Here is a 57,047-nt window from a genome sequence, read left to right as displayed (position 1 = left end):
GGTGACGGGCTATGTGCTGCTGCTGGCCTTTGGCCGGCGCGGCCTCTTTGGCCCCGCCTTGGCCGACATCGGCATTGTGTTTTCCTTTCGCTGGACGGGGGCTGCGCTGGCGGCGGCGGTGATGGGCTTTCCCTTGATGGTGCGCGCGATCCGCCTGTCGATCGAGGCGGTCGATCTGCGGCTTGAGGCTGCGGCGCGCACGCTGGGGGCTTCGGGGATTTGGGTCTTTGTGACGGTGACGCTGCCCTTGGCGCTGCCGGGGGTGCTTGCGGGGGCGATCTTGGGCTTTGCCAAGGCGCTGGGCGAATTTGGCGCGACGATCACCTTTGTTTCGGCCATACCGGGCGAGACGCAGACCCTGCCGTCGGCGATCTATGCGGCGCTACAGGTGCCCGGCCAAGACGCAGTGGCCGCACGGATGGTTGCGGTTTCGGTGGTGCTTGCGATGGGCGCGCTGATCGCCTCCGAGCTTTTGGCGCGCAGCCTGTCGCGGCGGATCGGGGCCAGCCATGCTTGATGTCAGCCTTAAGCACCGCTTTGCCGGATTTGATCTGGATGTCGCCTTTACCGCCCCCAAAGGCCTGACGGCGATCTTTGGCAGGTCAGGTGCTGGAAAGACCAGCATTATCAACGCGGTGGCGGGGCTTTTGCAGACAGATTATGCGCAAGTGACTTTGGACGGGGTCGAGATTTCGACCTTGCCAACCCATCTGCGCAACGTAGGCTATGTCTTTCAAGAGGCACGGCTTTTCCCGCATATGACCGTGCAGCGTAACCTGAAATATGGCAGCTGGTTTCGCCCCAAAGCAGGGCGCGATTTTGACCGTGTGGTGGCGCTTTTGGGGTTAGAACCGCTACTGGCGCGCGCGCCCTTGCATCTGTCTGGCGGCGAAAAGCAACGCGTGGCGATCGGGCGCGCGCTGCTGAGCAATCCGCAGATCTTGTTGATGGACGAACCGCTGTCGGCGCTGGATGCGCCGCGCAAGGCCGAGATATTGCCCTATCTGGAACGCCTGCGTGACGAGGCGGGGTTGCCGATCCTTTACGTCAGCCACGCGCTGGCCGAGGTGGCGCGGCTGGCCACCACGATGCTGGTGGTCGAGGCAGGCCGTCTGCGCCGCAGTGGCGCCACCGCCGAGGTGCTGTCGGACCCGTCCTTGGCCAATGTCTTGGGGCTGCGCGCGGCCGGATCGCTGATCACGGCGCGGCTGGTGGCGCAGGAAGACGACGGGCTGTCGCGGCTGGAAACTGCGGCGGGGCCGGTGTTCTTGCCAAGGGTTGCCGCCAGCCTTGGCGCGCTGTTGCGGCTGCGGATCCCGGCGCAGGATGTGATGATTGCGTTGCAGGCCCCGCAAGGCATCTCGGCGCTGAACGTGCTGCCGGTGCGGATCGAGGCGCTGCGGCTGGGCGAGGGGCCGGGGGCGATCTTGACGCTGGCCTTGGGCGAAGAACGCCTGCTTGCGCGCATCACCCAACGCTCGGTGGCAGCGCTTGGGCTGGCGGTGGGGCAAGAGGTGTTTGCGGTGCTGAAATCGGTGGCACTTGCACAGGGCGATATCGGCGGTTGAACGCCAAAAGCGTCGCATCAAGGCAAGTCATTGCCGCGATAGGACGACAAAGTAATCGAAGGCCGCAAAGCGCGCGCAGGAGGGACGACATGACCATGCAACCTAAGATTAACCTCTCGCCCAAGGTCTCGGACGAGGTGCGCCGCACCACCTGCTATATGTGTGCCTGCCGCTGCGGCATCAATGTGCACCTGAAATCGGGCAGCGTGTCTTATATCGAAGGCAATCGCGATCATCCGGTGAACAAGGGCGTGCTTTGCGCCAAGGGGGCTTCGGGGATCATGCAGGTCAAGGCGCCAAGCCGGTTGCGTGCGCCGCTGCGCCGTGTCGGGCCGCGCGGCTCTGGCGCGTTTGAAGAAATCTCTTGGGACGAGGCCTTGGCGCTTGCGGTCAGCTGGATGAAGCCTTTGCGCGAAACAGCGCCCGAGAAATTCGCCTTTTTCACCGGCCGCGATCAAAGCCAAAGCCTGACGGGCTGGTGGGCGCAGGCGTTCGGCACGCCAAATTACGCAGCCCACGGCGGCTTTTGTTCGGTGAATATGGCGGCGGGGGGCATCTATACCATTGGCGGCGCGTTTTGGGAATTTGGCCAGCCCGATTGGGAGCGCACCAAGATGTTCGTGCTGTTCGGCGTTGCCGAAGATCACGACAGCAACCCGATCAAGATCGGTCTGGGCAAGCTGAAAGAGCGCGGCGCCAAGGTGGTGGGGATCAACCCCATTCGCACCGGCTACAATGCGGTGGCCGATGATTGGTATGGCATCACGCCGGGCACCGACGGGCTGTTGATCCTGTCCTTGATCCATTGCCTGTTGCAGGCGGGCAAGATTGATCTGGACTATCTTGCGCAATTCACCAACGCGCCTTTGTTGGTGATCGAAGACGGGCCGGAAAAGGGCCTGATCCTGAAGAACGCCGAAAGCCAGTCCTTTGTGATCGACAAGCGCACAGGCGCGCCCGCGCCTTGGGATGGTTTGGGCGTGCAGCCCGATCTGGGGGCTGTCTATCAGGGCCACCGCACGGTGTTTCAGCATATGGCCGAACGCTATCTGTCGCCCGAATATGCCCCCGAGGCGGTGGCTGAGCGCTGCGGCATTCCCGCCGCCCGCATCCGGTCTTTGGCCGCAGAACTCGCCGATGTTGCCTTTAACCAAGCCATCGAGATTGACCAGCCTTGGACCGATTTTCGCGGCAATGCCCATGCGACAATGACCGGCCGTCCGGTCAGCTTTCACGCCATGCGCGGGATTTCCGCCCATGCCAACGGCTTTCAAACCGCGCGCGCATTGCATCTGTTGCAGATCGTGCTGGGCACGGTCGAGGTGCCCGGCGGCTACCGCCTTAAGCCGCCATACCCCAAACCGGTCGAGGCCCATCCCACCCCGCATTTCACCAGCGCGCCCGGTAAGCCGCTGTCTGGCCCGCATCTGGGCTATGTGCGCGGGCCGGAAAATCTGGCGCTTTTGCCCGACGGGTCGCCTGCGCGGATCGACAAGGCCTTTACTTGGGAAAACCCGCTTTCGGCGCATGGCCTGATGCATATGCTGATCCCCAACGCCCATGCCGGCGATCCCTATAAGATCGACACGCTGTTGCTTTATATGGCGAATATGGCGTGGAATTCCTCGATGAATTCGGCGGCCGTGATGCAGATGCTGACCGATAAGACCGAAGACGGCGACTATGTCATTCCGCGCATTATCTATTCGGATGCCTATGCCTCTGAAATGGTGGCCTATGCCGATCTGATCTTGCCTGACACCACCTATCTGGAACGCCATGATTGCATCAGCCTGCTGGATCGCCCGATTTCAGAACCTGATGCGGCGGGCGACAGCATCCGCTGGCCGGTGGTCGAGCCTGACCGCGATGTGCGCCCGTTCCAATCGGTGCTGCTGGATCTGGGCGCGCGGCTGGGACTTGCGCCCATGGTCAAGGAAGATGGCTCGCCAAAGTTCAAGGATTACGCCGATTACATCGTCAACCACATCCGCAGGCCGGGGGTGGGGCCGCTGATCGGTTTTCGCGGCGATGGCAGTGCCGAGGGGCGCGGCGACGCCAACCCCGATCAGATCAACCGCTATATCGAAAACGGTGGCTTTTATCAGGCGCATATCCCGCCCGAGGCCAGCTTTTACAAACCCTGGAACGCGCGTTATCAAGATTGGGCGGTGGAAACCTCGCTTTACGAGACGCCGCAGCCCTATCTTTTCACCATCTGGTCCGAACCACTGCGCCGCTTTCAGATGGCGGGCGAGGGCTTGGGTGCGCATCAGCCGCCAGACCATCTGCGCGCGGGCTTGATGCAAACCATGGACCCGCTGCCGATCTGGTATGAACCGGCCCCCGAGCCTGACTATCCGCTGCATGCGCTGACCCAGCGGCCGATGGATATGTATCATTCCTGGGGCTCGCAGAACGCTTGGCTGCGCCAGATCAGGGGGATGAACTATCTGTATCTGCCGACCAAGGTTTGGCAAAGCAACGGCTTTCAGGCCGGCGATTACGCCCGTGTCAGCTCGCGCAATGGCACGATCGTGGTGCCGGTGGCGCATATGGCGGCGCTGAACGAACACACCGTTTGGACATGGAACGCCATTGGCAAGCGCAAGGGCGCTTGGGCCTTGGACGAAGACGCGCCCGAGGCGACCGAGGGGTTCTTGCTGAACCATCTGATTTCAGAGCTGCTGCCCGATCAGGGCGATGGGCGGCGCAAGTCTAATTCCGATCCTGTCACCGGTCAGGCGGCTTGGTTTGATCTGAAGGTTAAAATCGAACGCGTCGGGCCGCGCGATGAAGCCGAGCCCGCCTTCGGCGCCATCCCGCGCGCTGTGCCACAAGGAGGAGACCGGCTATGACCGCTTTGCCGCAGACCACCGCCAAGAAACTGGGGCTGGTGATTGATCTGGACACCTGCGTCGGCTGTCAGGCCTGCGTGACCGCCTGCAAGGGCTGGAACGATCAGGGCGCGGGCCTGTCTGATCAGCAGCCTTACGGCGCCGATCCGTCGGGAACCTTCCTAAACCGCGTTCACAGCTTCGAGGTGCAACCCCCTGATGGTGAAGCACAAATCGTCAACTTCCCGCGCAGTTGCCTGCACTGCGAAGACGCACCTTGCGTGACGGTTTGCCCCACCGGGGCCAGCTATAAACGCGCCGAGGATGGCATCGTTTTGGTCAATGAAGATGCCTGTATCGGCTGCGGGCTTTGCGCTTGGGCCTGTCCTTACGGCGCGCGCGAGCTGGATCAGGCGGCGGGGGTGATGAAGAAATGCACGCTTTGCGTTGACCGCATCTATAACGAAAACCTGCCCGAGGAAGACCGCGAACCGGCCTGCGTGCGCGGCTGTCCGACCGGCGCGCGGCATTTTGGCGATTTCGCTGACCCTGACAGCAAGGTCAGCAAACTGACTGCGGCGCGCGATGGCTATGCGCTGATGCCCGATCTGGGCACCAAGCCCGTGAACCGCTATTTGCCACCGCGCAAAAAGGATTTGCGTCACGAGGCCAGCGTTCTGGCACCATTGTTGGACATTCAGGCCAGCGGCTTTGCCGGCTGGCTTGACCGTGTTTTGGGGAAAATCTGATGCATCCGGCACCTTCGGTTATACTCTTTTCGGTTTTCTCGGGCATGGGCTTTGGGCTGCTGGCGTTTTTGGGCTTTGGCTTTGTGCAGGCCGCTGGCTGGATCGCCTTTTTGTGGTGGGGTTTGGGCTATGGTCTTGCAGTGATTGGGCTTTTGGCGGCGAGCTTTCACTTGGGCAACCCCAAGAACGCGCTGAAGGCCTTTAGCCAATGGCGCACAAGCTGGCTCAGCCGCGAGGCTTGGGCCTCGGTGGCGACCCTGTTGCTGCTGGCACCGATGGCGCTGTCAGATTGGCTGGGCTTGGGGCTTTGGCGCGGCTTTGGCTGTCTGGGGGCGGTGCTGGCACTGGTGACGGTCTTTACCACCGCGATGATCTACACCCAAATCAAAGCCGTGCCGCGCTGGCATCATTGGAGCACGCCGCTGGTGTTTTTGGCCTTTGCGCTGACGGGGGGGGCGGTGCTGGCGGGGCTTGCGGTGGCGCAGGTCTTGCTGGCGGGGCTGGTGGCGCTGTTGCTGCTGGTTTGGCGGATTGGCGATGGGCAATTCGCGCGCGCAGGCCAAAGCATGAATACCGCCACTGGCTTGCAGGGCGAGATTTCGGTGTTCGAGCGTGGCCATACCGCAGGCAACTACCTGCTGCGCGAGATGATCTATGTGGTGGGGCGCAAACATGCGGCCAAGCTGCGCGGGCTGTCCTTGGTGCTGGTGGGGCCGCTGCCGGCGCTGGTGCTGGCGCTGTCGGGGCTGGCGGTATGGGGCTTTGCGGTGGCGGCGCTGCTGCATCTGATCGGCGCTTTGATGGTACGCTGGTTGTTTTTCGCCCAAGCCGAGCATGTTGTTGGGCTATACTACGGTGCAAGATAAGGCTGGGGGCGCAAGATAAGGCGGGGTTATGCTGCGAGCGATTGTTGCGAGTGTTTTGATTGCCCTGTCGCTTGCTGTGCTGGAATATGCCCGCTGGGGCGTGCAGATCGGCAGCTTTCAGGTCGGGCAAACCCCTGTCACCGAATATGCGCAGCGCGGCGCGGATGGCCCTGTGGTGGTGGTGGCGCACGGCTTTGCCGGATCGCAGCAGATGATGCAGGGCTATGCGCTGCCGCTGGCGCAGGCGGGGTATCGGGTGTTTGTGTTTGAATTTCTGGGCCATGGCCGCAATCCAACGCCGATGTCGGGGGATGTGACGTCGGTGGATGGCACCACGCGGCTGTTGGTCGATCAAACCCGTGCGGTGATTGATGCGGTGTCGCCAAGCACCGGGCAGGTTGCTTTGCTGGGCCATTCGATGGCGACCGATATCTTGCTGCGCGCCGCCAAGGGGCGCAGCGACATCGGCCCGATGGTGCTGATTTCAGCCTTTTCCAACGAGATGACCGCGCGTTATCCGGCCAATCTTTTGCTGGTCGCAGGCGCTTGGGAGCCGGGTTTGCGCGACTTTGGCCTGCGTGCCTTGCGCATGGTCGCAGCGGATGCGCCCGAAGGCAGCACGGCGCAAAGCGGCGATGTGATCCGCCGCGCGGTGGCGGCGCCCTTTAGCGAACATGTCTCGGTCTTGCACAGCCGCCGCGCGCGGGCCGAGGCGGTTTCTTGGCTGAACCTTGCCTATGGCCGCAGCGCAAGTCCGGCGATTGTGCCAACGGGCTGGGCGATCTTGGGGCTGCTGGCGGGGCTGGTGCTGCTGTTTCGCCCGATTGCGGCCTTGCTGGCTCTGCAAAGCCGCGCGGTGCTGGCGCCAAGCGGTCGGCAAATGGCGGCTTTGCTGATTTTACCGGCGCTGATTGCGCCGCCGATTGCGGTATGGGTTGATCCGCAGGTGCTGCCGGTGCTGGTGGCCGATTATCTGGGGCTGCATCTGTTTCTCTATGGTTTGCTGCAACTGGCGATGCTGGCGCTTTGGCGGCTGCTGGATCTGCGGCTGAATTGGGCGGGCTTGGCGCTGTTGCTGGGCTGGTGCGCGGTCTTTGGTTTGGGGCTGGACCGCTATGCGGCGAACTTTTGGCCCACCACGGGCCGGCTTTGGATCATTGCGGTGCTCAGTCTGGGCGCTGTGCCCTATATGCTGGCTGATTGTGCACTGACAGCGCAAGCGGGGCTGGCGCGGCGCTTTGCGGTGCGGGCGGGGTTTTTGGCCTCGCTGGGGTTGGCGGTGGCGCTGGATTTCAAGGGGCTGTTTTTCCTCTTGCTGATCGCGCCGGTGATGGTGCTGTTCTATCTGGTCTTTGGCAGCATGGGGCGCGAGGTGTCGCGCCGCAGCGGGCCCATGGCTGCGGGGCTGGCACTGGGTTTGGTGCTGGCTTGGGCCTTGGGCGTCAGCTTTCCGCTGTTTCAAAGCTAGGCTGCGGGGTCGCTTAGCGCCAGAAAGTCAAAGATCAGCGGTGCTACTTTTTCGGCCGCCTCTTCGTGCAGCAGATGGCCAAAGCGGGGCAGGTTGACCCAGCGCGCATTTGGCAGCGCTTTGGCTGCGGCTTGCGAGACCGAGGCCGGCACCGCGCGATCCCCCGCCGAGCTGATCAGCAAGACCGGCAGCTTTTGCCGCGGCAGTGCTGTCAGCAGGCCATCCAGCTGCCATTGCGCCATCATCGCCAAAGTTGCCGCAACATGGCTGGGCATGCGCAACAGCCGCAGATATTGCGCCTCGCCCGCAGGCTCGATCCGCGATCCAGTGGCCAGCAACAGCTGATGCGTCTGCGCAGGCGTGCCCGCGATTTTGCTGAACAGCTGTGCGATCAGCGGCGTCATCGCCAAAAGCCGCGCCATGATCGGATAGAACAGCCCCGCAGCACCTTCGAAATTGCCCAAGGCCGCGTTCAGCCCAACCACTGCGCGCAGCGGCATGATCTCGGCCAATCGCAGCGCCAGTGCCGCCCCCGCCGAATGGCCGATAATGACCTGCGGTTGCCAGCCTTCTTGTTCGCACAGCGCTTTAAGATCGTCGGCCATGTGGTTCAAACCACAGCGAGATTTCGCACCCAGCACGCTAAAACCCTGACCGGGCAGATCCACCGCAATCACCCGATGCGAGGCCGTCAGCAGTGGGATCAGATGGCGAAAGCTGTGGCTGGCCCCGCCCGCGCCATGGATCAACAACAGCAGTGGTCCCGCGCCCAGATCTTGCACATGCCACAGATGCGGACGGCAGGCGATATGGCGCGAGGCGCTGCGAAACGGCCAGTCAGGAGGGATCGCCAGCGCCCGCATTCAGCCCCCCAAGGCGGCTTGCAGCACGCCAGACAGCCGCTGCGCATCGGCGCGCGGCAGCGGCAGATAGGGCGCATCCAGCACCAAAGCCATCTGGCGCAGCGCCGGTTGTGGGCGGTTGGCAATGTCGATCACCAGCGCGGGCAGGCCTTGCAAGCGCAGCGCGCGGGCGATTTGCAGGCTGTCCGCCTCGGCCTGCGCGCGGTCTGCGCGCCCATCAAGGGCGATATTGCCGCGCCCATCGGTCAGCAGCGCCACCGTGGGCGTCATGCCGCGCGCGCGGGCCTGTTGCGCCAGATCAAAGGCCATGCGCAGCCCTGCGGCCAAGGGCGTGCCACCGCCCCCCGGCAGCCCCGCCAGCCGCCGCTTGGTTTGCACCAAAGAGCGCGTCGGCGGCAAGATCAGCTCGGCGCTTTGGCCGCGAAAGGCGATCAGCGCGACATGATCGCGCCGCGCATAGGCCTGCGCCAGCAGCAATTCGACCGCCCCCTTGGCCTCGGCCAGCCGCGCAAAGGCCGAAGAGCCCGAAGCATCCACCGCAAAGATCAGCACCCGGTCCGAGCTTTGTTGATAGCGTTTGATCCGCAGATCGGATTTGCGGATTTCCAGCCGCGCCGAGCCCGCCTCGCGGCGGCGCAGCGGTTGCCAAGGCGCTGCGGCGCGCAGGGTGGCGACAAGGTCGATGCGCTTGCCCGCACCCGGCGTTCCGGCAAGCGGCGGCAGCGGGCGGCCGCGATGGTTGCCCTTGCGCGCAGCCCCGGTGCCGCTGCCCTTGGCGCTGCGGGCGGCCTTGCCTGCGGCCAGTTGCGCCAAAAGATCAGCGGGCAGGGCGGCGCGAATGGCCTCGAGCAAGACATCCTCGGGCAGGCGGTCTTCTTGCGGTTCGGGCGGGCTGTCTTCGCCGGCCTCGCCTTCGGGCGGTGGTGGTGGCGGGGCTTGTTCGGGCTCGGCTTCGGGGGCTTCGGCGGGCAGATCGCCGCGATGAGCCAGCACCAGTTCGGCCGCATGGCGCAGGGTGTCGTCCGAGGCTATATCTTCGCCGCGCCAAGCCGCCAGCGCGCGGGCCGCACAGATCGCAAGCCGCGGCGCGCGCAGCGAAGGGATGCCCATAGCAAAAGCAACCTTTGTCAGGCTTTCCAAGGCCTTATCCGGCAGGCGCACGGCCGCAAGCCGCGCGCGGGCGGCGGCAATTTCGCCTGCCTCAAAGCTTAGGCCTTCGGTGTCAGACCATGCCAGATCTGATAGGTCCAGAAACAACCCCAGCCGATCGGCAAGCGCTGCGGGCAGGCCTTCATCGGGGTCTGCGCCTTCGTCCAGCGCAATCAGGCAGGGGCCTTGGGTGTCGAGCCACAGCGCCAGCCGTGCCGACAGCCCGGCCGGCGACCTCTCGGCCATGGTCAACAGCAGCGGCGTCGGATCGGCCAAAAGCCCTTTGCTGCGGATCAGGTGGCCCGCAGCAAGGGTCGCGGCCAGATCGACGCCGCCAAACAGCGAGGCGTCGTCAATGCTGGGATGCAGGCGGCGCGCAGGCGGCAGCGCTGCGGTGACACGCGCGCGCAGATCTGAGGCCCGCGCCCGCAGCCACAGCCCCTTGACGCCCGCAGGGTCCACTGCCAGCACCGCAAGCGCTGTTTGCACCCGTGCCCATGGCGACAGCGGCTGGCTCACGGCAGGGTTTCGGCAAGGATACGGGCGACACGCGCGCCCGAACCTGCCTCATCCAGCGGATCGCGGCGCAAGCGGTGCGACAGGGTGCTGGTGGCCACGGTTTTCAGATGGCTGCGGCTGACGGTTGCAGCCCCCTCATAGGCCGCCTGCGCGCGGGCTGCGCGCAAAAGTGTCAGCTCGCCGCGCAGGCCGTCCGAGCCAAGGGCGATACACAGCGAGGCGCAATCATGCAGCACGGTATTGGGCGTTTTCAGCCCACCAAGCGCTGCCCTTGCCGCCAAAATCGCTTTGCGCAGGGCGCTGTCCTTGGCGCGCCATTTCTTCATAAAGGCGGCGGTGTCGTTTTCATAAGCGTCGCGGCGGCGCATCACCTCGACGCGGGTTTCAACATCGCGCGGCGAGCGCACCTCGACCGAAAGGCCAAAGCGGTCCAGCAGTTGCGGGCGCAGCTCGCCCTCTTCGGGGTTGCCAGAGCCCACCAGCACAAAGCGCGCGGGGTGGCGGATCGACAGGCCTTCGCGTTCAACCACGTTTTCGCCCGATTGCGCCACATCCAGCAAAAGATCGACGATGTGATCTTCCAGCAGGTTGACCTCGTCGATGTAAAGATAGCCGCGATTGGCGCGCGCAAGCAGCCCCGGCTCAAAGGCCTTTTCGCCGCGTGTCAGCGCGCGTTCAATGTCCAAGGCCCCCACAACGCGGTCTTCGGTGGCCCCCAGCGGCAGATCAATCACCGGCGTCGGGCGCTGCACCAATTTGCGCAGCCCTGTGCCTGCCCATGCGGGCACATCTTCAGGGCGGGCCGAATTGACTGGGCAGCCTTCAACGGCGGTGATTTCAGGCAAAAGCGCGGCCAGCGCCCGCACAGCGGTCGATTTGCCGGTGCCGCGATCGCCAAACACCAGCACGCCGCCGATGCCGGGGTCGATGGCGGTCAGCACCATGGCTTGTTTCATTGCCTCTTGGCCAACGATTGCAGAAAACGGGAAGGGCTGGCTCATGCGGCGTCCTTTGGAGCGATGGGATATTTGCCGTCCCAGCTTCCCCATTCATCCAGAATGCGAAAGCGGGCGTAGAGTTCTTCGGAAAACCAATTCTCGGCGCGCACGGCGGCAATGGCGCGGCCATGCGGGCCATCGCCACGCGCGAAATTGGCCATGCTGGCGGCATCGGGCCAGATGGAAAAGGTCACCTGATGCAGCAAGGGCACTTCGCCGATGCCGATTTTGAAGATCACATTGGGGTCTTGGCCGATCACCGCCGAGATATCGGGCACGCGCTGCCAAAACCGCAAGAACCGCGAGGCGCGCATGCTGGCGCGGGTCAGCGCAACGATAGGGCCATCGGCTGCGGCCCCAGTCGGGCTAAACGGCGCCACGCCCGCCCATTTGCCGCGCGCCGAGGTCGGCTCCAGCAGCACCGTCCAGCTTTCGCTGGATTTCGCCCGCCAGCGTTGAAACACGGCGGCGTTTTGCAGCCTATCGCGTGCGGTGGCCGCATCGGGCCAGGTTGCAAGGATCGCCCAGACGGCCGTATTGGGGCGCGGCGTAAAGCCTTCGCCGGTGCCCGAGCCGCAAAGCTTGTAAAATCCGACCTCTGGCATCCGCATAAAGGCCAGCCGCGCCGCGCCCATTTGCCCAAGCACCCAAAGCCGCGCGGGCAGCGAGGCAAAGCGAAACAGGCTGAGTGATGCGGTATTGATGGCGGCCTCTCCTTGATCTGTCACAATAGTCTGACAGTTTTTTGCGGCAATTCAAGGTGGAGTGTTAAAATTATGCAGCACAAAGGCAAGTGTTGTAAATTAAACTAGACAGTATATCGTGAGGCTATGGTGATTCAGACTCAACCCCTTTCGACGCCGCAGCCAGCCTCTTTGGGGGGCGAGGCGATTGTGATTGGTGCAGGGCTTGGCGGTTTGGCCGCAGCGATGCGCCTCGGCGCCAAGGGCTACCGCGTGACCGTGGTAGACCGGCTTGATATGCCGGGTGGGCGCGGATCTTCGATCAGCCAAGGCGGGCATCGCTTTGATCTGGGGCCAACGATTGTCACCGTGCCGCAGGGCTTGCGCGAGCTTTGGGCCGATTGTGGCCGCGAGTTTGACCGCGATGTCGATCTGCGCGCGCTGGACCCGTTTTACGAGATTCGCTTTGAAGACGGCTCGCACTTTACCGCCCGCCAATCGGACGAAGCGATGCGGGCCGAGGTGGCACGGCTGTCGCCCGGCGATCTGGCGGGCTATGACAAATTCCTGCGCGACAGTGAAAAACGCTATTGGTTCGGCTTTGAAGATCTGGGCCGCCGCTCGATGCACCGCTTTGTCGATCTGCTGAAGGTGCTGCCAACCTTTGCGATGCTGCGCGCGGATCGGTCGGTCTATGCCCATGCGGCCTCGCGGGTGAAAGACGAACGCCTGCGCTTTGCGCTGTCGTTCCACCCGCTGTTTATCGGCGGCGATCCGTTTCATGTCACCTCGATGTATATTCTGGTCAGCCATCTCGAGAAATCCTTTGGCGTGCATTACGCCATGGGCGGGGTTGGCGCGATTGCCGTGGCGATGGCGGGGGTGATTGTGGCACAGGGCGGGCAGTTGCGGCTGAACGCCGAGGTCGACGAGATTTTGATCGAAAACGGTCGTGCCAAAGGCGTGCGGCTGCTGGGGGGCGAGGTTTTGGCCGCCGATGTTGTGGTCTCGAACGCCGATGCGGGTCATACCTATGACCGGCTTTTGCGCAATCAGCCCAAAACCCGCTGGACCAAGGCAAAGCTTGCACGCAAACGCTGGTCGATGGGGCTGTTCGTTTGGTATTTTGGCACCAAGGGCACCAAGCTGAAATGGCCCGATGTTGGCCATCACAGCATTCTGGTGGGGCCAAGATACAAAGAGCATATCCGCGATATCTTTATCCGGGGGCGTCTGGCTGATGACATGAGCCTTTATGTCCACCGGCCTACCGTCACCGACCCTTCGGCAGCGCCTGCGGGGGATGACACGTTTTACGCGCTCTCGCCCGTGCCGCATCTGGGCATCGGCAGCACCGATTGGGAGACCGAGGCCGAGCCCTACCGCCAAAAGATGCAGGCGATGCTGGAGGCACGGCTGTTGCCGGGCTTGGGCGATCATCTGAGCGAGCAGTTGGTCTTTACCCCCAACAGTTTTGAAACCCGTTACCTTTCGCCCTATGGCAGTGGCTTTTCCATCGAGCCGCGGATTTTGCAATCGGCGTGGTTTCGCCCGCATAATGTCTCGGAAGAGGCGAAGGGGCTTTATCTGGTTGGGGCGGGAACCCATCCCGGTGCGGGCTTGCCGGGGGTTGTGGCTTCGGCCGAGGTTTTGGGCAAATTGGTGCCGGATGCACCTTTGGGCCGCCGCCAAAGGCTGGCCGCAGAATGATCGCGCCCGCTGATCTTGCCCATTGCCGCGATGCGATCCGCACAGGTTCGCTGTCGTTTCATGCGGCCTCCAAGCTTTTGCCCGCACGGGTGCGCGATCCGGCGCTGGCGCTTTATGCCTTTTGCCGCTTGGCCGACGATGCGGTCGATGACAGCGACGACAAAGCGCCTGCGGTGCTGGGGCTGCGCGACAGGCTGGATCTGGTCTATCAAGGCCGTCCGCGCAATGCCGCCGCCGACCGCGCTTTTGCTGCCGTGGTTGAAGATTTCGAGATGCCGCGCGCCCTGCCGGATGCCTTGCTTGAAGGGCTTGCTTGGGATGCCTGCGGGCGGCGCTATGACACCCTGTCGGATCTGCACGGCTATTGTGCGCGGGTTGCAAGTGCGGTGGGCGCGATGATGTGCGTGCTGATGCGGGTGCGCTGTGCGGATGCGCTGGCGCGGGCTTGCGATTTGGGCTTGGCGATGCAGCTGACCAATATCGCGCGCGATATTGGCGAGGATGCGCGGGCAGGGCGGCTGTATTTGCCGCTGCAATGGCTGGAGGCCGAGGCGATGAGCCCCGCCGATCTGCTGGGCAATCCGGTGTCAGACCCGCGCAGCCGGCGGCTGACGCGGCGGTTGCTGCAAGAGGCGGATGCGCTTTATCTGCGCTCTGAGGCCGGCGTTGCGGCCTTGCCCTTGGGCTGCCGTCCGGGGATTTATGCCGCGCGCCATGTCTATGCGGGCATCGGCGGCGCGGTGGCGCGGCAGGGCTATGACAGCATCTCGGCGCGGGCGCGCACCACGGGGCGGCAAAAGCTGGGCTGGCTGGGGCTGTCGCTGCTGCGCTCGGGCGTCTCGGCCGTGGTGCCGAAATCGGCGGTGCTGCATGCGCCGCCCGTGCCCGAGGTGGCATTTCTGGTCGAGGCCGCCGCCCGCAGACAGGCGCGTTTCAGCCGATCCGAGGCGCTTTTTGCGACATTGTCGCAACTCGAGGCCAAAGATCGCGCGCAAAGGCCCTTGGATCGTGCAAGCGCATAACATAGCTATGGGGCAGCTTTTGGGGGCCCTGCGATGCATTGGACAATCTTTCTGACCTATCTTGGGGCCTGCGCTGCGGCGGGGGCGACGGGGGCGATGATCCGTCCGGGCGAGTGGTATGACAGCTTGAACAAACCCAGCTGGACGCCGCCGCCTTTTGTGTTCCCTCTGGTTTGGACCACGCTTTATGTGCTGATCTCGATTGCGGGGATGCGGATTGCGCTGGCTGCGGGCAATCAAAACGCGGTGGCGCTGTGGTCTTTGCAGATTGCGCTGAACACGCTGTGGACGCCGGTCTATTTTGGCCTGCACCGGATCAGGGCGGCGATGGGGGTGATGGTGTGCCTTTGGGCGGCGGTTGCGGCCTGCACTTGGACCTTCTTTGGCGTTGATTTTTGGGCGGGGATGTTGTTTTTGCCCTACCTTGTCTGGGTAACGATTGCGGGCGCGCTGAATTTCACCACGCTGCGGCTAAATCCAACCCAAGCCTAGGGCCATTTGGCCCGGCGTGGCACCCGCACCGCCAGCATCGCCTTGACCACTGGCGATCGAAAGCGCCCCAGATCCAGCGCCTCATGCACGCCGCAGACTGTTTCGCCTTCGATCTGGGTTTGCACCAAAGACCGGCTGTAAAACGGCGCATCCAGCAGGGCCTTGGTCTGGCGCGGCGTGGCGCCTGCATCGCAGCGCGTCTCGCGGCTGACCTGCCAGCCGGTGCGCGCCAGCCGGCTCAGCGGCGGCGGGGTGATTTGCTGCGCGCTTCCGTCGGCGGCGAAATCCAAGCCAAGCGCAAGCGTGCTGCCATCGGCGCGAATGCCGTCATAAAAGCAAGTGGTGCCGCCATTGCCGCGCGGATAGCGCCCCCAAGTCCAGCGCTTGAAATCGGCCTCAAGCGCTGCATTGCCGAAATTGGCGTCGAAATAGCCGTGCCCGCTCCAACTGTGACCTTGGCTCAGGTCAACCTCGATGCGGGCCGAGGGCGCAAAGGGCCGCCAGATATGGCCGCCGTCAGGGGTCAGGGTGGCCTCGACCTCGGTCACCGCTGAAGGCGTCAGCCGGATCTGGCCGCGCAGCCGCGACACCAAGGGCAAAGACGATATCTCGTTGACATCAATCACCAATGTGCCGCTTTGCCACTGCATCCGGCTGGGGCCAACCTGCAAGCTGTCGCGGCTTTGGCGCAGCGCATCGCGGCCACGGTCGGTCATGGTAAAGCGGCCGCCGGGGCCATAGGTCACCACATTGATGCAGCAGTGATTGGCCGGATCGCGCCTGCCAGACCAAGCATACCACGGCGAGAACACCGAGCCGATAAAGCCGATTACGCTTAGCGCGCGCGTCCCATCGGCCGAGACCCCGTCGATATACCACCAGGCATAGCCATCTGGCGCGACGTCAAGGCTGAAGTCAGGTCGCTCAAGATCGCTTCGGCCGCATGCTTGCCGGACAAGGCCGCCATCGGCACTCCCGCTCCGGGATGCGCGCCGCCCCCCGCCAGATAAAGCCCCGTCAGCTTGCTGCGCGCGCGCGGCCGCTGAAAGCTTGCCAGCGCCCCCTGTGGACTGCGGCCGTAAAGCGCCCCCTGCGAGCCCGGAAACAGCGTCGCGAACCCCTGCGGCGTCATCAAGGCCTGATCGGGTGGCGCTTGGTCGAAGCTCAGCCCGAAGCGGGCCAGTTGCGGAAAGGTCTTGGCGCGACATTGTGATACCTCTTGCGGCGAAAGCGTGGATTTGGCCGGTGCGTTCATGATGATCTCGAACCGCTCGGGTCCGGTGGGGGGCTGCGCGCTGCGGTCTTGGGCGCAGACATAAAGCGTTGCTTCGTGCGGCATCTGCCCTGCGGCAAGGGGGCCGAATTCTTGCTGCGGATCGCTGCAAAAAAACACATTGTGATGAATCAGATCCATAGCACTTGGGGTGGCTGCAAAGCTCCAGACCCAAGCCGAGAGGCTGCGCGGATGAGCGGTGGCAGGGCGCAGGGCTTGCTGCGCGCCATTGCCCAAAAGCCCCGCCAGAAGCGCCGCCGGATCGCCGTTAAACACCACCGCATCGCAAGAATAGGTGCGGGTATCCGACAGTGCCACCCCCGTCACCCGCCCGGCTTGGCGCAGAATTTTCTGCGCAGCCAGCCCATATCTGATCTGCACCCCCAGCCGCGTGGCCAGATCCGCCAGCGCGCGCGCAAGCATGCCCATGCCGCCCTGCACCGCCCAGACGCCGCGCGCCTCGGCCTGCCAGATCAGCGACAGCACCGCAGGTGCTGTCTGCGGCAGCCCGCCCACATAGGTGGCATAGCGGCCAAACAGCTGGCGCAGGCGCGGGTCGCTAAAGCTGTGCTCAAGCTGGCGCGCAAGGCTGCGGTTGCGCAAAACCACCGGCCAGATTGCCGGAGATTTCAAGCTATTCAACGCGATAGCGCTAAGGTTTGGCTGTGCGGCCTGCATCATCGGCGCGTCAAAGGCGCGGTAAAGCTGATCGGTCAGGCGGTGAAAGCGGATAAATTCGGCCTCGGATTTTTGCCCCGAAAAGGCAGCAATCGCCGCCGCACTTGCCTCGGGGTCGGCAAAAAGATCAAGCCGGCTGCCATCCAGCCACCAATGCCGCGCAAGGATCGGCTGGGCGATCAGGGTCAAGTGATCTTCCAACCGCTCGCCCGCGGCGCGAAACAGATCGTCAAAGACCGAGCGCAGCGTCAGCACGGTGGGGCCTGCATCAATCGGGCCGGCGGCGCTTGGCAGGCAGCGCATCTTGCCGCCCGGCGTCGCCTGCGCCTCGATCACCGTCACCTCTTGCCCCGCCAGCGCCAGCCGGATCGCCGCGCAAAGCCCGCCGATGCCCGCACCGATCACTGCAATTTTTAAGGCCTCTGGATGGCGCTGCATTTTTAGATCTCCCCAAGTCTGATTGTTGACTCAAGTGAAGAAACTGTCCAGTATGATTTACAGAAATCTGTCAACTTAAAGTGACAACTGGTCTAACCCAGCGGCGAAAGGGAATTTCATGTCGATCACGGCGCGATTGGATGCTGCCACGGCTTCGGTGATAGCGCGGGCGATGGGTGGGGCGGATGCGCCCAGCAAATTGGCCTCGGCGCTGCATTATGCGGTGACGCCGGGTGGGGCGCGGATCAGGCCGACGATCCTGTTGTCGGTCGCGATGGCCTGCGGCGATGATCGCCCCGCGCTGGCCGATGCGGCGGCGGTCGCTCTCGAACTGATCCACTGCGCCAGCCTTGTGCATGACGATCTGCCCTGCTTTGACGACGCCGATCTGCGCCGTGGCAAGCCCAGCCTGCACCGCGCCTATTCCGAACCACTGGCGGTGCTGGCGGGTGACAGCCTGATCGTGCTGGGCTTTGATGTGCTGGCCGAGGCTGCTGGGGCAGATGCCGACCGCGCGCTCAAGCTGATCCGTGTGCTGTCCAGGCGCACCGGCATGCCGCATGGCATCTGCGCGGGGCAGGGCTGGGAAAGCGAGGCGCAGGTCAATCTGTCCGCCTATCACCGCGCCAAAACCGGGGCTTTGTTTATTGCAGCCACCCAGATGGGCGCGCTGGCCGCAGGGCAGGACGCCGAGCCTTGGGAGGAATTGGGCGCGCGGATTGGCGAGGCGTTTCAGGTGGCCGATGATCTGCGCGACGCGCTTTATGATGCCGAAACCTTGGGCAAGCCCGTGGGCCAAGATGCCGCCCACAACCGCCCCAATGCGGTCAGCGCTTATGGGGTGCAGGGTGCGATCCGTCAGTTGAAGGATATTTTGGGTGGGGCCATCGCCTCGATTCCGTCTTGTCCGGGCGAGGCGATGCTGGCTGATATGGTGCGCCGCTATGCCGAACGCATGACCCCTGTTGCCCCCGTGCTGCATCAAGCTGCGGCGCGCCGCTGATATGGTTGCTTTACTCGATGTGAAATCTGCGCCGCGCGACTGGCTGTTGCGGCTTGCCGCCTCGCGCAAATTTCAGTCCTGGGCGGCGCGGGTGCCGCTGCTGCGGCGCGTTGCGCGGGCTGAAGGGGCTGCGATGTTTGATCTGGTCGCGGGCTTTGTGAATGCGCAAGTGCTGATGGCCTTGGTGGAGCTGAATATCTTGGCGCTGCTGCTGCGTGGGCCGGTCGAAGTGCGGCAGGTGGCGGGCATTTGTGCGGTGCAAGAAGACCGCATGCAGGTTTTGCTGCAAGCGGGCGCGGGGCTTGGGCTGCTGAAACGGCACCGCGATGGCCGCTTTGGCTTAAGTTTGCGCGGCGCTGCCCTGTTGGGCGTGCCGGGGCTCGAGGCGATGATCCGGCACCACCGCGCGCTTTATGCCGATTTGGCCGATCCGGTGGCGTTTTTGCGCGGCGGCCAGCAGACCCAGCTTTCGCAATTCTGGCCCTATGTCTTTGGCGCCGAGGGCGCGCGCGATGCGGCGGTGACAGCGACCTATTCAACGCTGATGGCGCAAAGTCAGGTGCTGGTGGCCGAGGATACTTTGGCGATGGTCAATCTGTCGGGGGTCAAGCGGCTGATGGATGTCGGCGGCGGCACTGGTGCGTTTTTGGCGGCGGTGGCGGTGGCGCATCCGCAGATGCAGCTTGATCTATTGGACCTGCCCGCAGTGTTGCTTGGCGCGCAGGCGCAGCTGGCTCAGGTGGGGCTAGAGGCGCGCGTCACTCTGCGGCCCGGCAGCTTTCGCGACGAGGCTTTGCCGCAGGGGGCCGATGCGATCAGTTTGGTGCGGGTGCTTTACGATCATGATGATTCGACCGTGGCGCGTTTGCTGGCGGCTGTTTACGCCGCATTGCCTGCGGGGGGGCGGCTTGTGATCTCGGAGCCAATGTCGGGCGGGGCGGTTCCTGATCGCAGCACCGATGTGTATTTTGCAATTTACACTTTGGCGATGCAAACTGGCCGCACCCGCTCTGCTGCCGAGATTTCGGCGCTTCTTCAGGCTGCTGGATTTGTAAATATTTGTTCTAAAACAGGTTTTCGCCCGTTTGTCACTTCGGTTGTCACCGCAGAGCGCGCGGGTCTCTAAAGAGTTCTTTGCAAAAGTGTCTATTTTATTTGACAGATGTTACTGTAAGTTTAAAGTGACATATAGGAAGTGACATTCGATAGAATCTGCTCTTGGGTTCTTACAAGCTGTCACGGGGAGAGATCGTGAAAACCAACGCCGTCATCTTGTCTGGCCCAAAAGACCTCGCCCTTGGCGCGGTGGCGCTGATGCGTCCGGCGGCGGGCGATGTGGTGGTTGCGGTGGCGCATTCGGGGATTTCGACCGGCACGGAAAAGCTGTTCTGGTCTGGCACGATGCCGCCCTTTCCGGGCATGGGCTATCCTTTGGTGCCGGGCTATGAGGCGGCCGGAGAGGTTGTTGAAGCGGGCCCAGACTCGGGCTTTAGCGTCGGCGACCACGTTTTTGTGCCGGGGGCGAATTGCTTTGAGGCCAATGAAGCAGGCCCCGTGCGCGGCCTGTTTGGCGCGGCTTCGCAGCTTTTGGTGACGCAGGGTGCGCGGGTGACGCGGATTGATCCGGGCTTTGGCGCGCAGGGGGCTTTGCTTGCGCTGGCTGCCACCGCGCGGCATGCGCTTGCAGGTTTTGACCGTGCGCTGCCCGATCTGATTGTGGGTCACGGCGTTCTGGGCCGGCTTTTGGCGCGGCTGACCGTGGCCGCGGGCGCGCCTGCCCCCACGGTGTGGGAGACGAATTCTGCCCGTCACGCCGGTGCCATGGGCTACGAGGTTGTGCAGCCTGATGCCGATCCGCGCCGCGACTATAAGGCGATCTATGATGCCTCGGGCGCGCCGGATCTGCTGAACACGCTGATCGGCCGTATCGCCAAGGGCGGCGAAGTGGTGCTGGCGGGGTTTTACACAGCGCCTTTGTCCTTCAACTTTCCACCCGCTTTCATGAAAGAAGCCCGTCTGCGCATCGCCGCAGAATGGGCGGCTGATGATCTGACCGCGACAAGGCAACTTGTTGAATCGGGGGCGCTTTCCCTAGACGGGCTGATCACACATACCGCCCGCGCCGATCAGGCAACCAGCGCTTACGAGACGGCATTTACCGATCCTGACTGCTTGAAAATGATCCTCGACTGGAGGGGCCACGCATGACTCTTGATATTCCAAATCTGAAAGATTTCGACGCGCGCTTGCGTGAAGAGGCCGCCGAACCGACACTAGAGGTGCCGCAAGGCGAGCCGACCAAAAAGACCCAGATCATCGCGATCTATGGCAAGGGCGGTATTGGCAAAAGCTTTACGCTGGCCAACCTAAGCCACATGATGGCCGAGATGGGCAAGCGGGTGCTGCTGATTGGCTGCGATCCGAAATCGGATACCACCAGCCTGTTGTTTGGCGGCAAGGCCTGCCCGACGATTATTGAAACTTCGACCAAGAAAAAGCTGGCCGGAGAAGAAGTTAAGATCGGCGACGTCTGCTTTAAACGCGGCGGCGTCTTTGCGATGGAGCTGGGCGGCCCAGAGGTTGGGCGCGGCTGCGGCGGGCGCGGGATCATCCACGGCTTTGAGCTGTTGGAAAAGCTGGGGTTCCACGATTGGGACTTTGACTATGTGCTGCTTGATTTCCTTGGCGATGTGGTCTGCGGCGGCTTTGGCCTGCCGATTGCCCGCGATATGGCGCAAAAGGTCATTCTTGTTGCCTCGAACGATTTGCAAAGCCTTTATGTTGCCAACAACGTCTGCTCGGCCGTGGAATATTTCCGCCGTTTGGGCGGCAATGTCGGCATCGCAGGCCTGGTGATCAATAAGGATGATGGCACAGGCGAGGCGGCTGCCTTTGCCGAAACCGTCGGCATTCCCGTGCTGGCCGCGATCCCGCAAGACGAAGATCTGCGCCGGAAAAGCGCGAATTATCAGATCGTTGGCAGCTATGAAAGCCAATGGGGTCCGATGTTTGCAAGCCTTGCCGAGGCTGTGGCTTTGGCCCCGCCTGTGCGCCCGACACCTGTGTCGCAAGACGGGCTTTTGGCGCTGTTCTCTGCCGAAGTCACCGGCGCCGATTTCGTGCTGACCCCTGCCACCGACGCCGATATGCGCGGCAAAAACGCGGTCGAGAAGAAATCTCTGGAAGTGGTCTACGACAATGTTTGATCTGGAAACCCTTGCCAAGTTGGAAGCCGCTTTGCAGCGCTTGACCCGAAAGGCCCGCAGATGAGCGAAGCCGTTTATGACAGCAGCCAAGACACGCCGCTGACGCAAGTGCAGGGGCAAGATTTGCCCGAAGCTGCGCTTGCGGCTGCGCCTGTGGATGGCATGGGCTGTCATGCCGGTGCTGCGACGATGCAAGAGGCCGCGCGTGCGGCCGGCAATTCAGAGCTTTTAGACCAATACGCCCGCGATTACCCGCAGGGCCCGCATGACAAGCCACAAAGCATGTGTCCGGCCTTTGGCTCGCTGCGCGTGGGTCTGCGGATGCGGCGGGTGGCGACGGTGCTTTCGGGCTCGGCTTGCTGCGTTTATGGCCTGACCTTTGTCAGCCATTTTTACGGTGCGCGCCGCTCGGTGGGCTATGTGCCGTTCAATTCGGAATCTTTGGTCACCGGCAAGCTGTTCGAAGACATCCGCGACGCGGTGCATGAACTTGCCGATCCTGCCACCAATGACGCGATTGTGGTGACCAATCTTTGCGTGCCGACGGCCTCGGGTGTGCCGCTGAAACTGCTGCCAAGCGAGATCAACGGCGTGCGGATTGTCGGCATTGATGTGCCGGGCTTTGGCATCCCGACCCATGCCGAAGCCAAGGATGTCTTGGCCGGTGCCATGCTGAAATATGCCCGCGCCGAGGTTGAGGCAGGCCCCGTGCAGGCCCCTGCAAGTGGGCGCAGCGATCGCCCTGCGGTGGCGCTGTTGGGCGAGATGTTTCCCGCCGATCCGATGATGATTGGTGCGATGCTGGCCCCCTTGGGCTTGGCCGCGGGGCCGGTTGTGCCTTGCCGCGAATGGCGCGAGCTTTATGCAGCGCTTGACTGCGGCGTGGTTGCGGCGATCCATCCGTTCTACACCGCTTCGGTGCGCGAATTTCAGGCCGCAGGCCGCAAGATTGTGGGCTCGGCCCCCGTCGGCCTTGATGGCACCGCCGCTTGGCTTGCCGCGATTGGCGAGGCTTATGGCATTGATCCCGCGCGGGTTGCCGCTGCCCAAAACGCGTTTTTGCCCGCGATCAAGGGTGCGCTTGCAGCCCATCCGATCAAGGGGCGGATCACGCTTTCGGGCTATGAAGGGTCCGAGCTGTTGGTGGCGCGTTTGCTGATCGAAAGCGGCGCAGAGGTGCCCTATGTCGGTACCGCTTGCCCGAAAACGCCCTGGAGCGCGCCAGATCTGGATTGGCTGGAAGCGCGCGGCGTCAAAGTGAAATTCCGCGCCAGTCTGGAAGATGATTGCGCCGCGATGGAAGCGGTCAAGCCTGATCTGGCGGTGGGGACAACCCCGCTAGTGCAAAAGGCAAAACAGCTTGCGATTCCATCGCTTTACTTCACCAACCTGATCTCGGCACGCCCGCTGATGGGGCCGGCAGGGGCAGGGTCTTTGGGCCAGGTGGTCAATGCAGCCATTGCCGGGCGCGCGCGGATGGAGGGTATGAAAACCTTCTTCGAGGGCGTGGGCCAAGGCGACACCGCTGGCATCTGGGAAGGCGCACCGAACCTGCGGCCTGATTTCCGGGCGCTGCATCAAAAGAAACTGGATCGGGCGGCGAAAGCGGCCAAAGCAGAGGAGATGATCTGATGCTGATCCAAGATCACGACCGCGCGGGCGGCTATTGGGGGGCGGTTTACGCCTTTTGTGCGGTCAAGGGGCTGCAAGTGGTGATCGACGGTCCGGTGGGCTGCGAAAACCTGCCGGTAACTTCTGTTCTGCACTATACCGACGCGCTGCCGCCGCATGAATTGCCGATCGTGGTCACCGGGCTTGGCGAAGAAGAGCTGGGCCGTGACGGCACCGAAGGCGCGATGATGCGGGCGTGGAAAACGCTTGATCCGGCGCTGCCTGCGGTGGTGGTCACCGGCTCGATTGCCGAGATGATCGGCGGCGGTGTCACCCCGATGGGCACCAATATTCAGCGGTTTTTGCCGCGCACCATCGACGAAGACCAATGGCAAACCGCTGACCGCGCGATGACTTGGATCTTTACCGAATTTGGCATGACCAAGGGCCGGATGCCGCCCGAGGCCATTCGCGAAGCGGGGGCTAAACCTCGGGTCAATATTCTGGGGCCGATGTATGGCGTGTTCAACATGGCGTCGGATCTGCACGAAATCCGCCGCATGGTCGAAGCCATGGGCGCCGAGGTCAATATGGTGATGCCCTTGGGCGCGCATGTGGCCGAGATGCGCAATCTGGTCAATGCCGACGTCAATATCGTGATGTATCGCGAATTTGGCCGGGGCTTGGCGGAAGTTTTGGGCAAGCCCTATCTGCAAGCGCCCTTTGGCATCGACAGCACAACCGCGTTTTTGCGCAAATTGGGCGAGCTGTTGGGGCTGGACCCTGAACCCTTTATCGCGCGCGAAAAGCATTCGACGCTGAAACCGGTTTGGGATCTGTGGCGCTCGGTCACGCAGGATTTCTTTGCCACCGCCTCTTTTGGTATTGTGGCGACTGAAACCTATGCGCGCGGCATCCGCCATTATCTGGAAACCGATCTGGGCCTGCCTTGCGCCTTTGCGATTGCGCGCGTGCCGGGCAAAAAGACCAACAACGAGGCGGTGCGCGGCTTGCTTAAGCAGCATCGGCCCTTGGTGGTGATGGGCTCGATCAACGAGAAAATGTATCTGGCAGAGATGAAGGGCGGCTTTGGCCCTGCGCCAAGTTTCATTCCGGCCTCGTTCCCGGGTGCTGCGATCCGCCGCGCGGTGGGCACGCCGATGATGGGCTATTCGGGTGCGGTCTGGGTGTTGCAAGAGGTGTGCAACTGCCTGTTTGACGCGCTGTTTCATATTTTGCCGCTGGGCACCGAGATGGACTCGGCTGCGGCCACCCCGACAACGCTGCGGCGCGATTTCCCTTGGGATGTCGACGCACAGGCGGCTTTGGACCGAATTGTAAATACGCACCCGATTTTGACCCGTATTTCTGCGGCGCGCGCCCTGCGCGATGCGGCAGAAAAAGCAGCGCTTGATCAAGGCGCCGAACGGGTGGTGCGCGAAACCGTGGAGGCTTTGCCAGGGGCACAGTCTTCACAAACTGAAGGAGAACGCGGATGAGCGACTATACCGTCAACGGCGACACGCAGCATGTCAAACGGGTGCATAAGGCCGAGTTTTTCGTCTACTTCGCGCTGATCTTCAGCCTTGCGCTGCCCTTGCATGTGCTGGGCTGGAGCTTTCAGACCATCCGCCACGCCAAGCTGCCGAGGCTTAGTCCTCTGACGCGGGCCTGGAAGGATGCACGGGCGGTGACGCCCATGATTTTCCGCGGCTAGTCCGCGACAACAGCATTCGCCTGCACCCTTTGGGGCAGGTGAAACATCGGAGGGGCATTCCGCCCACCGTGGCCCGGCCGCAGGGAATGCGGCGTCAGTCCGACTATCCGGAGGGTAATATGGCTGATAAATCCGACCTGTCCTTCACAGGTCTTACCGACCAGCAGGCGCAAGAGTTGCACTCGGTCTACATGAGCGGGCTTTGGTTGTTTGTGACCATCGCCGTTGTTGCTCATTTGGCAGTGTACATCTGGCGTCCGTGGTTCTGAGGGGGAAATAGAGATGAGCAAGTTCTACAAGATCTGGCTGATTTTCGATCCTCGGCGCGTTTTTGTGGCACAGGGCGTGTTCCTGTTCCTCTTGGCCGCGATGATCCACCTCGTGCTGCTGTCTACACCCGCCTACAACTGGTTTGACATCGCAACAGCAAAGCATGGCTATGCTGCTGAGATGCCAGCCAACTAAGGCGACACAACCCCTTGGTGCGGGCGGTCCTTGGTTCGGCCGCACCAAATCACCCAGTTCAGAGGAACACCTGACGGTCCCGCCGCGCGTTTTTTGTGTGGATATCGGTTGACCCGTCCAATGGCGGAGAGGGAAGCATGGCACTGCTCAGCTTCGAACGGAAATATCGCGTGCCTGGTGGCACGCTTGTCGGCGGCAACCTTTTCGACTTTTGGGTCGGACCGTTTTATGTCGGCTTTTTTGGGGTTACGACCTTTTTCTTTGCAGCGCTTGGCACTTTGCTGATCTTTTATGGCGCTGCGATGGGTCCAACCTGGAACCCTTGGCTGGTGACGATTAACCCGCCAGTGGTCGAGAATGGCTTGGCCTTTGCCCCGCTGATGCAAGGCGGGCTTTGGCAGATCATCACCTTTTGCGCGATTGGCGCCTTTGTCAGCTGGGCGCTGCGCGAGGTCGAAATTTGCCGCAAGCTGGGGATTGGCCTGCATGTGCCGATCGCCTTTGGCGTGGCGATTTTCGCCTATGTGATGCTGGTGGTCATTCGACCAATTCTGATGGGGTCTTGGGGCTATGCCTTTCCCTATGGCATCTTCAGCCATCTCGATTGGGTGTCCAACACCGGCTACACCTATGGCAATTTTCACTATAACCCCGTGCATATGCTGGCGGTGACCTTCTTTTTCACCAATGCTTTGGCGCTGTCGCTGCATGGCGGTCTGATCCTTTCTGCCGCCAATCCGGGCAAGGGCAAAGTGATGAAGACCCCCGATCACGAGGATACCTTCTTTCGGGATCTGATCGGCTATTCGGTCGGCACTTTGGGTATTCACCGTTTGGGCATGCTGCTTGCGATGAACGCGGCCTTCTGGAGCGCTGTCTGCATCGGCATCTCGGGCACGATCTGGTTTGATCAATGGGTTGATTGGTGGAACTGGTGGTTGAACCTGCCGATCTGGGCCAATGTTCATGGAGGCATAAATGGCTGAGTATCAAAACTTCTTCACCCAAGTCCAAGTCTCTGCCGCTCCCGAAATGGGCATGGTCGAGGATGTGGACACCGGCAACCGCACCAAGGGCGCTGGGTTTTCCACGCTGCTGGGTTGGTTTGGCAACGCACAATTGGGGCCGATCTATCTGGGCACCTTTGGCGTGATCTCGCTGGCCTGTGGCGCGATCTGGTTCATGATCGTCGGGCTTTGGTTCTGGCATCTGGCGGGCTATAATCCGGCGGTCTTTGTGCGCGATCTGTTGTGGATGGCGCTTGAGCCGCCAGCGCCCGAGTGGGGTCTGCGGGTTCCGCCGATGGATCAGGGCGGCTTGTTCCTGGTGGCGGGTTTCTTCTTTCTGGTCTCGCTTTGGACATGGTGGCTGCGCACCTATCTGCGCGCCGAGGCTTTGGGGATGGGCAAGCATGTCGCTTGGGCCTTTGCTGCGGCCTTGTGGCTGGTGATGGTGCTGGGCCTGATCCGTCCGGTGATGATGGGGAGCTGGTCTGAAGCAGTGCCTTACGGGATCTTCCCGCATCTGGATTGGACCAACTTGTTCAGCCTGACCTATGGCAACCTGTTCTATAACCCCTTCCATGCGCTGAGTATTGTCTTCCTTTATGGCTCGGCGCTGCTGTTTGCCATGCATGGCGCCACCATCCTTTCGGTGACGCGTCTGGGCGGCGACCGCGAGCTGGAACAGATTGTTGACCGCGGCACGGCCTCGGAACGCGCGGCTTTGTTCTGGCGCTGGACCATGGGCTTTAACGCCACAATGGAGGGCATTCACCGCTGGGCTTGGTGGTTTGCGGTTTTGGTGCCGATCACGGGTGGCATTGGTATCTTGCTGACGGGCACTGTGGTGGACAACTGGTTTGTCTGGGCACAGGACCACGGCTATGCCCCGCTCAACTGAAAAGGAAACAATCATGTCCGAGGAAAATTACTTTCAAGAGCCAAGCCGTGTTGTGCGTCTGCGGGTCTGGGCACTAGGCCAGATGGTCTGGGGTGCCTTTATCGCGGGGGCAGGTGTGCTGGCGATCGGCGGTGTTCTGGCGGCGATTTGGGTGGTGTCTTTGCTGCTGCCCGAGCAAAGCAAGCAAGCGCCATCGCCCTATGGCGCGATCGAGATCGCAAGCCCGATCAGAGTGGCTTGAGATCGGTGTAACATCGGCTGGGGCAGCGGCTTTGCCCCAGTTGCAACGACGTTCGGGCCATTTGCCGGTCCGCGCCTGGGCACCTTCCAAAGCCCGGTTCCCTTCCTGTAGGCAGCAGGAAACTGGTGCCGAGTGCGAAAATCACTTGGCACCTTTTTTCTCTTGGTCCTTACTTGCAAAAGGTTAAGAAAATGCGTCCTGAGACCCCCCTGTTAGACATGGTAAACTCTCCCGCCGATCTGCGCGAGATGAGCGACGAGGCGCTTGGGCAATTGGCGGGCGAGCTGCGCTCTGAGGTGATCTCGGTCGTGTCGCAAACCGGCGGGCATCTGGGGTCTTCGCTGGGGGTGGTCGAGCTGTCGGTGGCGATCCATGCGGTGTTCAACACCCCGGTGGACAAGCTGATCTGGGACGTTGGCCATCAATGCTATCCACATAAAATTCTAACCGGACGGCGGGCGGCAATGCGCAGTCTGCGCCAAGGCGGCGGGCTGTCGGGGTTCACCAAACGCTCGGAAAGCGCTTATGATCCCTTTGGGGCGGCGCATTCCTCGACCAGCATTTCAGCGGCTTTGGGCTTTGCCATGGGGCGCGAGATGGGGATGCCAACGGGCGATGCGATTGCGGTGATCGGCGATGGCGCGATCACGGCCGGCATGGCCTATGAGGCGATGAATGCCGCAGGCCATCTGGGCAAGCGGCTGTTCATCATTCTGAACGACAATGACATGAGCATTGCCCCGCCAGTGGGCGCGCTGAACCGCTATCTGAACGATCTGGCGCGCCACAGCCCCTTTGCGGCGCTGCGCGATGCCGCCGAAGGCTTTGAGGCGGCTTTGCCCGGCCCGATCCGTGAAGGCGCGCGGCGGGCGCGGGCTTTGGTCACCGGCATGCCGGGGGGCGGCACACTGTTTGAAGAGCTGGGGCTTTCCTATATCGGGCCGGTAGACGGGCATAACATGCCGGAATTGCTGGCAACTTTGCGCGCAGCCCGCACGCGGGCGACGGGGCCTGTGCTGATCCATGCCGTCACGGTCAAAGGCAAGGGCTATGCGCCTGCAGAAAATGCGGCCGATAAATATCACGGTGTGGCCAAGTTTGATGTGGTCTCGGGCACTCAAGCCAAGGCGAAATCCAACGCCCCCGCCTATACCGAGGTGTTTGGCGCCGCGCTGACCGACGAGGCCGCGCGCGATGGCAAAATCGTCGCGATTACGGCCGCGATGCCTTCGGGCACCGGACTTGATATCATGGCCGCGCGCTTTGCCAATCGGGTGTTTGATGTCGGCATTGCCGAGCAGCACGCGGTGACCTTTGCCGCAGGCATGGCGGCTTCGGGGCTAAAACCCTTTGTGGCGATTTATTCGACGTTCTTGCAGCGCGGCTATGATCAGATCGTGCATGATGTGGCTTTGCAGGGGCTGCCGGTACGCTTTGCGATTGATCGCGCGGGGCTGGTGGGCGCGGATGGGGCCACCCATGCGGGGGCTTTTGATGTCAGCTATCTGGGCAATCTGCCCGGCTTTGTGGTGATGGCCGCAGCGGATGAGGCTGAGCTGGTGCATATGGTGGCCACGGCTGCCGACTATGACGCAGGCCCAATTGCCTTTCGCTATCCGCGCGGCGAAGGCGTCGGCGTGCAGATGCCCGAGCGTGGCGTGCCGCTTGAAATCGGCAAAGGCCGGGTGCTGCGGCAAGGCGCGGATGTGGCTTTGTTAAGCTATGGCGCGCATTTGGCCGAATGCCTGCTTGCGGCCGAGGCTTTGCAAGCGCAGGGCATTTCGGTGACGGTGGCCGATGCGCGCTTTGCCAAGCCGCTGGATACCGATCTGATCGACCAGCTTGGCCGCCATCACGCGGCGGTTGTCACGGTCGAGCAGGGGGCTGCGGGCGGTTTTGGCGCCATGGTCTTGCAGTATCTGGCCAATTCTGGCGGGCTTGATCACGGGCTGCGGCTGCGCACCATGACCCTGCCTGACCGCTTTATTGATCAGGCAAGCCCTGCCAAAATGTATGAAGAGGCTGGTCTGACTGTGGCCGATATCACCCGCGTGGTGACGTCTGTTGCACCGCAACGGCTGCATGCGCTGACCGCCTAAGCCAAAGCCAGTAGAGCAGCAAAAAGCCCCCGAGAGATCGGGGGCTTTTGTGTGTTAAACGCTTTACCCGCTGTTACGGTGCAGCAGGTGCAGGGCTGAACTGCGCCAGATAGGCGTAGACGTCTTCAGCAGTTGCGGCGTCTTTCAGCTTGAAAGCCATTTTCGCAACGGCATTGGGCTTGTTCAAGTTTGCCTTCAGGAAAGCGGCTGGGTTTTGCACATATTCGACGAACTGCGCCTCGTCCCAAACCAGACCTGCCGCACCCGCCGCGACAAGATCCTTGCCGTATTTAAAGCCCTCAAGGCTGCCAGCCTGACGGCCAAACACGCCGTAAAGGTTCGGGCCAATTTTTGCGCCCTTGCCTGCCAATTTTTTACCATCGGCATCTGCGACCGTGTGGCAAGTTTGGCATTGATTGAACACCACCTCGCCCTTGGTGGCATCCCCAGCCGCCAAGGCAGGGGCGGCTGCGGTTGCCAAAACCGCGACTAGGGCACATTTCAATTTCATCGAGCTTTCCTCCATGCTCTGTCTCTCAGATGTTATACGCGTCGGATGCGCAGTTGGATCACTTTTGCGCGACCTTATGCCACAGCACGGGCCAGCGCGCATTGCGACCATAGCGCTTGCAAGGCATTGGCCAGATGGTCGATGTCGGCGTCGCTGTGGAAGGGCGAGGGCGTGATGCGCAGCCGCTCGGTGCCCTTGGCGACGGTGGGATAGTTGATCGGCTGCACATAGATGCCCCAGTCGCGCATTAAGATATCCGAAATCATCCGGCACTTGACCGGATCGCCGATCACCACCGGCACGATATGGCTGTCGTTCGCCATATGGGCGATGCCCAGACGGTCCAGCCTTGCGCGCAGTTTGGCGACCTGTTCTTGCTGCTTTTGCCGCTCGATCTGGCTGACCTTCAGATGCTGGATCGAGGCAGTGGCCGCGGCGGCCACGGCAGGTGGCAGGGCGGTGGTAAAGATAAAGCCCGAAGCAAACGAGCGGATGAAATCGCAAAGCGCCGCAGAGCCGGTGATATATCCGCCAACCACGCCAAAGGCCTTGCCCAATGTGCCCTCGATCAGGTCGATCTGATCGGCCAGGCCTTCGCGTTCTGACACCCCACCGCCGCGCGGGCCATACATGCCAACGGCGTGCACCTCGTCAATATAGGTTAGCGCGCCGTGGGCCTTGGCCACCTGCACGATTTCCTTGATCGGGGCGATGTCGCCGTCCATCGAATAGACCGACTCGAAGGCGACAATCTTGGGCCGATCGCCAGCGGCGGCAAGTTTGCGGTCCAGATCGCGCCAATCATTATGCGCCCAGATCACCTTATCGGCGCGCGAATGGCGCACACCTTCGATCATGCTGGCGTGGTTGCCAGCGTCTGAAAAGATCACCGCATTCGGGATCCGCGACCCCAGCGTCGACAGCGCCGCCCAGTTCGAGACATAGCCCGAGGTGAACAGCAAAGCAGACTCTTTGCCATGCAGATCGGCAAGTTCGGATTCCAGCAGCAAGTGCTTGTGATTGTTGCCAGAAATATTGCGTGTGCCGCCCGAACCCGCGCCATGGGTCTGAATACATTCGACCATCGCATCGACCACAGCAGGGTGTTGGCCCATGCCAAGGTAATCGTTGGAACACCAGACGGTGATTTCCTTTACCGCGCCATCCTTATGGGTATTGGCCTTTGGAAAATCGCCGCGTCTGCGCTCTAATTCGGCAAAGACGCGGTAATTGCCTTCGGCCTTGAGGGTTTCGAGTTGGGTTCGAAAAATCTGATCAAAGTCCATTGGCATCCTCAACTTGGTCGTTTTGCGGTTTCGTGGCGGGCAACATCCAGCGCCACAGTTTCTCGTCTGGCAGCGGCAGCACCATGAACCAATGCTCAAGCAGCGCCAGCAGGCAAAGGCAGGTCAGCAGGCTATAGCCAACCGACATGCCGGAGTGGGTGACATTGATCGCGCGTTCCAGCAGCAGCGCGGAAAACACCGTCAGCGCAGAAACCGAGATCGGAAAGAAAGCCGTGATCCGGCCGATGCGAAAATAGCTGGCCAAATGTGCAAGCGGGCGTGGCAGGAATTGAATGTTGATGCGCGGCACACCCAAAAACAGGTTCAGCTTGGCCGAGATGCGGGCGACAAACAGCAGCGCAAAGGTGCCAAAGGCAAACGGATTTGCCGCAGTCAGCGTCACCAGACCCAGGACTGCCAGCGTGCCAATCAAGGTGGCCTCGTGCCAAGCAATGGTGCCAACCGCACGCCAAAACCGCTCGCGCTTGGCGAGATAGGGCGGGCAGGGCATCCGGTTGGGGCCGGTGATGACGCCCGACAGAAAGGCAAGCTCGATCCAAGCCCAAAGTGCCAAGGCCGCAAGAAAGGCCATGTAGATGCCACCAGCCGAAAGATCGGGCAAAGAGGCGCGCGCGGCCAAGACCCCAATCGCCAGCAGCGGCAGGCCAAGCACGACCGACATCAGATGGTCTTTGGCGCTGCCGTTATCGGCCACGCGCACGCGCCACAGGATAATGCCTGTGGAAAACCACCATAAAAACAGGGTTATCAGGGCTGCAAACCAGGGGCTATCGCTCATCCGCGCGGCCCTTCTGACAGCAGGTGGGGGTAGGGGCGCGCCCGCCCCCAGCCCTCACCGCTGTGGGGGGAGACGGTCAATAGACCGGCTCCAACCGCACATTCTTTGGCGGCTCGCGGTGGATCACCGGAATGGTGTAAAGCTGCACAAAGGCCAGTGCCGCCTTGACCGCACCCAGCTTGGCCGTAACGAAACCGCCCAAACCGCCCTGACGCTTGCCCGCCTCCATCTGACCAAAGGCGTCGCGCATCCGGCGCAGATTGGGCAGCCAGCGTTTGTGGTTGATATCGACCTCGACCGGAAACACCTGCCGCGCGATTTCAGAGGTTTTGCGGAACACCTCTTGGTCATACCATTCAATATCGACGCCCAAGGCCTTGTGAAATTCCGGCCGCGCGTGGTCGCGCACAAACATGGTCGAATAGACCGCCGTCAGGAAAAAGCGGATCCACAGCTTATTGGCGAAGCTAGTGGTCAGTTTCGGATCGGTGCGCATCAAAAGCGCAAAGGCTTCGCCATGGCGGAATTCGTCATTGCACCATTCGCGGAACCATTTGAAGATCGGGTGAAAGCGCAGCTCGGGGTTTGCCTCGAGATGGCGGAAAATGGTGATATAGCGCGCATAGCCAATCTTTTCAGACAGATAGGTCGCGTAATAGATGAACTTGGGGCGGAAATAGGTGTATTTCTTGGCCTTGGTCAGAAAGCCAAGGTTCACAGCCACCCCGGCTTCGCGCAGCGCGTCATTGATGAAACCGGCATGGCGGGCCTCGTCGCGTGCCATAAAGTTGAACAGCTCGCAGATGTCAGGGTTATTGCCGCGCCGCTTCATCTCTTTGTAAAGCACGCAGCCCGAGAATTCGGCGGTGCAAGACGAGACCAGAAAATCAATGAACTCGCGCTTTAGCTTTGGCTCCATCGCCTCCCAATCGGCATCCCATTCGGCGTTTTTCTTGAAGTGAGACTTATTGGGATCGGCGCGCATTTCGGCCAGCAATTCGTCCCAGTCTTTGCGCACGGGGGTGACGTCGATGCGGTCCATCTCGTCGAAATCGGTGGTGTAAAAGCGCGGGTTCAACAGCGTGGTCTCGGTTGCCATCGCGGTGGTGTCAGTGGACTGCGAAGCCGCCAATTCGGCATATTCCGCCTCAAGGGCTTTGGGGGTCGCGTTCATGACATCACCTCTTCTGAAAACGAGAATTCGCACAGTTCCATAAAGCCGAAATCGCCCGTCAGACGGGTCCAGAGCCGTTCCAGCGCCGAGGCGCGGGTGATGGTGGCTTGACGGTCTTCGATGATCAGCTCGCCATAAGCGGCAAGGATCGGCTTGCCATGCACCAAGACTTCGTCGCCGGGGTGAATGACGGCACCATTGTTAAAACGAACGTGGGCATGCAGGCTCTCGAAGCGGTGACTGACTTCGACAGTGCAGGGGACGTCCTCGGCGTATCTGCTAAAAATTCCCATGATTTGGTTCCCATTATTGTTGTTAGTTTTGTGACATGAGCCGTTCGAATGCGGCTCTATTGTCGCTGCCAAAAGCGCCGAGTTCAGCGCTCCAGCCAGAGGCGTCGTCAAGGACCGCAAGGCGGCCATTGTCGTATTTTATGATGCGCACCGGCAGCGATTGGTCAAGCCTCGCATTGGTGCGTGCGCGTTCCAGTCCGTTTTGAATAACGGTGATAAAGCCGCCATGTGGCAGATCCATCATCACGCTGCCGTCGGCTGCAAGTACGGTCACGGCTTGCGCGCCGCCGCCTTGCAAGATCACGCTGCGCTCGGCCAGAATGGTTGCGGCCTTAGGCACGCCGACATGGGCGCGCCCTGTCACGGCTGCGGCTCCGACGATGGCAAGGCTTGTCACCACCAGCGCCAAGATCGCCACAAGCAGGGGCTTGGGGATCATGTCGCGTTCTGGCGCGGAATTGGGTTTGGCTTGGGCAAGCATGGCGCCTCGCTATTCTGCGGCGGCAAGCATGAGGCCCGCCCCGCGTTGTGCCACCATTGGTTCGTTCAGCTTGGTTTCGGCGGCATCAGACAAGAGTTTTGCGACGCGGGCGGCATCGGGGATGCAGCGCAGCGCAGGCTGGGTCTTGGCAAAGACCCAAGGCCGCGCATGGGGCCAGCACACCAAGTAAGAGATCCGCGTCTCGCCCAAGGTTTGCAGCGCAATCGTACCGGTGCCATTGGGTTTTAGCGCCAAGCTGGCGGTGCCGATCTGCTTAAACGGCAGATTCAGCGTCACGGTCAGCGCCGAGCCGATCCGCATCGCCACCCGTGCGGTGGTGACGGTGTAGACCGTGGTGCGGGCTTGGGTTGCGGCCAATCCCAACAAAATCGCACAGACCAGCAAGCCAATCGCCAGATAGGGCAGCGCTATGGCAAAGGCCTGCGTCAGGTTGCTGGCCTGCACGGCGATTTGCCAGACGGCAAGGCCAAGGAAGTAGCTTGCGACCCAAGTCAGCTTGAAGGCGTCGCGGGCCAGCGCAAAGGTGGCAGGCCGGCCCTGCCAAAGCAGTTCTTCGCCCTGCGGCGGCTGCTCTGGCAGCCCGCGCACCGGCTCTATTTCATAATCGTCATGCGCGCTCATGGCTTCCAGGACTCCGGCCCATGCTTGCGCTTGTCGGCTGCATAAAGCGTGCCGCCAGCATAATAAGCGCTGATCTTTTCTTCCTCGAGCAGGGTGACTTCGCTCATGGATTTGGTTGCCGGCACGCCGTCGAACAGATCCGAGGACAGCGAATTGATCCGCACGCGGTCTTTCCAGATCTTGACCATCGGCATCGGCACCAAACGGCGATTGCCCGAGTTCAGCTCGATCTCAAGATAGCGCACCAGCTGTTCGGGGGCATCTACCCACATATCGCGGATGCGTCCGACAACCTCGTTGTCGCCCGCCTGCACCGGCAAGCCGCGCGGATCGCGCCCAGCCGAGACGCCAAAGCTGCTGGCCTGCGCCATCGGCACGATCTTAGCATGGCCGTGGCCATCCAGTTCCGGCACATCGCGGCGCGGTGCCCAGGCGGCTGGCCCAAGGCCATCAACCATCGGATCACCCAAAGGCGCATGGGGAAAGCCTTCCGAGACAGCGGTACGCCCCATCGCCAGCTCGCGCGCCTCACGCGCGCCATTGGGCAGGGTGACTTCGCCGCGCCCATGCGGCAGGATAAAGGTTTTTGGGCTGGGCAGCGGGAAGGGGCCTTGGTTGGCGGCTTTGGCCCCATCCTCGGATTCCAGCGGATAGCCTTCGCGCATGTTTTCGGTTTGCAGATAATAGATCAGCAGCGCGAAAAAGCCCCAGAAAAGCCAGATCGAAAGCGCGGCAAGATCGAAGTTGCCAAAGAAGTGCGTGCCAAGCATGAGTTAATCCTCCGGTGGTCAGTTGGGAAAGTCGATCAGGCCCATGCGGGCGGTCTCGGCTTTCGATTTTGCAGTGAAAAGCGTGACCCGAACAAGAGGGGCCAAAGCGATGAGAGTTACGAAAAGTACAAGTATTTCAACTTGGTAGACAAAAGAGTAGCCAAAGGTCTGGGTGGCAAAGATCTGGCCCAGATGGCCTTGCAGCGCATAGGCCCCGACGCTGTCGCGCAAGCCGCCGCCAATGGCGATCGATAGGCCCGCAGCTGTCGCCTGCGCCGCCCCCCAAGCCCCAAGCACCAGCCCGCGGCCGGCGTGGCCCTGCTCGGGCAGCGCCATCGCCGCTGTCAGGGTCGAGACCGCAAACAGTCCCGCACCAAGGCCGATGCACCAAGCTCCCGCAAAGAACAGCACGCCCGAGTGCAAAGGCGCGGCCATGATCACCATCACGAAAGCCACCACCCCAACCAAGATCCCGCGCGCCGACATCCGAAACATATCCTGCCCCTGCGCCATCCAATGCCCGGCCAGCACAAAGCCGATCAGCGCTCCCATGGCATTGCAGGCGGTCAGCCAGGTCGTGGCCCCCACTGAAAGCCCAAGGATCTGCGCACCATAAGGTTCAAGCAAAACGTCTTGCATCTGAAAGCCCATGGTCCCCAGCATCACCACCAGCAAAAGCCGCCCCGCCGTGCCACCCGCCAGCAGATCGCGCCAGCCCTCGTGAAAGATCGGACGGCTCTGCGCCATTTCTTCCTTGGTCATCGGGCGGACTTTTTCCTGCTTCCACAGCGCGGTCAGGTTCAGCAAGATCGTCGCCACACCGCAGCCCTGCACCACACGGATCAGCTTGATCTCGTTGAAATCACGCAGCAAAAGGCCAAGGATCACCGCCGAAACCGCCATCCCCAAAAGGTTCATGACATATAAAAACGCCACAACCCGCGACCGTGTCTCTTCGGTCGCGCGGTCTGAGGCCAGCGCAAGCCCCGCGGTCTGTGTCATATGCATGCCGATGCCAGTCATCAAAAACGCCAGCCCCGCCAAGGCCTTGCCCGCCCATTCCGGCCCGTGGATCTGATCACCCGACAAAACGATCAGCGCAAAAGGCATGATCGCAAGCCCACCCATCTGCCACAGGCTGCCAAACCACAGATAGGGAATGCGTTTCCAACCGATCCAGCTTTTGTGGGTGTCGCTCTTGTGGCCCAGCATGGCGCGGAACGGCGCCGAGATCACCGGCAGCGCGATCATCCCCGCCACCACTGTTGCAGGTACCGCCAGTTCGACAATCATCACCCGGTTCAGCGTGCCCAAAAGCAACACCGAGGCCATGCCAACCGAGACTTGAAACAGGCTCAACCGCAGCAGTTGCAAAAAGCTCAAGCCTTCCGAGGCCGCATCGGCAAAGGGCATCCACTTGGTGCCAAGCTGTTGAATATGCTTGGATTTAACGAAAATCACCGCCGATACTCCAGACATTCCGAAATATAAAACCCGCGCGAGACACGATCGACCTTGCTGATCTGACCCGCGCCTTGGCACTGCGCCTGCAAGCGGCTATGGGCATGCGGCACCATGGTGGGGCTGCGGTCGCTGCGCGGAAACAGCTTGCCCATGCTCCAAAACGTTAACAAAAACGGCGTGCGCGGGGCCACGGTAAACACCACCGCACCTTCGGTGCGCGCGCCAAGCCGCGCCAGCGCGGCGCAGATGTCGTGGGTGTCATAATAGATCAGACTGTCCATCGCCACGACATGATCAAAGCGTCCATAGTCCGCCGTCATATCGCCCGAGGCAAACTCCACCCGTCCGCGCAACGAGGCCGGCAAGCGCTCGCGCGCGATCTTGACCAGCGCAGGCGAGATATCCACCGCCAACACATCCGCCCCGCGCGCGGCAAGCTCTGCCGTCATCTGCCCCGCGCCGCAGCCCGCATCCAAAATCCGGGTGCCGCGCAGATCATAGGGCAGCCGCGACAGCATCAAGGCCCGCATGCGGTCGCGGCCCTCGCGCACGGTCTGACGAATGCGCGACACCGGCGCATCCGAGGTCAGACGCTCCCAAACCTTGGTGGCCGAGCGGTCAAAGTAATCTTCAACCCGCGACAAAGTTGTCGAATAGTCCGGCATCAATCAAACCCCAAAAGCTCAAAGATTTCCCGATCTGGCAGCGGATGCGGCGTGGATCCCGCACCTTGCACCGACCGCCACAGCGTATCGGCCAGCTTCATATATTCCGCCCGTGCCATCACCACATCTTCGGCGTCATCCATCTCGAACAGGGTCTTTTTCTTCAGCCGAGAGCGGCGGATCGCGTCAATATCGGGCATATGCGCCAAGCGGTTAAAGCCAACACGGGCGCAATAGCGGTCGACCTCATCGGTCTCGCGCGACCGATTGGCGACACAGCCGGCAAGCTGCACCTTGTAATTGCCCGATTTGGCCTGCACGGCGGCGATGATGCGGTTCATCGCATAGATGCTGTCAAAGTCATTGGCGGTCACGATTACCGCGCGGTCGGCATGCTGCAAGGGCGCTGCAAAACCACCGCAAACCACATCGCCCAAAACGTCAAAGATCACCACATCGGTGTCATCCAGCAGATGGTGCTGCTTCAACAGCTTGACCGTCTGCCCCACCACATAGCCGCCGCAGCCGGTGCCCGCAGGCGGCCCGCCGGCCTCGACGCATTTCACGCCGTTAAAGCCGGTGGCGACATAATCCTCAGGCCGCAGCTCTTCGGCGTGAAAATCCACCTCTTTCAAGATGTCGATCACGGTGGGCTGCAACCGCCCCGTTAGGGTAAAGGTGCTGTCGTGCTTGGGGTCACAGCCAATCTGCAACACCCGCTTGCCCATCATCGAAAACGCCGCCGACAGGTTGCTCGAGGTGGTGGATTTACCGATCCCCCCCTTGCCATAAACCGAAAACACCTTGGCACCTTCAATGCGCGCATCGGCATCCTGATGCACCTGCACCGAGCCCTCGCCATCAAGGCCACGTAGATTTGGAACCAGATCTAGGCTCATGCTGATGCCCCTTTCATCTGTCTAAAAATATCCCCGCCGGAGGCTCCGACAGGTAAGTCGCGGTGGATTTGGCAAGGCTGTCTCATTCGGCTGCAATCCCTTCCAAACGGTCTTCCAATTCATCCGCAGCCCCCTGCAAAGCCGCAAGGGTGGCGGCGTCAGGCGACCAATAGTTACGCTCAGAGGCCTCGATCAGCCGATTGGCCATCCGCGCCGAGGCTTGCGGATTCAGCGCCGCCAAGCGCTGGCGCATCGCCGCATCCAGCACAAAGGTCTCTGACAGGCGCTGATAGACCCAAGGTTCAACCGCCTCGGTGGTGGCCGACCAACCAACGGTATTGGTCACATGCGCCTCGATCTGGCGCACGCCCTCGGCGCCATGCTTCAGCAGGCCCTCAAAGAACTTCGGGTTCAACATCCGCGACCGGCTTTCCAGCGCGATCTGATCGCGCAGGCTGCGGATCTTGCCGCTGCCGCGGGTCTGGTCCGAGATATAGACAGGTGTGTCGCTGCCGCGTTGGCGTTTCACCGCCCGCGCAATGCCACCCAGCGTGTCAAAATAATGGTCCACCGAGGTGACACCCAATTCGACCGATTCCAGATTTTGATAGGCAAGTTCCACATTCTGCAGCGATTTTTGCAAAATCCCCGCCTGTTTCACCGCCTTGCCGTTGCGCCCATAGGCAAAGGATTTGCGCGCCTCATAGGCATCGGCCAATTCATCTTCGCCGCCAAAGGCCGAACTGTCGACCAATTGGTTGACGTTAGAGCCATAAGCACCCTCGGCATTGGAAAACACCCGCAGGGCGGCAGTTTCCATATCAACGCCCATCTCTTCAGCCGCCCGCAGCGCATGGGCGCGGATGAAGTTTTGGCTCAGCGGCTCGTCGGCCATGGCGCATTTATAGGCGGCCTCGGCCAGCATTTTGGTTTGCAAAGGCAGCAGGTCGCGGAAAATCCCCGACAGCGTCATCAGCACATCAATGCGCGGGCGGCCAAGCTGCGCCAGCGGGATCAGATCGGCCCCCGAGAGCCTGCCATAGGCGTCAAAGCGCGGCCGCGCCCCCATCAGCGCCAAGGCCTGCGCAATCGGGCCGCCGTCGGATTTGATATTGTCCGACCCCCAAAGCACCAGCGCAATCGAGCGTGGCAGCGTCGGATGGGCCGCCAGCAAACGCTCAGCCTGCGCCGCGCCATCGCGCAGGGCAAATTCGGTCGGCATCCGGAAGGGGTCAAAGGCGTGAATATTGCGCCCCGTTGGCAAGATCTGCGGCGAGCGGATCAGATCGCCACCGGGCACCGGTGCGATAAAGCGGCCGGAAAGCGCGCGCAAAACCGCAGGGATTTCCGTGTCTTGCTGCAATTGGCGATCAATGCGCGCGCGCGCCACATCATCCATCGGCGGCAGCAGATCCAGATATTCGGCGCGCGCTGCATCCGACATCGGCCGCCCGACGATGTGCAAGCCATCCGGGATCAGGGCGGCTTCGGCCTCAAGCAGTTTCAGCCACAGCGCTGCGGGCTTTTGCCCGCCCATATCGACGGCCACGGCTTGCTCGGCGATCAAGGCCTCTAGATCGGCGCGCTCGGGCGCATCGGCGGGCTGGCTGCGCCAGCGCGTCAGGCTGTCTTTCAGCTCGACCAAGCCTTTGTAAAGCCCGGCTTGCGCCAAGGGAGGTGTCAGATGCGAGATGGTGATGGCATTTGAACGGCGCTTGGCCAAAGAGGCCTCGGAGGGATTGTTGGCCGCGTAAAGATAGATATTCGGCACCTCGCCGATCAGCCGATCTGGCCAATCGCGCCCGCCAAGGCCGGCTTGCTTGCCCGGCATGAATTCCAAAGCGCCGTGCATGCCGAAATGCAGATAGGCATCGGCGCCAAAGCTGTCGCGCATCCACAAATAGAACTGCACAAAGGCATGGGTGGGGGCAAAGCCGCGTTCAAACAGCAACCGCATCGGGTCGCCCTCATAGCCAAAGGTGGGCTGAAGCCCGATAAAGACATTGCCAAATTGCTTGCCCAGCACAAACACCCGGCTGCCATCGCTTTGCACCTTGCCTGGTGCCGGGCCCCAGACGGCCTCCAGCTCTTTCAGCGTCGCAGTGTTGCGAACGATGTGATCGGCGCTGACAAAGGCTTCGACATTGGCAGGCTGGCCATAGGTTGCCGCATTGCCGCCCAACACCGCCTCGCGCAGATCAGCGACGGAGGCGGGCACCTCTAAACTGTAGCCCTCGGCCTTCATGGCGCGCAGGGTGTTGTGCAGGCTTTCAAACACCGACAAATAGGCGGCGGTGCCCGCAGCCCCTGCATTGGGCGGAAAGCCGAACAGCACGATGCCGACCTTTTTCTGCGCATTGCGCATCTGGCGCAGACGGGCCAGACGCAGGGTCTTTTCGGCCAAAGCGGTGATCCGCTCGGGGCAGGGCGACATCGCCCGGCTTTCAGCGCCACCGGCGCACATATGCGCGCAGCCGGTGCAGCCCTCAAGCCCGTGGCGGCCAGCAAAGACCGTGGGATTGGTTGCGCCGTCAATCTCGGGCAGCGCGATCAGCATCGTGGTCTCGATCGGGCCCAGCCCCATGCCGGCAGAGGCCCATTGCCCAAGGGTTTGAAATTCCAGCGGATGGGCCGCGATATAGGGCACATCCAGCGCGCTTAGCGCTGCCACAGCGGCTGGGCTGTCGTTATAGGCAGGCCCGCCCACCAGCGAAAATCCGGTCAGCGACACCATGGCGTCAATGCCGCGGTCTTTGGTCGAGAAATAGGCGTCAATCGCGGGGCGGCCATCAAGCCCACCGGCAAAGGCCGGAATGCAGGCAATGCCGCGCGCTTCAAAGGCCGCAATCACCGCATCATAATGCGCGGTATCCGAAGCCAGCACATAAGAGCGCAGCATCAACAGCCCCACCGTCAGCTTGGCCCCGGCAGGGCGTGGCAGATCGGCAAGATCGGTGGTCATCCGGTTGGGCAGGGCGGGGTGGTAAAGCCCAACCTCGGGGTAATCAATCGGCGCTTTGGCCACAGCGCCGCGCCAGTCTTTGCGCGCGGCATAGCGGCCCAGCAAGAACCGCATCATTTGTTCGATATTGTCGTCTGATCCGCCCAGCCAATATTGCATCGACAAAAACCAAGCCCGCAGATCCTGCGCCTTGCCCGGAATCCAGCGCAGGATTTTCGGCAGCCGGCGCAGCATCGACATTTGCTTTTCGCCAGAATTGGCGCTGGTTTTCGCGCTGGGTTTCAGCTTTTTCAGCAGCGTCATCGTGGCCGAGGCGGGTTTGGACATATCCAAATCGCCCATTTTGGTCAGCCGCACGATGGCGCTGTCGGCGATGACACCGATAAAGGCATCGACGCGGGCGCGGGCCTCGGTCAGGTCGGGCAGGATGGCGGTGATATGTTCTTCGATGAACAACAGGTTGGCGACGATGATATCGGCAGTTTGCAGATCGGATTTGCAGCGGGCAAGCGCGGCGGGGTTTTCGGCCCATTCGGCGGCGGCATGAATGGCGATGGTCAGGCCGGGGAAATCCTGAGACAGGCGCGGCGCGATGCGTGCGGCAGGGCCTGCGGCATGCTGATCAAGCGTGACCACAACGATGTTGTAGCCGACCTTTGTGCCTGTCAGAGGGGGATCAGCGCGCATAATGGGCTTTGGCCTCGTAAAGGGTTTCGACGGAAATCGCAGTGACACCTTTGGTTTCGGCGTATTTCTCGGTATTGCGGCGGGCCTTGCCGCGCACAAAGAAGGGGATCTTTTTCAGCTCGTTTTCGGCGTCCGACAGCCAGACGATTTCGCCGGCGATTTGCGGCTGGGCTGGGGTGACGGCCGCAACAGGGGCGGCCTCGGCGGGCATCGAGCCCGCAGATGCCGCGGCCGCAGGTGCTGCCTCGGCGCCAGCATCGCGGGGTTTGTGCGTGCCGCCATGGTGCGAGGCCCCAGCCTCGTCATGAAATTCGAAATCGTCGCGGAACATATGCAGCAGATGCTCTTCCAGCCCCATCACCAGCGGATGCACCCAAGTGTCAAAGATTACATTCGCGCCTTCCCAGCCCATTTGTGGCGAGTAGCGGGCAGGGAAATCTTGCACATGCACCGGGGCCGAGATCACAGCACAGGGGATGCCCAGACGCTTGCCGATGTGACGCTCCATCTGGGTGCCAAGGATCAGCTCGGGTTGCAGGGCGGCGATGGCGGCTTCGACCTCGAGGTAATCGTCAGAAATCAGCGCCTCGACGCCGAAGTCTTTCGCCAGCGCGCGGATCGGGCGGGCCATTTCGCGGTTAAAGCAGCCAAGGCCTGCGACCTCGAAGCCCATCTCGTCGCGGGCAATGCGGGCGGCGGCGGCGACATGGGTGCCATCGCCGAACAAGAACACCCGCTTGCCGGTCAGATAGGTGCTGTCGACGCTGCGGGTCCACCAAGGCAGGCGCAGACGGCTGGTGTCGCTGACCACGGGCAGGCCGGTGATCTGCGCCACTTCGGCCAGAAAGTCCTTGGTGGCACCGACGCCGATCGGCACACATTTGGTATAGGGCTGTTTGAAATTGGTCTCGAGCCAGCGCGCCGCGGATTCTGCATGTTCTGGATACATCAGCACGTTGAAATGTGCCGCCCCCAGCCGCGCGATATCGGAAGGACGCGACCCCATCGGGCCCACCACATTCACCGCGATGCCCATATCGGCCAAGAGGCGGGTGACTTCGGTGATGTCATCGCGGTGGCGAAAGCCAAGCGCTGTGGGGCCGATCAGATTGGCGGTGATCTGCTCGGTTCGTGCGCAGGGTTTGGCCAGATGGCGGACGATCTGCAAGAAGGTCTCGTCGGTGCCAAAGCCTTCTTTGCGCTGATAGCTTGGCAGATCCAGCGGGATCACCGGCAGACCCAGCCCCATGCTTTCGGCAAGGCCAGCGGGGTCGTCCTGGATCAGTTCGGCGGTGCAAGAGGCCCCGACGATCAGCGCTTCGGGCGCAAAGCGGTCCACCGCGTCTTGGCAGGCGGTTTTGAACAAGGTGGCGGTGTCGCCGCCCAGATCGCGGGCCTGAAAGGTGGTATAGGTCACCGGCGGGCGGTGATCGCGGCGTTCAATCATGGTGAACAAGAGATCGGCATAGGTGTCGCCTTGCGGGGCGTGCAAGACGTAGTGCAGCCCCTTCATGCCGGTGGCGACCCGCATCGCGCCGACATGGGGCGGGCCTTCATAGGTCCAAAGCGTCAGCTTCATTCTGCGGCCTCCAGATGGGGGCCCGCAGGCGGAGCAAGCGGGGCCAAAAGCGCGCGGCGGCGCAGAGGGCGGGCAAAAAGGGATGCAAGATCAGCGGCTTGTTCGTAGAAATGCACCGGCGTGAACACCAGCTCGATCGCCCATTTGGTGGCAAGACCCTCGGCTTCCAGCGGATTGGCCAGACCCAGACCGCAAACCGTCAGATCGGGGCGGGCCTCGCGCACGCGGGTCAGTTGCAGATCAACGTCCTGGCCTTCGGAAAGGGTCGGGCCCTCGGCCAAAAGCGCAAGCTCTTGCGCCATCAGATCGCGGTGCAAAAACGGCGTGCCGACTTCAATCGCACGCATGCCGCATTCGCGGGTCAAAAACCGTGCAAGCGGGATTTCAAGCTGGCTGTCGGGGAAAAAGAACACCGATTTATCCGCCAAGGTCTGCGCCACCATCGCCACGGCTTTTTCTGCCCGCGCGCGCGGCGCTGCGGTGGCGGCGGCAAAAACCTCGGCCGAGACGCCGAATTCGGTGGCAATCGCTTGCAGCCAAAGCGTGGTGCCCTCGGCGCCAAAGGGGAAGGGCGCGGCGATATGGCGCGCACCTCGACCCAAAAGTGCTGCATGGGTGTCGCCCAAGAACGGCTGCACCAGCGCAAAAACCGTGTTCTCGCCCACCGCAGGGGTTTGCTCAGACCGGCGCGCAGGCAGGCAGGTGACCTGTGTGATCCCCATCGCCGCCAGCAGCGCCAGCGCCTGATCTTCGACCACATCGGGCAAAGCGCCGACAAGCAGCAGTTGCTTTTCGGTGGTTTCCGGCAGGCTTGGCACCATCGAGGCCAGGCAGGCATCTTCGCCTTGGGTAAAGGTGGTTTCGATCCCCGAGCCGGAATAATTCAGCACCCGCACATGTGGCGCGTGCTTGATGCTCATGCGCTCGGCAGCGCGGTGAAGGTCAAGCTTGATCACTTCCGAAGGGCAAGAGCCCACCAGAAACAGCTGGCGAATGTCAGGCCGGCGTGACAGCAGCCGATCAACCTCGCGGTCAAGCTCGGTTTGTGCGTCGGCCAGACCGGCCAAGTCTTTTTCTTCCAGAATGGCGGTGCCAAAGCGCGGCTCGGCAAAGATCATCACCCCAGCCGCTGATTGCAGCAGATGCGCGCAGGTGCGACTGCCGACCACCAAAAAGAACGCATCCTGCATCTTGCGGTGCAGCCAGATGATGCCGGTCAGCCCGCAAAACACCTCGCGCTGGCCGCGCTGTTTCAGCACCGGCGTGGCGCTGCACCCCGTGTTGAGCAGCGGCGCGTTCATGCCTGCACCATCGCGTCAAGCCGTGCCAGCCGCAGCTTCCACAGGAATTGCGCGGCGTTCACCGCATAGGTTACATAGGCGGTCAGCGCCAAGACCATCTCGCCCACTGGCCCCAAAACCCCAGTCCAAAGCGCTATCAAATAGCCAGTGTGCAGCGCGATGACGGCAAAAGAAATCATGTCTTCCCAGAAAAACGCCGGCGCCAGAAGATATTGACCAAAGACGACCTTTTCCCAAATCGCGCCGGTGATCATGATGAGATACAGCAAAAAGGTTTTGATCAGGATCGACACCGTCGCCGCCAGATAGCCCTGATCGGTCGCCAGATAGCGCAGCACCAATACCACCGAGACCGCGAAAGCCAGAAATTGCACAGGCGCCAGCAGACCCTGCACGAGGGTCCATTTTGTCGCATCCCGACGGGCTCGTTCCTCGGCCGTGTACAGCGGCTTGCGTGGCGGCCTTGTAGAGTGATTCTTTGGCATGATCAGTCTTTCCGAAGGCGTCTGTTAAGCTGAACTTAACCCCCCGATTCTGAATGTGTCAATTAAAAGTTACACAATTTTGGTTGACACCGACTGCGGACTGCCTGGAGCTCTGTGAAAGTTTTGAAGCAGAAATTTTGACTATTATTATTTATTTACATAGCCTTGCAAAAAATGGGGTAAGCTCTTAGACTTTAGACTGTCAATTTTCTTTGACAAAAGAATACGCCTAACAGAAGGTTACCTCAAAGGATGTCCCCGATCGTGCTGACAGAGCGTTGCTGCGGTTGTGTGGGGCACTTTGTGGAGGGCTCTTCGGATGCAGGCTTTTCATCCGCGCGATCAAGCGACTGCGGCGAGCCAAGATGGCGGCGCAGTTACGTCTTTTGCATCGCAAGTCGTCTCGATGCTGGCAAGTCGCAGCGCGCGCGCGGTGTCAGAGCTGCGCGAGCCGGTGATTGTGGGGCTGGTGGCGGCCTCGACCTCGGGCAGCAAGGATGCGTTTGCCAGCCTTTTGCTCGAAGTGCGCCGTGCGCGGATCACTCTGGCGGCGCTGGCAGATCTTTATATCCCCGAAGCCGCGCGTCGGATGGGGCAGGCTTGGCTCGACGATCAGATGTCTTGGATGGATGTGTCAATCGGGGTCGGGCGGATGCAAAGCCTTCTGCGCGAGATTGGCGCGGCTTGGGCGGCCGATCAGGCGGGCGACGCGGGGCATGGCACGGTGTTGTTGCTGGTGGCCGAGCGCGAACAGCACACCTTGGGGCCTATGGTGGTGATGGGCCAGCTGCGCCGCTTTGGCGTTTCGGTCTGCCTGCGGATTGCGCCAACCTTTGCCGAGTTGAATACTTTGCTGGCAACACGACAGTTCGACGGGATTTTGATCTCGGTTTCCACCAAAGACAAGCTGGAAGCCGTTGCAAAGACCGTGGAATTTTTGAAAAATCTGATGAGCCAGCCCTGTCCGATCGTGGTGGGTGGGGCGGTGATGGCAAGAGTGGAGGATCTGGCTGCATGCACAGGGGCTGATTTCTCGACCAATGACATCGGTGCGGCTCTTGAGGGAATTGGCCTTAAGTTCGACGCCTCCTGCGTGCTTCGGCGCGCGTAAACATACCGCTGTCCCGATCGGACGGGTGGGCGGCAAAAATGGCGAACAATGCAGTGAAGACGGACACAGAACACTTTTTCGACCCCAAAACGCTGCCCTTGCTTGACCCGGCGCTGATGGCGCAGATCGTGACAACGGCGGCGGATTTGTCGGTGATTGTTACTGCCGATGGGCGGGTCAAGGCCGTTATGGTCAACCCGCATCATGCGGCCTTTGGGCAATTGCAAAGCTGGGTGGGCCAACCGTTTGACGATTGTGTGGCCGAAGAAAGCCGCGATAAATTTGCGCGCCGCCTTAAGGCTATCAGCGCGCCTGGGGCAAAGTCTTTGGTGGTCGAGGTCAATCATACCGGCCACACGATGTGGGAGTTCCCGATCCGCTATACCATGCACTGGATGGAGCGCGAGCAGTCGATCCTGATGCTGGGCCGCGACATGCGCCCGATTGCCGAGATGCAGCAGCAATTGGTGATGGCGCAAATTGCGCTGGAGCGCGATTACGAGGCGCAGCGCGAGATGGACACCCGTTACCGCGTGCTGATGGAAGCGACGCGCGATGCGATGATCTTGCTTGCGATGAACACCGGTCGCATTGTCGATCTGAATGCGGCGGCGGCGCTGATGCTGGGGGCACCGCGCCAAGATCTGGCGGGCAGCTCGATTGCGCAGGAATTTGACGGCAGACGGCGGGGCGAGTTTCTGGAAAGCCTGTCCAGCATCGCCTCTTCTGATACCGTCAGTCCGGTGGAATTGGTGGCGCGCCGGTCGCAACGCAAGCTGCGGGTGATCCCCAAGCTGTTCCGTGCGGCAGGCGAGCGGTTCATGCTCTGCCGTCTGGAAGCCCCCGATGAGGTCACCGCAGCGATCAGCGAGGTGAGCGATAATCTGGAACGGCTTTACCACGAAGGCGTGGATGCCATTGTTTTCCTTGATCAAGACGGGCTGATCACCTTTGGCAACGATGCCTTTATGAAGCTGACCGACAGCGCCTATTTGACCAATGTGCGTGGCCGGTCTTTGGCCGATTTTCTGGTGCGCGGCGTGGTGGATCTGCGGGTGATCTTGGACAACGCGCGCCGCTCGCGGCATTTGCGGCTGTATTCGACCAAGCTGATGAATGAATTCAACGGCCAGATCTCGGTCGAGATTTCGGCGACGCATCTGAACGACCGCCCCGCGCCGGGCTTTGCTTTGGTGATCCGTGATGCCAGCCGCAGCGATCTGCTGCGCCGCCCCGGCATGACCACCGGCGAAGACGGCATGCGCAGCGTGATGGAATTGGTCGGATCGTCCAGCCTGAAAGACATCGTGTCGGAAACCACCGATGTGGTGGAAAAGATGTGCATTCAGACCGCGGTCGATTTGACCCGCAACAACCGGCTTGCTGCGGCAGAAATGCTGGGCCTGTCGCGGCAATCGCTTTATGTCAAGCTGCGCAAATTTGGCTTGCTGGAAAAGGGCGACGAGTAGTTTAGCTTCCGCTAAGGCCAAAGGCGTCCCGAAAGGGGCGTCTTTTTGCGTTTAAACAGGCAGCTATTGGTTGATTTTTGCGCTTGCCTGCCTGTGACGCCCGCTGCGGCATTTCTGTCTGTTTGATTTACACTCTGTGCTTGCCCGACTCGAAAATGTAAGGCAAAGTTGACAGATGACTGTATCATCCGACTTACATATCCCCGCCCGTCCGCAGCCCAAAGCCATGTTGGAGCTGATAAAGCCGATCACATGGTTTCCGCCGATGTGGGCCTATCTTTGCGGCATCGCTTCGGTCGGTGTCTCGCCTTGGGGCGCTTGGCCCTTGGTGCTTTTGGGGGTGATCCTTGCGGGGCCGGTGGTTTGCGGGATGTCGCAGGCGGCCAATGATTGGTGCGACCGCCATGTCGATGCGGTGAATGAGCCGCACCGCCCTATCCCTTCGGGGCGGATTCCGGGGCGCTGGGGGCTTTGGATTGCGCTGGCGATGTCGGGGCTGTCTTTGGTCTTGGGGTGGTTTTTGGGGCCTTGGGGCTTTGCGGCGACCGGCGTTGGTGTGCTGGCGGCTTGGGCCTATTCGGCCGAGCCGGTGCGGCTGAAGCGGTCGGGCTGGTGGGGGCCGGGGCTGGTTGGCCTGTGCTATGAGGGGCTGCCGTGGTTCACGGGGGCGGCCGTGCTGTCACAAGGCCTGCCGCATTTTCCGGTGGTGACCATGGCACTGCTTTACGCCTTTGGCGCGCATGGCATCATGACACTGAATGATTTCAAAGCCCTAGAGGGCGACAAGCTGCACGGTGTGCGCTCGCTTCCCGTCACCTTGGGCCCTGATGTTGCGGCCAAAGTCGCCTGCACGGTGATGGCTTTGGCGCAGGCCTTGGTGATTGCGATGCTGCTGATCTGGGGGCGGCCGTGGCATGCTTTGGCGGTGACGGTTCTGCTGGCGCTGCAAATCTGGGCGATGCGCACGCTGCTGTCTGACCCCAAGGGCCGCGCGCCTTGGTATCAGGCCACGGGCATCGGCATGTATGTCAGCGGCATGATGATCACCGCTTTTGCGCTGCGCAGTCTGGAGGCTTTGCCATGACCTATCTGTCTTGGGTGTCGATTTTTCGGTTGGGGGCGGTGCAGCTGTGCCTTGGCGCGATTGTGGTGATTTGCACCTCGACGCTGAACCGGCTGATGGTGGTCGAGGCGGCTTTGCCGGCCCTGCTGCCGGGGCTCTTGGTGGGCTTGCATTACGCGGTGCAGATCACGCGGCCAACTTGGGGCTACCGCTCGGACACCGGCGGCAATCGCACGCGGTTTATCATTCTGGGCATGGCCGCGCTGGGGCTGGGCGGATTTCTGGCGGCCTTGGGATTTGTGCTGATGGCGCAAAGCTTTGTCGCAGGGTTGGCGCTGTCGATCTTGGCCTATGCTATGATCGGCGCGGGGGTGGGGGCCTCTGGCACCTCGCTTTTGGCGCTGCTGGCCACGGTCACGCATCCGCGGCGGCGGGCGGCGGCGGCGACGATCACCTGGCTGATGATGATTTTTGGCATTGCGGTGACGGCCACGGTGGTGGGCAAGTCGCTTGACCCCTATTCGCCCGAGCGGCTGCTGCGTGTGGTGGGCATCGTGGGGCTGGTGGCGCTGATGCTGACCACGCTGGCGGTCTGGGGGATCGAGGCGCGCCACGCGGGGGGCCCCGCCGAGCCTACCGCCAAACCGCTGCCCTTTCGCGAAGGTCTGGCCGAGATCTGGGCCGAGCGGCGGGCGCGCAATTTCACCCTATTCATCTTTTTGTCGATGGTCGCCTATTTCATGCAAGAGCTGATCCTAGAGCCCTATGCCGGTCTGGTGTTCGACTTTACCCCCGGGCAATCGACGCAGCTTTCGGGCGCGCAGAATGCCGGCGTCTTTGTTGGCATGCTGACGGTGGGGATTGCTGCAACCGGTTTGCGGATCGGGTCGCTGCGGGCTTGGGTGATGGCGGGCTGTGCGGGGTCGGCGCTGGCACTGCTGGCGCTTGCGATGGCGGGGCAAATGGCGGCGGGGGCGGGGCTTATCCAACCCGCGACCATCGCCCTTGGGCTTTTCAACGGCATGTTTGCGGTCGCAGCGATTGGCTCGATGATGGCGCTGGCGGGCGAAGGCCGCGAAGCGCGCGAGGGCACGCGGATGGGGCTTTGGGGGGCTGCGCAAGCGATTGCGGCAGGGCTTGGCGGAATTTTGGGCGCAGGGGCGGTAGATCTGGCGCGCGTGCTGATGGGCAATGCCTCGGCCTTTGGGCTGGTGTTTGTGGCAGAGGCTGGGTTGTTTTTGGGGGCCGCCCTGATGGCGGCTCGGGTCATCGAAGCGCGGCAAGACAGTGGTCTGCCGGCGATGGTAGCGGGAGAATGAAGATGTTTGATGTCGTGGTCATCGGTGGCGGCCCCTCGGGGGCGACGGCTGCGAATGATTTGGCCCGCGCGGGCTGCGATGTGGCTTTTCTGGACAGGGCCGGGCGGATCAAGCCCTGTGGTGGTGCAATTCCGCCGCGGCTGATCGAGGATTTCTCGATCCCCGATAGCCAGTTGGTCGCCCATATTCAAACCGCGCGCATGGTGTCGCCCACGGGGCGCTCGGTGGATATTCCGATCGAGAACGGCTTTGTCGGCATGGTCGACCGCGAGCATTTTGACGAGTTTTTGCGCGCAAGGGCGGTGTCGAATGGCGCAAGCCGTGTCACCGGCACCTATCTGCGCATCGAACGCGAAGCCGCCGCGACCCATGTGATCTACCGCGACAAGGCCACGGGGGCCGAGATGCGGCTGACCACGCGGCTGGTGATCGGCGCCGATGGCGCGCGCTCGGTTGTGGCCAAGACCGAAGTGCCCGGCGGCGACCGCATTCCCTATGTCATTGCCTATCACGAGATCCTGAAAGCGCCGCCCAAAAGTGCTGCCTATGATCCGATCCGCTGCGATGTGATCTATGATGGCCGCATCAGCCCCGATTTTTATGGCTGGGTGTTTCCGCATGGCGATCAGGTCAGCGTTGGCATGGGCACCGGGCTTGAGGGGGTGGATCTGAAACATGCCACCGCCGATCTGCGCGCGGCCTCGGGTTTAAGCGATTGCGAAACCATCCGGCGCGAGGGCGCGCCAATTCCGCTGCGCCCGATGGATCGTTGGGACAATGGCCGCGATCTGGTCTTGGCGGGCGATGCGGCGGGGGTGGTGGCGCCGTCCTCGGGTGAGGGGATTTACTATGCCATGGCAGGCGGGCGGGCAGCGGCCACAGCCGCGCAGGCGACGCTGGCCACGGGCCGTGCCTCGAAACTGCGCTTGGCGCGCAAGATGTTCATGAAGGAACATGGCACGGTGTTCAAAGTGTTGCGCTCGATGCAGGATGCCTATTACCAATCGGACGAGCGGCGCGAGCGGTTTGTGAGCCTGTGTCACGACGTCGATGTGCAAAAACTGACGTTCGAGGCCTATATGAACAAGAAGCTGGTCAATGCCCGCCCCTTGGCGCATCTGAAGATTGGCGTTAAGAATGTGCGGCATTTGTTGGGCTGGGTCGCGCCCGAACACGTTTAACCCGCCACTGTCACCGGAGCGAAGATGCAAGAGATGATCCCTGCCTATGTCGAGGATGTGTTGACGCCAGTGGAAAAGCTGGCGGTGCATCAGCGCGGGCTGCGGCATCTGGCGATTTCGGTCTTTGTGATGCGGGGGGATAAAACCCTGCTGCAACGTCGCGCTTTGGGCAAATATCACACGCCGGGGCTTTGGGCGAACAGCTGCTGCACCCATCCGCGCTGGGGCGAGGCGGCCTTGGCCTGCGCCACGCGGCGCTTGCACGAGGAATTGGGCATCTCGGGGCTGGCGTTGCAGCGCGCGGGCGGCACTGAATACCGCGCCGATGTCGGGGGTGGGCTGATCGAACACGAGCTGGTGGATCTGTTTGTGGCCCAAGCACCTGCCGATCTGCAGATCACCCCCAACCCTGACGAGGTGCTGGAAACCGCTTGGGTGTCCTTGCCGGATCTGGCGCAGCAGGTGCAGGCCGAGCCTGCGCGCTTTACGCCTTGGCTGCGGATCTATCTTGCCGATGGCTGGGGCCGCGTCGCCGAAACCCTAAGTGCCAATGCCCATGTCTAAGCCGCGCATGCGGGTGATGTTGCTGGGGGCCACCGGCACCATTGGCCGCGCCACGCTCGATGCGCTGCTGGCGCGTGGCCACGAGGTGGTGTGTTTTCTGCGCGCCGATCCGCAATCCCCGCGCCGCGGTCTGCCCGAGGCCGCGATTTTGCGCTTTGGCGAGGTGACAGACCCGCAAGCCCTTGCGCGCGATGGATTTTGTGGCGAAAGCTTTGATGCTTTGGTGTCTTGCCTTGCCTCGCGCACCGGCCAGCCTGCCGAGGCTTGGGCGATAGATCATCAGGCGCATCTGGCCGCTTTGCACATCGCCCAAGCGCAGGGCGTGCGGCAGATGGTGCTGTTGTCGGCGATTTGCGTGCAGCGCCCACTTTTGGCGTTTCAGCAGGCCAAGCTGGCCTTCGAGTCCGCGCTGATCGCATCGGGGCTGACCTATAGCATCGTGCGGCCAACGGCGTTTTTCAAATCGCTGTCAGGGCAGGTGGCACGGCTGCGCCAAGGCAAGCCGTTTTTGATCTTTGGCGATGGTCAGTTGACCGCCTGCAAGCCGATCAGCGATGCCGATCTGGCGGAATATTTGGCCGATTGTCTGGACAACCCTTTGCGCGCAAACCAGATTTTGCCAATCGGCGGCCCTGGCCCTGCGATCACCCCGCGCGCGCAGGGCGAAGCGCTGTTTCGCCTGCTGGGCCAAACGCCGAAGTTCCGTTCGGTGCCGATTGGCCTGATGGATGCGATTATCGCGGCGCTTGGCCTTTTGGGGCGGCTGTCGCCAAAAGCGCGCGAAAAGGCCGAGCTTGCCAAGATCGGGCGCTATTATGCAACGCAATCGATGCTGGTCTTGAACCCAGAGACCGACCGCTATGACCCAGAGGCAACGCCTTCAACCGGCACAGACACGCTTTTCGACTTTTATGCCCGCCTTTTGCGTGACGAGGCTGCGGTGGATCTGGGCGCGCATGCGGTTTTCGCCACCAAAGCTGCATCGCCTTAGGGCTACGGCGCGCGTGGGGCCGTGTTCATCATCTTTTCCATATAGTCAAAGGCGGTGTCAAAATCTGCGGCGGCAACATCTGCCCCAACGATGCCATCCAGATGAAGATCCATCGCCGCAAGCCTACCGCAGATCATGATCCGCGCCTTGGGTTTGCACAGCCGCAGCGCCACAATCAGCTTTAACACCGCAGGCAGCACCCGCTTGCCACTGGCCGAAAGCCCAATCAGCGCGGTGTCTTGGTTTTCGACCTCTTCCACCAAAGCGTCATGGCTCAGACCGGTCAGCAGCGTGATGTCCCAGCCCCGGTCACGAGCCATATCTGCGGCCACGGTGATGCCAAGCGTATGGGTGTCATCGGGCACGCTGGCAAAAATCGCCGAGCGCCGCAGATCTTGCGCCGGCAGGGTGCGTTGCAACCGCAGCGTGCGCAAAATCGCATAGATGCCACTGGCCGCAATCGTGACCTTGTAAAACGACAGCTGGTCTTCATCCCACCACTCGCCCAAGCGCGCCGCAGCCCCTGCAAGATAGATCTGACACAGGGTGTCATAGCTAAAACCCTTGCGCTGCGCCTGCTCGATCAAACCAATCGCCGCAAGCGGGTCTTGCGACAACAAGGCCTGACACAGCTCGTCGATCTGCGCCGAGGTTGGACGCAATTCGGGCGGGATCGGCGCGCGCAAATTGTTGGCAACCCGTTTGACAACTTCTTTTGCCAAATCGGTCAGCGCGGTCTTGGGCAATGTTTTGCGAATGGTTTCGACTTCGCTGTAAGCCATTGAAAGCTTGCTTCGGTCTAACCGTACCGGCTCCAGCATCTTGACCCCCTCCAAAGTCATCGACGTCTCTAGCCTTAGAGATCTTAGCGTCTCTATTTTCTAGACCTAGGATCATAGCGCGATCTTAACACTTGGCAAGCCTCTGCTAGGGCGGTTTTGCCAAGTGGTTTCGCAGCTGTTTCCGGCGGTCATCTCTGAACAAAAACGGTAAAATCGCCTTGTTTTAGCGACGAAAGTTAAGGCGGCTAGGGTGTTGAATTGCGCGCCGATTTACAAAGTTTTCAGTCGGGCGAACGATGGGGTTCGTCTGCAACCCAAGACGGAAAAGCTGCGCAGCGCTGCCGCAATCCATCTGGTAGGTTTGGCCCAAACTGGCCTGAGAGCGGTGTCACGGGCCGCGACAAAGTTTGGCACAAAGAATCGCCGCAGCGTCGTCTGCCCGCGGGGCTTTGGCGGAAATCCTTGACCTTGCGCACCATTCGCGACAAAAGCGGTTCATAATATTTAACGGTTTTTGGTAAAAGTGAGCCCTATGCTTGATATTGTAATTCGTCCCGTTGGGCGCATGACAAACCAGATGATGCAGGTCTTGGTGGCAGAGCGTTATGCGCAAAAATTTGCGGGGACGACGATTTCAGGGGCCGCACTGGCCGAGTGGCGCTACCCAGAAGCCCCAGTTTCGCGCGGGCATCACAGCTTTCCCAAGATTGATATCCAGCGGTTTGATGTGGCCTATCTGGATGATTTGATTGCAACCGGTCAGCTCAAACAGCTTAAAATTAGAACGCCCTGCTGTAATATCAGCGCCTTTCCCGCGCTAAAACATGCGCAGTCTTTGTTCAAAGCGCCAAAACAGAGTTTTTATAAAACCGGCGCAAAGGATTTGGTCATTCATGTGCGCTTGGGGGATATCTTGGTACCGGGGCGGCACAGGGATTATCCGCCTTTGCCGATCGCCTATTACCAAAAGATCCTTGAGGAAAATGACCTGCGGCCCGTTTTTGTCGGCGAGTTGGGCGAGGATGTCTATTCAAAGGCTTTGCGCAAGGCCTTTCCAAAGGCCAAGATGATCGACAATGGCTCGGTTTTACATGATTTCCAAACGCTGCGGCAGGCGCAGAATATTGCGATTGGGGTCAGCACCTATTCGTGGATGGCGGCTTGGCTGGGCAATGCAAAACGCATCTTTTATCCATTGCGGGGGCTTTTTAATCCCTTGCAGGTGTCTTCGGTGGATATGGTGCCGCTAAAGGATCCGCGGTACACATTCTATCAGTTTCCAATCCGCCAATGGAATGCCGATGACGCTGATTTCGAGGCGCTTTTGCACGGCCCAAGCGAGGCCGAAGTTATCTCGCAACAAAAGGTCGCGGAATTGGTGCGCCAAAGTGCAGATTTGGCAGCCGCACATATCGAGGCATGGAAAACCCAAATTGAAGCAAGGCTTTAGGCAAAAGCTGTCTTTCGAGTGCTTTAACAAAGTGCCAAAGCTGGCCGATGCTTACGGTTTTTTCAGGGCAGGGGCCTGGTTGCAGGCATTGGGCGCCCGAGCCTAAGACCAAGCCTGTGTAACTTGCATCAGTGCAGCTTTGGCCTGGACTGCATAGCCTGAACCCAAGGTCGCCGGTCATCGCGGCCCAGATGTTTACCAGACCTTGGCCCTGTCAGATCCGCGCTTGGTTTCTCCTCGTGACCCTGCGTTTGATCTTGGCACCCGAGGTCTGGTTTCGGCCCCGCTACTTCAGCAAGGGTCCCTCGTGGTCCAGATAGCCGCGATCAAAACCGGCAAATTCGATCAGCGCGTCGTAATCGTCAAACACCACGCGGCCCTTCTGAAAGGTCAAAAGGCCTTGCTCGCGCAGTTCGCGCAGCACGCGGTTGACATGCACCGCACTTAGGCCCAAGGCGTCGGTCAGCAGATATTGCGACAGCGGGCAAGCATAGCCGTTGCGGTCGGCCATGCCGACCAAGCGCAGCCGCGCACCCAGTTCGAGCAGGAAATGCGCCATCCGCTCGGTGGCAGAGCGGCGGCCCAGATCTATAATATGTTCCACCAGCATCGCCTCATCGCGCGAGGCCGCCCAAAGAACTGCGGTGGCCAGACGCGGGGTCGCGCTAAAGGCCGCGAAGAGGTCGCTTTGCCTGATCTCCGAGGCCTGCACAGGCGTAATGGGTTCGACATTATGATCTGAGCTGCGGAAAAGTACCGAGCGCAGGCCCAGAAAATCGCCCGGAACCTTAAAGTTTACAATCAGGGCTGTGCGCCTGTTGCGCGCTTCTGTTTGGTTTTCACCTGAGGCGCGGTTCTCAAGCCAACAAATAAGAAAACCCGCCGAAGCGGGTTTGTCTTAGGTAGCTAATCTCCGAAGAGATTTTGGCTCCGGCGGTAGGGATCAAATAAAATTTATTATATAATAATATCAATATATTGAGTATCGCATGCCTTGCATTTGTGTACCGAGTTTCTGGAAATCTGTGTACCGAGTTTGGATTGCGCTCATGGTGGCGGGCTGCATTGGTCCCATGTTCTCATACTAAAATCATTGACCAACTTCATAAGTCAGGCGAGCCTTGCCGAACGCTGAGGTCCTTTTTCGTTTTGTTGTCGGGAGGCAGGCATGCGCGTACCAATTAAGTCAGCGATGACTGTATGGTCTGTTTCGGCTGTAACTTTTGCAGCCTTGCTTTTCTTTTTGATACCTCTACTTGCTGCCGCGCATTCTGGAGGACTAAACGCCCAAGGCTGCCATGCTGGTTCGCAACCCTATCACTGCCATCGGCCGCAGGTTCCTAACTCGCAGAACAGCCCCCCAGTCAAAAAGTCGCGGACTGGTATTTGCCATATAGAGGGCAGCAGGTATTATCTTCAGACAAAGAAGTTTACTCCGTTCAACAACATTTCTACTTGTCTAGCTTCCGGGGGGAGATTGCCTAAATGAGCCGGATTCTTTCTCGTATTGGCAGTTTAAGAACAGAACAAAGAGCGGTTCAGCTGTTACTCATAATCCTGAT

The 57,047-nt window shown here is 61.4% G+C and carries 52 protein-coding genes and 1 pseudogene (1 of these 53 running past the window's edge); 30 read left to right on the top strand and 23 right to left on the bottom strand.

Translation table 11 applies throughout. The features are described 5' to 3' along the window. The 6 genes from modB to V7Q10_RS07440 form a co-directional block, all read left to right on the top strand. Positions 1-517, top strand: partial view of a molybdate ABC transporter permease subunit gene (modB, locus tag V7Q10_RS07465; protein WP_333868442.1) — the 3' portion only. 185 nt of this gene lie to the left of the window's left edge; only the last 517 of its 702 coding nucleotides appear in the window; its start codon lies off the left edge, out of view; its stop codon occupies positions 515-517. Continuing rightward, positions 510-1,568: a molybdenum ABC transporter ATP-binding protein gene (gene modC, locus V7Q10_RS07460; protein ID WP_333868441.1), complete on the top strand. Its 1,059-nt coding sequence runs from the start codon at positions 510-512 to the stop codon at positions 1,566-1,568. Before modB ends, modC begins: the two co-directional genes overlap by 8 nt. 89 nt (positions 1,569-1,657) lie before the next feature. After that, on the top strand, positions 1,658-4,426 hold the full coding sequence (locus tag V7Q10_RS07455; RefSeq protein ID WP_333868440.1) for a molybdopterin-dependent oxidoreductase: 2,769 nt from the start codon (positions 1,658-1,660) through the stop codon (positions 4,424-4,426). Then, a complete protein-coding gene (locus tag V7Q10_RS07450; protein ID WP_333868439.1) occupies positions 4,423-5,154 on the top strand; it encodes a 4Fe-4S dicluster domain-containing protein in 732 nt (243 codons plus the stop codon). Before V7Q10_RS07455 ends, V7Q10_RS07450 begins: the two co-directional genes overlap by 4 nt. Next, the gene (locus V7Q10_RS07445; RefSeq protein ID WP_333868438.1) at positions 5,154-6,020 is read left to right on the top strand and encodes a dimethyl sulfoxide reductase anchor subunit family protein; all 867 of its coding nucleotides are present in this window, start codon (positions 5,154-5,156) and stop codon (positions 6,018-6,020) included. The genes V7Q10_RS07450 and V7Q10_RS07445 overlap by 1 nt, the downstream gene beginning before the upstream one ends. A gap of 28 nt (positions 6,021-6,048) precedes the next feature. Then, positions 6,049-7,488, top strand: coding sequence for an alpha/beta hydrolase (locus tag V7Q10_RS07440; RefSeq protein ID WP_333868437.1), 1,440 nt, complete (start codon positions 6,049-6,051; stop codon positions 7,486-7,488). On the opposite strand, the gene bchO is transcribed toward V7Q10_RS07440, so the two are convergent. Genes bchO through crtA form a run of 4 tightly spaced genes read right to left on the bottom strand, consistent with a single transcriptional unit; the run spans position 7,485 to position 11,745 of the window. Next, positions 7,485-8,351 carry an alpha/beta fold hydrolase BchO gene (gene bchO / locus V7Q10_RS07435; RefSeq protein WP_333868436.1) on the bottom strand — a complete coding sequence of 289 codons (867 nt, stop codon included), beginning with the start codon at positions 8,349-8,351 and terminating at the stop codon, positions 7,485-7,487. The genes V7Q10_RS07440 and bchO overlap by 4 nt on opposite strands. Next, positions 8,352-10,019: a magnesium chelatase subunit D gene (locus tag V7Q10_RS07430; protein ID WP_333868435.1), complete on the bottom strand. Its 1,668-nt coding sequence runs from the start codon at positions 10,017-10,019 to the stop codon at positions 8,352-8,354. Further along, complete coding sequence (bchI, locus tag V7Q10_RS07425) at positions 10,016-11,020, bottom strand: magnesium chelatase ATPase subunit I (RefSeq protein WP_333868434.1); 1,005 nt, start codon at positions 11,018-11,020, stop codon at positions 10,016-10,018. The genes V7Q10_RS07430 and bchI overlap by 4 nt, the downstream gene beginning before the upstream one ends. Next, positions 11,017-11,745 (bottom strand): spheroidene monooxygenase, encoded by a 729-nt coding sequence (crtA, locus tag V7Q10_RS07420; protein WP_333868433.1) that lies wholly within the window; start codon positions 11,743-11,745, stop codon positions 11,017-11,019. The genes bchI and crtA overlap by 4 nt, the downstream gene beginning before the upstream one ends. A gap of 102 nt (positions 11,746-11,847) precedes the next feature. Here crtA and V7Q10_RS07415 point away from each other — a divergent pair, with 102 nt between their 5' ends. The 3 genes from V7Q10_RS07415 to tspO are packed head-to-tail and all read left to right on the top strand — an operon-like array spanning position 11,848 to position 14,924. Next, positions 11,848-13,410 carry a phytoene desaturase gene (locus V7Q10_RS07415; RefSeq protein WP_333868432.1) on the top strand — a complete coding sequence of 521 codons (1,563 nt, stop codon included), beginning with the start codon at positions 11,848-11,850 and terminating at the stop codon, positions 13,408-13,410. After that, a complete protein-coding gene (gene crtB / locus V7Q10_RS07410) occupies positions 13,407-14,432 on the top strand; it encodes a 15-cis-phytoene synthase (RefSeq protein ID WP_333868431.1) in 1,026 nt (341 codons plus the stop codon). The genes V7Q10_RS07415 and crtB overlap by 4 nt, the downstream gene beginning before the upstream one ends. Before the next feature lie 33 nt (positions 14,433-14,465). Next, positions 14,466-14,924 carry a tryptophan-rich sensory protein TspO gene (tspO, locus tag V7Q10_RS07405; RefSeq protein WP_333868430.1) on the top strand — a complete coding sequence of 153 codons (459 nt, stop codon included), beginning with the start codon at positions 14,466-14,468 and terminating at the stop codon, positions 14,922-14,924. Here the strand turns inward: tspO and crtC are convergent. After that, positions 14,921-15,796 carry a carotenoid 1,2-hydratase gene (gene crtC / locus V7Q10_RS07400; protein ID WP_442885837.1) on the bottom strand — a complete coding sequence of 292 codons (876 nt, stop codon included), beginning with the start codon at positions 15,794-15,796 and terminating at the stop codon, positions 14,921-14,923. The genes tspO and crtC overlap by 4 nt on opposite strands. Continuing rightward, positions 15,760-17,313: a 1-hydroxycarotenoid 3,4-desaturase CrtD gene (gene crtD / locus V7Q10_RS07395; protein WP_333868428.1), complete on the bottom strand. Its 1,554-nt coding sequence runs from the start codon at positions 17,311-17,313 to the stop codon at positions 15,760-15,762. The genes crtC and crtD overlap by 37 nt, the downstream gene beginning before the upstream one ends. A 118-nt stretch (positions 17,314-17,431) precedes the next feature. On the opposite strand from crtD, the gene V7Q10_RS07390 reads away from it, so the two are divergent. The 13 genes from V7Q10_RS07390 (at position 17,432) to dxs (ending at position 29,557) form a co-directional block, all read left to right on the top strand. After that, the gene (locus V7Q10_RS07390) at positions 17,432-18,316 is read left to right on the top strand and encodes a polyprenyl synthetase family protein (protein WP_333868427.1); all 885 of its coding nucleotides are present in this window, start codon (positions 17,432-17,434) and stop codon (positions 18,314-18,316) included. A gap of 1 nt (position 18,317) precedes the next feature. Further along, on the top strand, positions 18,318-19,442 hold the full coding sequence (locus V7Q10_RS07385) for a methyltransferase (protein WP_333868426.1): 1,125 nt from the start codon (positions 18,318-18,320) through the stop codon (positions 19,440-19,442). A gap of 125 nt (positions 19,443-19,567) precedes the next feature. After that, on the top strand, positions 19,568-20,524 hold the full coding sequence (bchC, locus tag V7Q10_RS07380; RefSeq protein ID WP_333868425.1) for a chlorophyll synthesis pathway protein BchC: 957 nt from the start codon (positions 19,568-19,570) through the stop codon (positions 20,522-20,524). Next, positions 20,521-21,522, top strand: coding sequence for a chlorophyllide a reductase iron protein subunit X (locus tag V7Q10_RS07375; RefSeq protein WP_333868424.1), 1,002 nt, complete (start codon positions 20,521-20,523; stop codon positions 21,520-21,522). The genes bchC and V7Q10_RS07375 overlap by 4 nt, the downstream gene beginning before the upstream one ends. A gap of 162 nt (positions 21,523-21,684) precedes the next feature. Further along, entirely contained in the window at positions 21,685-23,154 is a 1,470-nt protein-coding gene (bchY, locus tag V7Q10_RS07370) for a chlorophyllide a reductase subunit Y (RefSeq protein WP_333868459.1), read from the top strand. Further along, positions 23,154-24,632, top strand: a complete 1,479-nt coding sequence (gene bchZ / locus V7Q10_RS07365) for a chlorophyllide a reductase subunit Z (protein WP_333868423.1) — start codon at positions 23,154-23,156, stop codon at positions 24,630-24,632. The genes bchY and bchZ overlap by 1 nt, the downstream gene beginning before the upstream one ends. Continuing rightward, positions 24,629-24,850, top strand: coding sequence for a cytochrome PufQ (gene pufQ, locus V7Q10_RS07360; protein ID WP_333868422.1), 222 nt, complete (start codon positions 24,629-24,631; stop codon positions 24,848-24,850). The genes bchZ and pufQ overlap by 4 nt, the downstream gene beginning before the upstream one ends. Before the next feature lie 119 nt (positions 24,851-24,969). Continuing rightward, positions 24,970-25,119 carry a light-harvesting antenna LH1, beta subunit gene (gene pufB / locus V7Q10_RS07355; protein WP_333868421.1) on the top strand — a complete coding sequence of 50 codons (150 nt, stop codon included), beginning with the start codon at positions 24,970-24,972 and terminating at the stop codon, positions 25,117-25,119. A gap of 13 nt (positions 25,120-25,132) precedes the next feature. Beyond that, positions 25,133-25,315 carry a light-harvesting antenna LH1, alpha subunit gene (gene pufA / locus V7Q10_RS07350; protein ID WP_333868419.1) on the top strand — a complete coding sequence of 61 codons (183 nt, stop codon included), beginning with the start codon at positions 25,133-25,135 and terminating at the stop codon, positions 25,313-25,315. A 137-nt stretch (positions 25,316-25,452) separates the two neighbouring features. After that, positions 25,453-26,301, top strand: coding sequence for a photosynthetic reaction center subunit L (gene pufL / locus V7Q10_RS07345; RefSeq protein WP_333868418.1), 849 nt, complete (start codon positions 25,453-25,455; stop codon positions 26,299-26,301). Beyond that, the gene (pufM, locus tag V7Q10_RS07340; RefSeq protein WP_333868417.1) at positions 26,294-27,217 is read left to right on the top strand and encodes a photosynthetic reaction center subunit M; all 924 of its coding nucleotides are present in this window, start codon (positions 26,294-26,296) and stop codon (positions 27,215-27,217) included. Before pufL ends, pufM begins: the two co-directional genes overlap by 8 nt. Positions 27,218-27,230: 13 nt before the next feature. After that, a complete protein-coding gene (gene pufX, locus V7Q10_RS07335) occupies positions 27,231-27,458 on the top strand; it encodes an RC-LH1 core complex protein PufX (RefSeq protein WP_333868416.1) in 228 nt (75 codons plus the stop codon). A gap of 191 nt (positions 27,459-27,649) precedes the next feature. Continuing rightward, on the top strand, positions 27,650-29,557 hold the full coding sequence (gene dxs / locus V7Q10_RS07330) for a 1-deoxy-D-xylulose-5-phosphate synthase (RefSeq protein ID WP_333868415.1): 1,908 nt from the start codon (positions 27,650-27,652) through the stop codon (positions 29,555-29,557). A gap of 73 nt (positions 29,558-29,630) precedes the next feature. Here the strand turns inward: dxs and V7Q10_RS07325 are convergent, their stop codons facing one another. The 15 genes from V7Q10_RS07325 to bchF form a co-directional block, all read right to left on the bottom strand. Continuing rightward, the gene (locus V7Q10_RS07325; RefSeq protein WP_333868414.1) at positions 29,631-30,068 is read right to left on the bottom strand and encodes a c-type cytochrome; all 438 of its coding nucleotides are present in this window, start codon (positions 30,066-30,068) and stop codon (positions 29,631-29,633) included. A gap of 74 nt (positions 30,069-30,142) precedes the next feature. Further along, positions 30,143-31,354, bottom strand: coding sequence for a 5-aminolevulinate synthase (gene hemA, locus V7Q10_RS07320; protein WP_333868413.1), 1,212 nt, complete (start codon positions 31,352-31,354; stop codon positions 30,143-30,145). After that, complete coding sequence (gene puhE, locus V7Q10_RS07315) at positions 31,344-32,153, bottom strand: putative photosynthetic complex assembly protein PuhE (protein WP_333868412.1); 810 nt, start codon at positions 32,151-32,153, stop codon at positions 31,344-31,346. Before puhE ends, hemA begins: the two co-directional genes overlap by 11 nt. Before the next feature lie 76 nt (positions 32,154-32,229). Continuing rightward, a complete protein-coding gene (gene acsF / locus V7Q10_RS07310; RefSeq protein WP_333868411.1) occupies positions 32,230-33,327 on the bottom strand; it encodes a magnesium-protoporphyrin IX monomethyl ester (oxidative) cyclase in 1,098 nt (365 codons plus the stop codon). Further along, on the bottom strand, positions 33,324-33,620 hold the full coding sequence (locus tag V7Q10_RS07305) for a hypothetical protein (RefSeq protein WP_333868410.1): 297 nt from the start codon (positions 33,618-33,620) through the stop codon (positions 33,324-33,326). Before V7Q10_RS07305 ends, acsF begins: the two co-directional genes overlap by 4 nt. A gap of 22 nt (positions 33,621-33,642) precedes the next feature. Beyond that, the gene (gene puhC / locus V7Q10_RS07300) at positions 33,643-34,101 is read right to left on the bottom strand and encodes a photosynthetic complex assembly protein PuhC (RefSeq protein WP_333868409.1); all 459 of its coding nucleotides are present in this window, start codon (positions 34,099-34,101) and stop codon (positions 33,643-33,645) included. Positions 34,102-34,110: 9 nt separating this feature from the next. Beyond that, the gene (gene puhB / locus V7Q10_RS07295) at positions 34,111-34,743 is read right to left on the bottom strand and encodes a photosynthetic complex putative assembly protein PuhB (protein ID WP_333868408.1); all 633 of its coding nucleotides are present in this window, start codon (positions 34,741-34,743) and stop codon (positions 34,111-34,113) included. Further along, positions 34,740-35,513, bottom strand: a complete 774-nt coding sequence (gene puhA, locus V7Q10_RS07290; protein WP_333868407.1) for a photosynthetic reaction center subunit H — start codon at positions 35,511-35,513, stop codon at positions 34,740-34,742. Before puhA ends, puhB begins: the two co-directional genes overlap by 4 nt. Before the next feature lie 18 nt (positions 35,514-35,531). After that, on the bottom strand, positions 35,532-36,971 hold the full coding sequence (locus tag V7Q10_RS07285; protein ID WP_442885835.1) for a PucC family protein: 1,440 nt from the start codon (positions 36,969-36,971) through the stop codon (positions 35,532-35,534). Next, on the bottom strand, positions 36,971-37,642 hold the full coding sequence (gene bchM / locus V7Q10_RS07280; RefSeq protein ID WP_333868406.1) for a magnesium protoporphyrin IX methyltransferase: 672 nt from the start codon (positions 37,640-37,642) through the stop codon (positions 36,971-36,973). The genes V7Q10_RS07285 and bchM overlap by 1 nt, the downstream gene beginning before the upstream one ends. Next, positions 37,642-38,541 (bottom strand): ferredoxin:protochlorophyllide reductase (ATP-dependent) iron-sulfur ATP-binding protein, encoded by a 900-nt coding sequence (gene bchL / locus V7Q10_RS07275; RefSeq protein WP_333868405.1) that lies wholly within the window; start codon positions 38,539-38,541, stop codon positions 37,642-37,644. The genes bchM and bchL overlap by 1 nt, the downstream gene beginning before the upstream one ends. Before the next feature lie 82 nt (positions 38,542-38,623). Then, positions 38,624-42,190 carry a magnesium chelatase subunit H gene (locus V7Q10_RS07270; RefSeq protein ID WP_333868404.1) on the bottom strand — a complete coding sequence of 1,189 codons (3,567 nt, stop codon included), beginning with the start codon at positions 42,188-42,190 and terminating at the stop codon, positions 38,624-38,626. Beyond that, positions 42,180-43,769, bottom strand: coding sequence for a ferredoxin:protochlorophyllide reductase (ATP-dependent) subunit B (gene bchB / locus V7Q10_RS07265; RefSeq protein WP_333868403.1), 1,590 nt, complete (start codon positions 43,767-43,769; stop codon positions 42,180-42,182). The genes V7Q10_RS07270 and bchB overlap by 11 nt, the downstream gene beginning before the upstream one ends. Next, on the bottom strand, positions 43,766-45,070 hold the full coding sequence (locus V7Q10_RS07260) for a ferredoxin:protochlorophyllide reductase (ATP-dependent) subunit N (protein ID WP_333868402.1): 1,305 nt from the start codon (positions 45,068-45,070) through the stop codon (positions 43,766-43,768). The genes bchB and V7Q10_RS07260 overlap by 4 nt, the downstream gene beginning before the upstream one ends. Further along, the gene (bchF, locus tag V7Q10_RS07255; protein ID WP_333868401.1) at positions 45,067-45,555 is read right to left on the bottom strand and encodes a 2-vinyl bacteriochlorophyllide hydratase; all 489 of its coding nucleotides are present in this window, start codon (positions 45,553-45,555) and stop codon (positions 45,067-45,069) included. Before bchF ends, V7Q10_RS07260 begins: the two co-directional genes overlap by 4 nt. A gap of 319 nt (positions 45,556-45,874) precedes the next feature. Between bchF and V7Q10_RS07250 the strand changes: the two genes are divergently transcribed. From V7Q10_RS07250 to V7Q10_RS07220, 7 genes are all read left to right on the top strand, one after another. Next, complete coding sequence (locus tag V7Q10_RS07250; RefSeq protein ID WP_333868400.1) at positions 45,875-46,666, top strand: cobalamin B12-binding domain-containing protein; 792 nt, start codon at positions 45,875-45,877, stop codon at positions 46,664-46,666. A gap of 53 nt (positions 46,667-46,719) precedes the next feature. After that, positions 46,720-48,135 (top strand): transcriptional regulator PpsR, encoded by a 1,416-nt coding sequence (ppsR, locus tag V7Q10_RS07245; protein ID WP_333868399.1) that lies wholly within the window; start codon positions 46,720-46,722, stop codon positions 48,133-48,135. 175 nt (positions 48,136-48,310) lie between these two features. Further along, positions 48,311-49,219, top strand: coding sequence for a chlorophyll synthase ChlG (gene chlG, locus V7Q10_RS07240; RefSeq protein WP_333868398.1), 909 nt, complete (start codon positions 48,311-48,313; stop codon positions 49,217-49,219). Continuing rightward, positions 49,216-50,517 (top strand): BCD family MFS transporter, encoded by a 1,302-nt coding sequence (locus V7Q10_RS07235; RefSeq protein ID WP_333868397.1) that lies wholly within the window; start codon positions 49,216-49,218, stop codon positions 50,515-50,517. Before chlG ends, V7Q10_RS07235 begins: the two co-directional genes overlap by 4 nt. Further along, positions 50,514-51,698 carry a geranylgeranyl diphosphate reductase gene (locus V7Q10_RS07230; protein ID WP_333868396.1) on the top strand — a complete coding sequence of 395 codons (1,185 nt, stop codon included), beginning with the start codon at positions 50,514-50,516 and terminating at the stop codon, positions 51,696-51,698. Before V7Q10_RS07235 ends, V7Q10_RS07230 begins: the two co-directional genes overlap by 4 nt. A gap of 24 nt (positions 51,699-51,722) precedes the next feature. Further along, entirely contained in the window at positions 51,723-52,262 is a 540-nt protein-coding gene (gene idi, locus V7Q10_RS07225; protein WP_333868395.1) for an isopentenyl-diphosphate Delta-isomerase, read from the top strand. Further along, positions 52,249-53,253: an NAD(P)H-binding protein gene (locus tag V7Q10_RS07220; RefSeq protein WP_333868394.1), complete on the top strand. Its 1,005-nt coding sequence runs from the start codon at positions 52,249-52,251 to the stop codon at positions 53,251-53,253. The genes idi and V7Q10_RS07220 overlap by 14 nt, the downstream gene beginning before the upstream one ends. A gap of 2 nt (positions 53,254-53,255) precedes the next feature. Here V7Q10_RS07220 and V7Q10_RS07215 read toward each other — a convergent pair whose 3' ends face one another. Further along, on the bottom strand, positions 53,256-54,035 hold the full coding sequence (locus tag V7Q10_RS07215) for a cobalamin B12-binding domain-containing protein (protein WP_333868393.1): 780 nt from the start codon (positions 54,033-54,035) through the stop codon (positions 53,256-53,258). 532 nt (positions 54,036-54,567) lie between these two features. On the opposite strand from V7Q10_RS07215, the gene V7Q10_RS07210 reads away from it, so the two are divergent. Then, positions 54,568-55,485 (top strand): hypothetical protein, encoded by a 918-nt coding sequence (locus V7Q10_RS07210; RefSeq protein WP_333868392.1) that lies wholly within the window; start codon positions 54,568-54,570, stop codon positions 55,483-55,485. Between the two features lie 286 nt (positions 55,486-55,771). On the opposite strand, the pseudogene V7Q10_RS07205 reads toward V7Q10_RS07210, so the two are convergent. Then, positions 55,772-56,287, bottom strand: a pseudogene (locus tag V7Q10_RS07205) (Crp/Fnr family transcriptional regulator); the annotation flags it as partial. Positions 56,288-57,047 lie beyond the last annotated feature (760 nt).

This window comes from Cypionkella sp., from assembly GCF_036782355.1.
Classification (GTDB): domain Bacteria; phylum Pseudomonadota; class Alphaproteobacteria; order Rhodobacterales; family Rhodobacteraceae; genus Cypionkella.
Note: the sequence above shows the minus strand (reverse complement) of the source record. Positions and strands in the feature narration are given on the sequence as shown.

Coding starts and splice junctions, on each gene's coding strand:
- modC (WP_333868441.1), top strand. CDS start 510: ATGCTTGATGTCAGCCTTAAGCACCGCTTTGCCGGATTTGATCTGGAT.
- V7Q10_RS07455 (WP_333868440.1), top strand. CDS start 1,658: ATGACCATGCAACCTAAGATTAACCTCTCGCCCAAGGTCTCGGACGAG.
- V7Q10_RS07450 (WP_333868439.1), top strand. CDS start 4,423: ATGACCGCTTTGCCGCAGACCACCGCCAAGAAACTGGGGCTGGTGATT.
- V7Q10_RS07445 (WP_333868438.1), top strand. CDS start 5,154: ATGCATCCGGCACCTTCGGTTATACTCTTTTCGGTTTTCTCGGGCATG.
- V7Q10_RS07440 (WP_333868437.1), top strand. CDS start 6,049: ATGCTGCGAGCGATTGTTGCGAGTGTTTTGATTGCCCTGTCGCTTGCT.
- bchO (WP_333868436.1), bottom strand. CDS start 8,351: ATGCGGGCGCTGGCGATCCCTCCTGACTGGCCGTTTCGCAGCGCCTCG.
- bchI (WP_333868434.1), bottom strand. CDS start 11,020: ATGAGCCAGCCCTTCCCGTTTTCTGCAATCGTTGGCCAAGAGGCAATG.
- V7Q10_RS07415 (WP_333868432.1), top strand. CDS start 11,848: ATGGTGATTCAGACTCAACCCCTTTCGACGCCGCAGCCAGCCTCTTTG.
- crtB (WP_333868431.1), top strand. CDS start 13,407: ATGATCGCGCCCGCTGATCTTGCCCATTGCCGCGATGCGATCCGCACA.
- tspO (WP_333868430.1), top strand. CDS start 14,466: ATGCATTGGACAATCTTTCTGACCTATCTTGGGGCCTGCGCTGCGGCG.
- crtD (WP_333868428.1), bottom strand. CDS start 17,313: ATGCAGCGCCATCCAGAGGCCTTAAAAATTGCAGTGATCGGTGCGGGC.
- V7Q10_RS07390 (WP_333868427.1), top strand. CDS start 17,432: ATGTCGATCACGGCGCGATTGGATGCTGCCACGGCTTCGGTGATAGCG.
- V7Q10_RS07385 (WP_333868426.1), top strand. CDS start 18,318: ATGGTTGCTTTACTCGATGTGAAATCTGCGCCGCGCGACTGGCTGTTG.
- V7Q10_RS07375 (WP_333868424.1), top strand. CDS start 20,521: ATGACTCTTGATATTCCAAATCTGAAAGATTTCGACGCGCGCTTGCGT.
- bchY (WP_333868459.1), top strand. CDS start 21,685: ATGGGCTGTCATGCCGGTGCTGCGACGATGCAAGAGGCCGCGCGTGCG.
- bchZ (WP_333868423.1), top strand. CDS start 23,154: ATGCTGATCCAAGATCACGACCGCGCGGGCGGCTATTGGGGGGCGGTT.
- pufQ (WP_333868422.1), top strand. CDS start 24,629: ATGAGCGACTATACCGTCAACGGCGACACGCAGCATGTCAAACGGGTG.
- pufB (WP_333868421.1), top strand. CDS start 24,970: ATGGCTGATAAATCCGACCTGTCCTTCACAGGTCTTACCGACCAGCAG.
- pufA (WP_333868419.1), top strand. CDS start 25,133: ATGAGCAAGTTCTACAAGATCTGGCTGATTTTCGATCCTCGGCGCGTT.
- pufL (WP_333868418.1), top strand. CDS start 25,453: ATGGCACTGCTCAGCTTCGAACGGAAATATCGCGTGCCTGGTGGCACG.
- pufM (WP_333868417.1), top strand. CDS start 26,294: ATGGCTGAGTATCAAAACTTCTTCACCCAAGTCCAAGTCTCTGCCGCT.
- pufX (WP_333868416.1), top strand. CDS start 27,231: ATGTCCGAGGAAAATTACTTTCAAGAGCCAAGCCGTGTTGTGCGTCTG.
- dxs (WP_333868415.1), top strand. CDS start 27,650: ATGCGTCCTGAGACCCCCCTGTTAGACATGGTAAACTCTCCCGCCGAT.
- V7Q10_RS07325 (WP_333868414.1), bottom strand. CDS start 30,068: ATGAAATTGAAATGTGCCCTAGTCGCGGTTTTGGCAACCGCAGCCGCC.
- hemA (WP_333868413.1), bottom strand. CDS start 31,354: ATGGACTTTGATCAGATTTTTCGAACCCAACTCGAAACCCTCAAGGCC.
- puhE (WP_333868412.1), bottom strand. CDS start 32,153: ATGAGCGATAGCCCCTGGTTTGCAGCCCTGATAACCCTGTTTTTATGG.
- acsF (WP_333868411.1), bottom strand. CDS start 33,327: ATGAACGCGACCCCCAAAGCCCTTGAGGCGGAATATGCCGAATTGGCG.
- V7Q10_RS07305 (WP_333868410.1), bottom strand. CDS start 33,620: ATGGGAATTTTTAGCAGATACGCCGAGGACGTCCCCTGCACTGTCGAA.
- puhC (WP_333868409.1), bottom strand. CDS start 34,101: ATGCTTGCCCAAGCCAAACCCAATTCCGCGCCAGAACGCGACATGATC.
- puhB (WP_333868408.1), bottom strand. CDS start 34,743: ATGAGCGCGCATGACGATTATGAAATAGAGCCGGTGCGCGGGCTGCCA.
- puhA (WP_333868407.1), bottom strand. CDS start 35,513: ATGCTTGGCACGCACTTCTTTGGCAACTTCGATCTTGCCGCGCTTTCG.
- bchM (WP_333868406.1), bottom strand. CDS start 37,642: ATGCCGGACTATTCGACAACTTTGTCGCGGGTTGAAGATTACTTTGAC.
- bchL (WP_333868405.1), bottom strand. CDS start 38,541: ATGAGCCTAGATCTGGTTCCAAATCTACGTGGCCTTGATGGCGAGGGC.
- V7Q10_RS07270 (WP_333868404.1), bottom strand. CDS start 42,190: ATGCGCGCTGATCCCCCTCTGACAGGCACAAAGGTCGGCTACAACATC.
- bchB (WP_333868403.1), bottom strand. CDS start 43,769: ATGAAGCTGACGCTTTGGACCTATGAAGGCCCGCCCCATGTCGGCGCG.
- V7Q10_RS07260 (WP_333868402.1), bottom strand. CDS start 45,070: ATGAACGCGCCGCTGCTCAACACGGGGTGCAGCGCCACGCCGGTGCTG.
- bchF (WP_333868401.1), bottom strand. CDS start 45,555: ATGCCAAAGAATCACTCTACAAGGCCGCCACGCAAGCCGCTGTACACG.
- V7Q10_RS07250 (WP_333868400.1), top strand. CDS start 45,875: ATGCAGGCTTTTCATCCGCGCGATCAAGCGACTGCGGCGAGCCAAGAT.
- chlG (WP_333868398.1), top strand. CDS start 48,311: ATGACTGTATCATCCGACTTACATATCCCCGCCCGTCCGCAGCCCAAA.
- V7Q10_RS07235 (WP_333868397.1), top strand. CDS start 49,216: ATGACCTATCTGTCTTGGGTGTCGATTTTTCGGTTGGGGGCGGTGCAG.
- V7Q10_RS07230 (WP_333868396.1), top strand. CDS start 50,514: ATGAAGATGTTTGATGTCGTGGTCATCGGTGGCGGCCCCTCGGGGGCG.
- idi (WP_333868395.1), top strand. CDS start 51,723: ATGCAAGAGATGATCCCTGCCTATGTCGAGGATGTGTTGACGCCAGTG.
- V7Q10_RS07220 (WP_333868394.1), top strand. CDS start 52,249: ATGCCCATGTCTAAGCCGCGCATGCGGGTGATGTTGCTGGGGGCCACC.
- V7Q10_RS07215 (WP_333868393.1), bottom strand. CDS start 54,035: ATGGCTTACAGCGAAGTCGAAACCATTCGCAAAACATTGCCCAAGACC.
- V7Q10_RS07210 (WP_333868392.1), top strand. CDS start 54,568: ATGCTTGATATTGTAATTCGTCCCGTTGGGCGCATGACAAACCAGATG.